46 protein-coding genes (1 of these 46 running past the window's edge) are annotated in these 57,671 nt (G+C 60.3%); 30 read left to right on the forward strand and 16 right to left on the reverse strand.

Annotated elements, in window-relative coordinates:
* Positions 1-888, forward strand: an 888-nt coding sequence (locus tag ONB25_03410; GenBank protein MDZ7391935.1) for a M20/M25/M40 family metallo-hydrolase, incomplete at its 5' end; no start/stop codon positions are given.
* Positions 885-1,967 (forward strand): uroporphyrinogen decarboxylase family protein, encoded by a 1,083-nt coding sequence (locus ONB25_03415; GenBank protein ID MDZ7391936.1) that lies wholly within the window; start codon positions 885-887, stop codon positions 1,965-1,967. The genes ONB25_03410 and ONB25_03415, both read left to right, overlap by 4 nt.
* Before the next feature lie 184 nt (positions 1,968-2,151).
* On the opposite strand, the gene ONB25_03420 is transcribed toward ONB25_03415, so the two are convergent.
* The 9 genes from ONB25_03420 to ONB25_03460 all read right to left on the reverse strand — a co-directional run bounded on the left by ONB25_03420 (position 2,152) and on the right by ONB25_03460 (position 15,562).
* Entirely contained in the window at positions 2,152-2,709 is a 558-nt protein-coding gene (locus tag ONB25_03420; protein ID MDZ7391937.1) for a bifunctional nuclease family protein, read from the reverse strand.
* A gap of 107 nt (positions 2,710-2,816) precedes the next feature.
* Positions 2,817-3,737 carry a hypothetical protein gene (locus ONB25_03425; protein MDZ7391938.1) on the reverse strand — a complete coding sequence of 307 codons (921 nt, stop codon included), beginning with the start codon at positions 3,735-3,737 and terminating at the stop codon, positions 2,817-2,819.
* Positions 3,738-3,750: 13 nt separating this feature from the next.
* The gene (locus tag ONB25_03430; GenBank protein ID MDZ7391939.1) at positions 3,751-5,286 is read right to left on the reverse strand and encodes a SpoIID/LytB domain-containing protein; all 1,536 of its coding nucleotides are present in this window, start codon (positions 5,284-5,286) and stop codon (positions 3,751-3,753) included.
* 325 nt (positions 5,287-5,611) lie between these two features.
* Positions 5,612-6,520 (reverse strand): GTPase Era, encoded by a 909-nt coding sequence (gene era, locus ONB25_03435; GenBank protein ID MDZ7391940.1) that lies wholly within the window; start codon positions 6,518-6,520, stop codon positions 5,612-5,614.
* The gene (locus tag ONB25_03440) at positions 6,520-6,966 is read right to left on the reverse strand and encodes a hypothetical protein (GenBank protein ID MDZ7391941.1); all 447 of its coding nucleotides are present in this window, start codon (positions 6,964-6,966) and stop codon (positions 6,520-6,522) included. Before ONB25_03440 ends, era begins: the two co-directional genes overlap by 1 nt.
* Positions 6,967-6,996: 30 nt before the next feature.
* A complete protein-coding gene (locus ONB25_03445; GenBank protein ID MDZ7391942.1) occupies positions 6,997-8,298 on the reverse strand; it encodes a sodium:alanine symporter family protein in 1,302 nt (433 codons plus the stop codon).
* A 122-nt stretch (positions 8,299-8,420) separates the two neighbouring features.
* A complete protein-coding gene (gene proS / locus ONB25_03450; protein MDZ7391943.1) occupies positions 8,421-9,851 on the reverse strand; it encodes a proline--tRNA ligase in 1,431 nt (476 codons plus the stop codon).
* A 250-nt stretch (positions 9,852-10,101) separates the two neighbouring features.
* Positions 10,102-11,055 (reverse strand): T9SS type A sorting domain-containing protein, encoded by a 954-nt coding sequence (locus ONB25_03455; protein ID MDZ7391944.1) that lies wholly within the window; start codon positions 11,053-11,055, stop codon positions 10,102-10,104.
* Between the two features lie 61 nt (positions 11,056-11,116).
* Complete coding sequence (locus tag ONB25_03460) at positions 11,117-15,562, reverse strand: hypothetical protein (protein MDZ7391945.1); 4,446 nt, start codon at positions 15,560-15,562, stop codon at positions 11,117-11,119.
* Positions 15,563-16,096: 534 nt separating this feature from the next.
* Here ONB25_03460 and ONB25_03465 point away from each other — a divergent pair.
* The 15 genes from ONB25_03465 (at position 16,097) to ONB25_03535 (ending at position 36,403) form a co-directional block, all read left to right on the forward strand.
* The gene (locus ONB25_03465) at positions 16,097-17,770 is read left to right on the forward strand and encodes an AarF/UbiB family protein (protein MDZ7391946.1); all 1,674 of its coding nucleotides are present in this window, start codon (positions 16,097-16,099) and stop codon (positions 17,768-17,770) included.
* 38 nt (positions 17,771-17,808) lie between these two features.
* Entirely contained in the window at positions 17,809-18,918 is a 1,110-nt protein-coding gene (locus ONB25_03470; GenBank protein ID MDZ7391947.1) for a hypothetical protein, read from the forward strand.
* 30 nt (positions 18,919-18,948) lie between these two features.
* Positions 18,949-20,361 carry a CCA tRNA nucleotidyltransferase gene (locus ONB25_03475; protein MDZ7391948.1) on the forward strand — a complete coding sequence of 471 codons (1,413 nt, stop codon included), beginning with the start codon at positions 18,949-18,951 and terminating at the stop codon, positions 20,359-20,361.
* A 161-nt stretch (positions 20,362-20,522) separates the two neighbouring features.
* Positions 20,523-21,233 (forward strand): YIP1 family protein, encoded by a 711-nt coding sequence (locus ONB25_03480; GenBank protein ID MDZ7391949.1) that lies wholly within the window; start codon positions 20,523-20,525, stop codon positions 21,231-21,233.
* A 27-nt stretch (positions 21,234-21,260) separates the two neighbouring features.
* Positions 21,261-22,646 (forward strand): TolC family protein, encoded by a 1,386-nt coding sequence (locus ONB25_03485; protein MDZ7391950.1) that lies wholly within the window; start codon positions 21,261-21,263, stop codon positions 22,644-22,646.
* On the forward strand, positions 22,643-23,122 hold the full coding sequence (locus ONB25_03490; GenBank protein MDZ7391951.1) for a hypothetical protein: 480 nt from the start codon (positions 22,643-22,645) through the stop codon (positions 23,120-23,122). Before ONB25_03485 ends, ONB25_03490 begins: the two co-directional genes overlap by 4 nt.
* 31 nt (positions 23,123-23,153) lie before the next feature.
* Positions 23,154-24,440 (forward strand): efflux RND transporter periplasmic adaptor subunit, encoded by a 1,287-nt coding sequence (locus ONB25_03495; GenBank protein MDZ7391952.1) that lies wholly within the window; start codon positions 23,154-23,156, stop codon positions 24,438-24,440.
* Positions 24,441-24,515: 75 nt separating this feature from the next.
* The gene (locus ONB25_03500; GenBank protein ID MDZ7391953.1) at positions 24,516-25,193 is read left to right on the forward strand and encodes an ABC transporter ATP-binding protein; all 678 of its coding nucleotides are present in this window, start codon (positions 24,516-24,518) and stop codon (positions 25,191-25,193) included.
* A gap of 25 nt (positions 25,194-25,218) precedes the next feature.
* Positions 25,219-26,448, forward strand: coding sequence for an ABC transporter permease (locus ONB25_03505; protein ID MDZ7391954.1), 1,230 nt, complete (start codon positions 25,219-25,221; stop codon positions 26,446-26,448).
* 16 nt (positions 26,449-26,464) lie between these two features.
* On the forward strand, positions 26,465-27,688 hold the full coding sequence (locus tag ONB25_03510) for an ABC transporter permease (GenBank protein MDZ7391955.1): 1,224 nt from the start codon (positions 26,465-26,467) through the stop codon (positions 27,686-27,688).
* A 33-nt stretch (positions 27,689-27,721) separates the two neighbouring features.
* On the forward strand, positions 27,722-28,060 hold the full coding sequence (locus ONB25_03515) for an STAS domain-containing protein (GenBank protein ID MDZ7391956.1): 339 nt from the start codon (positions 27,722-27,724) through the stop codon (positions 28,058-28,060).
* 9 nt (positions 28,061-28,069) lie between these two features.
* Positions 28,070-28,639, forward strand: coding sequence for a pentapeptide repeat-containing protein (locus ONB25_03520; protein MDZ7391957.1), 570 nt, complete (start codon positions 28,070-28,072; stop codon positions 28,637-28,639).
* A 377-nt stretch (positions 28,640-29,016) separates the two neighbouring features.
* Complete coding sequence (locus tag ONB25_03525; GenBank protein ID MDZ7391958.1) at positions 29,017-32,151, forward strand: TonB-dependent receptor; 3,135 nt, start codon at positions 29,017-29,019, stop codon at positions 32,149-32,151.
* Between the two features lie 44 nt (positions 32,152-32,195).
* Positions 32,196-35,294: a hypothetical protein gene (locus tag ONB25_03530; GenBank protein MDZ7391959.1), complete on the forward strand. Its 3,099-nt coding sequence runs from the start codon at positions 32,196-32,198 to the stop codon at positions 35,292-35,294.
* 56 nt (positions 35,295-35,350) lie between these two features.
* The gene (locus ONB25_03535) at positions 35,351-36,403 is read left to right on the forward strand and encodes a PorV/PorQ family protein (protein MDZ7391960.1); all 1,053 of its coding nucleotides are present in this window, start codon (positions 35,351-35,353) and stop codon (positions 36,401-36,403) included.
* A gap of 269 nt (positions 36,404-36,672) precedes the next feature.
* Here the strand turns inward: ONB25_03535 and ONB25_03540 are convergent, their stop codons facing one another.
* Together ONB25_03540 and ONB25_03545 are read right to left on the reverse strand one after the other, a co-directional pair.
* Complete coding sequence (locus ONB25_03540) at positions 36,673-36,843, reverse strand: hypothetical protein (GenBank protein MDZ7391961.1); 171 nt, start codon at positions 36,841-36,843, stop codon at positions 36,673-36,675.
* 61 nt (positions 36,844-36,904) lie between these two features.
* Positions 36,905-37,453 (reverse strand): RNA methyltransferase, encoded by a 549-nt coding sequence (locus ONB25_03545; protein ID MDZ7391962.1) that lies wholly within the window; start codon positions 37,451-37,453, stop codon positions 36,905-36,907.
* Between the two features lie 107 nt (positions 37,454-37,560).
* On the opposite strand from ONB25_03545, the gene ONB25_03550 reads away from it, so the two are divergent.
* Together ONB25_03550 and rtcA are read left to right on the forward strand one after the other, a co-directional pair.
* Positions 37,561-38,148, forward strand: coding sequence for a phosphoesterase PA-phosphatase (locus ONB25_03550; protein MDZ7391963.1), 588 nt, complete (start codon positions 37,561-37,563; stop codon positions 38,146-38,148).
* An 18-nt stretch (positions 38,149-38,166) separates the two neighbouring features.
* Complete coding sequence (rtcA, locus tag ONB25_03555; GenBank protein MDZ7391964.1) at positions 38,167-39,207, forward strand: RNA 3'-terminal phosphate cyclase; 1,041 nt, start codon at positions 38,167-38,169, stop codon at positions 39,205-39,207.
* 64 nt (positions 39,208-39,271) lie between these two features.
* On the opposite strand, the gene ONB25_03560 is transcribed toward rtcA, so the two are convergent.
* From ONB25_03560 to ONB25_03580, 5 genes are all read right to left on the reverse strand, one after another.
* The gene (locus ONB25_03560) at positions 39,272-39,847 is read right to left on the reverse strand and encodes a flavin reductase family protein (protein MDZ7391965.1); all 576 of its coding nucleotides are present in this window, start codon (positions 39,845-39,847) and stop codon (positions 39,272-39,274) included.
* A gap of 21 nt (positions 39,848-39,868) precedes the next feature.
* The gene (locus tag ONB25_03565; protein MDZ7391966.1) at positions 39,869-42,457 is read right to left on the reverse strand and encodes a GH116 family glycosyl hydrolase; all 2,589 of its coding nucleotides are present in this window, start codon (positions 42,455-42,457) and stop codon (positions 39,869-39,871) included.
* 80 nt (positions 42,458-42,537) lie between these two features.
* Positions 42,538-42,687, reverse strand: a complete 150-nt coding sequence (locus tag ONB25_03570; protein ID MDZ7391967.1) for a hypothetical protein — start codon at positions 42,685-42,687, stop codon at positions 42,538-42,540.
* Between the two features lie 100 nt (positions 42,688-42,787).
* Positions 42,788-43,255: a hypothetical protein gene (locus tag ONB25_03575; protein MDZ7391968.1), complete on the reverse strand. Its 468-nt coding sequence runs from the start codon at positions 43,253-43,255 to the stop codon at positions 42,788-42,790.
* A gap of 46 nt (positions 43,256-43,301) precedes the next feature.
* Positions 43,302-44,198 carry a proline dehydrogenase family protein gene (locus ONB25_03580; GenBank protein ID MDZ7391969.1) on the reverse strand — a complete coding sequence of 299 codons (897 nt, stop codon included), beginning with the start codon at positions 44,196-44,198 and terminating at the stop codon, positions 43,302-43,304.
* Between the two features lie 171 nt (positions 44,199-44,369).
* Here ONB25_03580 and ONB25_03585 point away from each other — a divergent pair, with 171 nt between their 5' ends.
* From ONB25_03585 to ONB25_03635, 11 genes are all read left to right on the forward strand, one after another.
* A complete protein-coding gene (locus ONB25_03585) occupies positions 44,370-45,140 on the forward strand; it encodes an AAA family ATPase (GenBank protein ID MDZ7391970.1) in 771 nt (256 codons plus the stop codon).
* Positions 45,130-45,993, forward strand: coding sequence for a ParB/RepB/Spo0J family partition protein (locus tag ONB25_03590; protein MDZ7391971.1), 864 nt, complete (start codon positions 45,130-45,132; stop codon positions 45,991-45,993). The genes ONB25_03585 and ONB25_03590 overlap by 11 nt, the downstream gene beginning before the upstream one ends.
* 36 nt (positions 45,994-46,029) lie before the next feature.
* Positions 46,030-46,902 carry a peptidoglycan DD-metalloendopeptidase family protein gene (locus ONB25_03595; protein ID MDZ7391972.1) on the forward strand — a complete coding sequence of 291 codons (873 nt, stop codon included), beginning with the start codon at positions 46,030-46,032 and terminating at the stop codon, positions 46,900-46,902.
* 40 nt (positions 46,903-46,942) lie between these two features.
* A complete protein-coding gene (locus ONB25_03600) occupies positions 46,943-47,380 on the forward strand; it encodes a polymer-forming cytoskeletal protein (GenBank protein ID MDZ7391973.1) in 438 nt (145 codons plus the stop codon).
* Between the two features lie 215 nt (positions 47,381-47,595).
* A complete protein-coding gene (locus ONB25_03605) occupies positions 47,596-50,451 on the forward strand; it encodes a tetratricopeptide repeat protein (GenBank protein MDZ7391974.1) in 2,856 nt (951 codons plus the stop codon).
* Between the two features lie 20 nt (positions 50,452-50,471).
* Positions 50,472-55,034: a tetratricopeptide repeat protein gene (locus ONB25_03610; protein MDZ7391975.1), complete on the forward strand. Its 4,563-nt coding sequence runs from the start codon at positions 50,472-50,474 to the stop codon at positions 55,032-55,034.
* A 12-nt stretch (positions 55,035-55,046) separates the two neighbouring features.
* Positions 55,047-55,385 (forward strand): hypothetical protein, encoded by a 339-nt coding sequence (locus ONB25_03615; protein MDZ7391976.1) that lies wholly within the window; start codon positions 55,047-55,049, stop codon positions 55,383-55,385.
* Between the two features lie 89 nt (positions 55,386-55,474).
* Entirely contained in the window at positions 55,475-56,125 is a 651-nt protein-coding gene (locus ONB25_03620) for a MotA/TolQ/ExbB proton channel family protein (protein ID MDZ7391977.1), read from the forward strand.
* Between the two features lies 1 nt (position 56,126).
* Positions 56,127-56,678 carry a biopolymer transporter ExbD gene (locus ONB25_03625; GenBank protein MDZ7391978.1) on the forward strand — a complete coding sequence of 184 codons (552 nt, stop codon included), beginning with the start codon at positions 56,127-56,129 and terminating at the stop codon, positions 56,676-56,678.
* 30 nt (positions 56,679-56,708) lie between these two features.
* Positions 56,709-57,242: a biopolymer transporter ExbD gene (locus ONB25_03630; GenBank protein ID MDZ7391979.1), complete on the forward strand. Its 534-nt coding sequence runs from the start codon at positions 56,709-56,711 to the stop codon at positions 57,240-57,242.
* A gap of 27 nt (positions 57,243-57,269) precedes the next feature.
* Positions 57,270-57,671, forward strand: the 5' portion of a protein-coding gene (locus tag ONB25_03635; protein ID MDZ7391980.1) for a TonB family protein. The gene runs 636 nt beyond the window's last position; 402 of the gene's 1,038 nt are visible here — the first part of the coding sequence; it begins with the start codon at positions 57,270-57,272; the stop codon falls past the right edge of the window.

Consider the following 57,671-nt stretch of genomic DNA (forward strand, 5'->3'; position numbering starts at 1 on the left):
AACGTGGAGCCGGTGCAGAGGCCCATCGGCAGCGTGATGCACGGGCCAGGGCGCCAGCAAAACATTCCGCAGCTGCACATCGATGTGCCCGTGGCGGATCGGCTGCTTGAGGAGGCGGGTGTGACCCTCGCAGAGCTGCAGGCACGCATCGACTCTACGCACAGGCCCCACTCCTTCGTGCTCCCCGCGTGGGTGCAGGTGGAGGTGAAGGCGCGCTACGATAGGGCGCGGCGCACGATGAATGTGGTGGCCTTCTTGCCGGGCGCTGACCCGGCCCTAAGCAAAGAGTGCGTGGTTGTGGGTGCGCACCTGGATCACGTGGGTCGGCAGTCGCCCACAGTCTACTACCCGGGCGCCAACGACAATGCCTCAGGCAGCGCCGCGGTTATGGCTATGGCCAAGGCCTTTGCCCAGGCGGCAACCCGACCACGCAGAAGTGTCGTATTCGTGCTCTTTGCCAGCGAGGAGCAAGGGATGCTCGGCGCAGAGGCCTATGCCAACCGGCCACCTTTCCCTTTGTCGAAGACTGTTGCCATGTTGAACCTAGACTGCATCGGCATTGGCGACAGCATAGGCGTCTATGGCGGCAAGGACTTTCCGGAGCTTTTTGCCTTGGTGCAGGAGCACGACCGGCTGCACACGCGGCTCTTGAGTGCAGCAAGCGGCGGAGGTGGCGGGGCCGACGCCGGCCCGTTCCATCGTCGGGGCGTGCCGAACCTTTACTTTGCCACCACCAACGGCTATGCGCACCTGCACTTGCCGTCGGACACACCGGACACCTTAGAACCGGAGCTCTTCACGGCCGCGACGAGGCTGGCCTACCTTACCGCCTGGGCCTTAGCCGACCGCAGTCCCACAGGCATAAACCAGGAGATTCTGCATCCATGACCTCACGCGAACGACTATTGACCGCCCTTGCGCGTGGCAAGCCTGACCGCCTGCCTGCCACGCTGCACGATTGGATGAAGTACTACCTTGACCACTACCTCGGCGGCATTGACGCCTTGGAGGCTTTCCGCCGCTTTGGGCTTGATGCCTCCATCTATGTGTCGCCCTTCTTGGACATGGAGAGTCCGCAGTGGCGCGTCACCGAAGAGGTGGTGGAGGAGCGGCCTGGCTACCGGCGCTGGCTCCGCACCATCACCACGCCTGAGGGCAGCTTTGTGGCGGTGCACGAGGCGGACGAGTATACGTCCTGGATCGCCGATTACCCGCTCAAACACCCAGAGCAGATTCGCTGGATTGAGAAGTACATGCCGGTGCCGCGCCTGGACAAGGGGCTGGTGGCAGCCTGGCGGGAGAGGGTGCGGGATGACGGCATCGTGCGGGGCGTGTTGCCGTACCAGCAGCCCGGTTGTTGGCAGGATGCCTGTCAGTGGTACGGGACGCAGCAGATGATCATGGCCACCTTCGACGACCCGGCCTGGGTGCACGAGTTTCTGCGCATCCTCCGCGACAAGAAACTGGCCTTTGTGGAACAGTACAAGGGCAGCGCCTACGACCTCATCGAGGGCGGCGGCGGCGATGCCTCCACGACCGTGATCTCGCCCACCATCTTTGAGCACTTCGTGGCCCCGTATGACCGCGAGGTGCACCGCGCCTTGCACGCGGTGGGGATGCGGGTGGTCTATCACACCTGCGGCGGCATGATGCCCATTTTGGAGAAGATTGTGGGCTTGGACGTTGACGCCATAGAGACGTTGACGCCGCGCGAAATCGGCGGTGACGTGGACCTGGCGGCGGCAAAGCGGCGCGTGGGCCAGTACGTGTGCATGATCGGGGGGATGAATCAGACGCACGGTTTCACCTATGGCACGCCGGAGAAGGTGAGGGAGATGGTGCTCAAGAACTTTGCCGCAGCCGGTCCTGGCGGGGGCTATATTCTCAGCACGTGTGACCACTTTTTCCATGCGCCGGTGGAGAACCTGCAGGCCTACGCCGATGCGGCGCGGGAGTGCGTGTACTGAGAGCGGTCAGGAAGGAAAAATGCGAACGGCACTCATATGAGTGCCGGTTGTGTGCATGTGCATCTTGCCCCGCTCCATGCGGGCGAGGCTAATGGTTTTCTTGAGCTGTTGTACCCCTGTTCTTCTTCCGTGCGCCGCGAGACGCTCAGCGAAGGGATGCGTGCGCCCGGTGCATTAAGCGGGGCTACTTAGAGGCGGCCTGCTTCTCTTTCAGCCTGCGTATTTCGTCGCGCAGCCGCGCTGCGTCTTCGTACCGCTCTTCTGCCACGGCCCCTTCCAGCTCGGCCGTGAGTTCCTGCAAGCGCTCCTCGAGCGATACGTCACGCTCCCTGGCCTCCTGCCGGTCAAACACGGCCGCCTTGGCCATCACCTCCTCCGCCACAAAGATCGGCGCGTTCATCCGCAGGGCCAGCGCAATGGCGTCGCTGGGACGCGCGTCGATCTCCCGTTTCTTGCCGTCAAGTTGCAGCCCGATGGTGGCGTAGTACGTGTTCTCGCGCAGCTCGGTGACCACAACTCTCGACACCTTCGCGTCGAGGGATTCCAGGAGGTTCTTCATGAGATCGTGGGTCAGCGGACGGGGAGGCTCTACCTTCTCCAGTTGCAGAGCGATGGCCTGTGCCTCGGTGGAGCCAACCACGATTGGCAACCAGCGATTGTGCGCGTCGTCGCGAAGCACGACGACAAAGCGACTCGTCGCGGTGTCCAACGTGACCCGATCAACTCGTACCGAGACTAACATGTGAGTGACCTCATGTAAATTTCGCGCCCCGTCCCCGGCAGGGCCGTTCCCGGAAGTTGATTGGAGCTTGACTACCGGTTTAATTATAGCAAATAATATGGGAAGTGTCAAGTGCTTTTTGTGCACTGCGCCAGAGATATGCGCGTGTGCGCCTTATCCAGAAGCTCCAACACCCACGGGGTGACCTCCTGGATCGAGCCCAAGCGCCCAAGCTGATCCTTGCCCTGTCCCCAGACCAAAGTCATTGCCGGATTGCGCGTGTGCCCCTTGACTGAGAGGTCCTCGATATTCCCGTGGTCGCTAGTGAGCAGCACCGTACTTTGCGCCAGGTCAGAAGCGCTCAGCACAGCGGTCAGAAAAGCTTCCAGTGCTGCGAGGACGGCCGTCGCATGCCGCAGGTCGCCTGCATGTCCTGCGCGGTCGGTCTGGAAGTATTCGTACAGGCAGAAATCATACTGGGCCGCTTGCCTCGCGAGAATTGTGCCGGCCTCCGTGGGCGAAAAGAGCGGCACGTCGTGTCCTCGCCGCCGCAGCGACTCGTTGGTAAAGTCCTGGTAGACGCAGCGGCGAGCACGGAGGTCGTCGAGGTCGAAGAAGGGCAGGCCGGCGTACAGATTGCACACGGTGGTTACGGAAAGATAGCGGATGATTTGAAACGGGTCATAGTCAAAGAAGGGTGGGCGGAATGCGTTGAGAAAGGCGGCCGTGTATCCGCGCTCCCGCACCTGCTTGAGCAGTGAGTGCTGCGCAATGACCTCGCGGAGGCGCCCATTGGGGAACCCGTTCAGGTGGCGTCCCAGCAGTTGTGCGGCATTCACACCGGTGAGGAGGGCAGTCTGCCCGGTGGCACTCTGGGGCAGACCTGGAACGCCCAGGGTGGCGTCCAACCCGCGCGCGACCCCGTCAAAGGGGACAGGCTCCGCTCGTTCTCGGTCCTGGAAGTTGTTGAAAAACCGCAGGCCGGCGGCAGTGCAGGGATTGGCGGCGGGGTCAGAGCGGCCGATGCCGAGGCCATCCACAAAGATCATGAGCAGGCGCATCTCAGTAGAGGCGGGTGATGTCAGCACCCGCAAAGTAATGGTTGAGAATCTGCCGGTAGTCTTTTCCGTGGCGCAGCGCCATCATTGCGGCGCCGGTTTGGCACATCCCCACGCCGTGACCAGACCCCGCGCCGCGTATGCGGAACACGGCCTGGCCCCCAGGGCCCTCCTCCCTGTCAAAGACCACGCACGAGCTGCGCAGCGGCGGATCAGCGAGAGCCTTCCGGATGGTGAGCTCACGGGCTACAGTCACTGTGCGGAGGGTACCGCGGACCTGCAGGCGCACGAGCCTCCCGGATACCCCACGTTCCAAAGGGACAAGCTCGAGCACCTGGCCAGGGTCCTGACCGGTGGCTGAGGTCACCGTGCGTCGCAGCTCATCCGCGCTCACGCGGAGGTCCCAGCGAAAGGAGTCTTTGGCGTAACCAAAGCCGGTGGGGACAGACTCCTCGCCCACGTTGCAGAATACCGGAGGGCGAGCGGCGATCCACCTTCGCACCACCTCCTCGCGCGAGAGGTCATAACGCCCGGCATAGGCTGCGCCTTCCTCGGTTTCCACCACGCCGCGAAGGTAGGGCTGGGCTGGACCTTGCCATACGTGCTCATTGCTTTCAGTGTGGCCTCCGCAAAGGCTGGAATAGACCGCCTCGCACAGCTGCCCCTTGTAAGTGAGCACTTCGCCGGCCGTGGCGCGCACAGCCTCGGTGCTTCTGTCTTTCTCTGCGGTTATGCCGCCGTAAACCTGGCAGTGCACATCCGCACAGACCTCGAAGGGGTCATCGGGGTGGCGACTCCCCATGGTGTAGAGCACCATAGTGCGTGCGGCCACCGCCTGCGCTTTCAACGCCTCCAGGGGGAACTCCCCGCTCATTTCCGAGGGGACCACGCTGCGTAAGTAGTCATCCAAACTCACGACATTCACCGCCGTCACCTTCCCCCACCGGTCCACCATGAAGACCATAGCACCACGGAAGAGGCGGTTCTCCTGCCGCTCGTACACATACCCCTTGCCGACCACTACCCCCTTGATGGCCACGCGTGAACCCTCCACGCGGACGGGCAGCTTGGAACGCAGGGTGAGGCCTGTCGCAGGCTCAGTCAGCACAAGCACCCCTTCTGGCTGGCCCGGCTCCTGGACGATGGTCGTCCAAGTGCCCCTCACCGCGCTCTGTCCCTTTTCCGCTTCCTGGCGGCTCGAAAACACGCGATTGAGCCGCACGCGATAGCTCCGGTAATCGCGGAGCAGCTTGCCGGCGACTTCCACCTTCTTTCCCAAGACGTCCAGAACGACATCCAGTCCTTTGGCGCGGAGTTCGGCGAGCAGGCGCTCGGCCGCAACGCGATCCTTGGTGGTTTGCACGACAAGAAGAAAGACAGGGGACGCCGGACGGCCGTTCTCGACAGTCGCCCGCCATACCGACCGCGGTTTGCCTTTGTCCAGGAGCACGCGGCCGCTGGCATCAACTATGCGGAATGCGTCGGCAGTGGCAAAGTCCACGGACGCTTGGTTCTGCACAATCCCCACGCGGATTTCCATCGTGACTTCTGGGGGTGGAGTTGGAGGGAGTGGTGTGGGGACCCTCGGCGCGCAGGCAAACCATAAGGCCACGGCGCCGAGGAGCGCGGGGCCGACAGCGGTCCGCAAAAAAGCAGCAGGTCCGTTCCCGCCAGTGGGTGGTCCAACGGGAAAGCCCACCCGCCTACGGCTTGGACGGGTGCTACCGTAGTGCTTGCCGGCTTTCCCGCAACCGCCGCGACGAAGGGTGTGTGAGGGTTTCCCCATGGCCGAGCAGAACCTTCTTAGAACACCTGTTACGTTCAGGGGAGGAACATGCGACCGCCGGCGTGCTTGGCCTGGACACTCATCTGTAGCCATACTCGCGGAGCAGTGTCTCGTCCGAACGCCACTTCTCGCGTGCCGCCACCCAAAGCTTGAGAAAGACTTGTCTACCCAGAAACTGCTCTATTGCGAGGCGAGCAGCCTTGCCAAGCTCCTTCAGGGCCTGGCCGCCTTTGCCAATGAGAATTGCCTTTTGCGATGGGCGCTCCACTATGATGCGCGCGCTGATAAAGTCCTTCCCTTCTGCTCGCTCCTTGAACTCTTCGATCTGAACAGTAGTGGCGTAGGGGATTTCCTCGCCGTATCGTTCAAAGATCTTTTCCCGAATGAGCTCCGCCACGAAAAACCGCTCTGGATGCTCGGTAAGTTGGTCTTCCGGGTATAAGGGCACACCCTCTGGCAGGCGCTGCACAATGGCCGACTTGAGGTCCTCCAGGCCGTCATGCGTGAGCGCAGAGATGGGGACGATCTCCACATCGGGGAACTGCTCGGCCAGCTGAGCAATGAGGGGGAGCAAGGTCGCCTTGGCGACCAAGTCGATCTTATTCAATGCGATGAGCACAGACTTGTTGCCCGCGCGGACTTGCTTTATCATCTCCAGGTCCTCTTCCCGGAGAGGGGTCGACACGTCCAGCAGGCAGACGATGACGTCCGCCTCCGCCATGGCACGTTCGGCGGCGCGCACCATCGCCGCCTGCAGTGCATAGCGGGGCTGAATCAGACCGGGTGTGTCCAGGAGGATAATCTGGCATCCCGGCTCGGAGAGGATGCCCAGGATGCGGTGGCGGGTGGTCTGCGGTTTTGGGGTCACGATAGAGAGCTTGAAGCGCAAAAGGGCGTTGACCAGCGTGGATTTACCCACGTTGGGTTTGCCCACCAGCGCCACATAGCCCACGCGGATCGGGGGCTGCGAGTCAGGTGCAGAGACCATCACAAGTAGGCATCCAGTGTATGGGCGGCGAACAAGCGCTCGAGGAGCTCCTCCGCGCCGACGATCTTCAAGGAGTGGGCAAAGCACCCTTTCTTGAGGCACCCCTCGATGACCCCGCGCGGCAGATGCAGGACAAAGGTGGGCGAGGAGCAGACGGTGCAGGTCTCCTGGCCCTGGAGAGAAATGCCGCAGTGTGGGCAGAAGAACTCCACCACCCCGCCTTCAGGCACGTCGATGGTGCACTGATGCTCAAAACTCCCGTACACCGGGTCCAAGTTGATGAACCCTTCCTGTTCGCCGTGGCGGATCTTCACTCGGATCGATGGGAAGCCGCCGATCTTGACCGACTCGTCCATAAGATTGCAGCCACGGCCGCAGGCGGCATGGCTGATGTGCACCGATTTGGAGGGGACCTCCAGTTCGATCTTCTCGGCTTTAATGCTCATACCAGCCTCCCATGGCGGCACGGGGACAAGCTATCTCCTATGCCGCTCGCTCCAGTAGTACTTTTGCGTTTCGCTGACGACAACGCTTGAAAGTCCCAACAGACCCACCAAGTTTGGCACGGCCATCAGCCCGTTCATAACGTCAGCGAACGACCACACCAATTCCAGCTTGCTAACCACCGCGCCAACAAATACCATGACGCAGAACAGGGCGCGATAGGGTTTCACCGAGGCCGGGCCCAACAGGTATTCCAAGGACTTTTCGCCGTAGTAGCTCCAGCCGATGATGGTGGAGTAGGCGAAGAGGATGAGCCCAACGGCCACGATTATGCCGCCGCTGTTGCCGGGAAGGCCATGGTTGAACGCGCGGGTGGTCAGTTCCGCGCCGGTGAGTCCGCTGGTCCACAGGCCAGTAGAGATGATCACAAAGCCCGTGAACGAGCACACTACGATGGTGTCGATAAATGTCTGAGTCATAGAGACCAAGGCCTGGGTCACTGGGTTGCGGGTCTGAGCGGCGGCTGCGGCAATGGGTGCGCTCCCCAGCCCGGACTCGTTGGAGAAGACGCCACGCGCCACTCCCCAGCGAATGGCCTCTCGCACCGAGGCACCCATGAATCCACCTAACATGGCTGTGCCGGTGAAAGCACCTTTCATGACTAAAGAAAAGACGGTGGGAACTCCTCTGTAGTTGAGAACTACGACGACCGTGGCTCCCAGCATGTAGAAGACAATCATCACCGGCACCAGGAGGCTTGCCACCCGTCCGATGCTCTTAATGCCGCCCAGCAGCACCAGAGCGGTGGCCACCGCCATCACCAAGCCCACGAGCCAGGATGGGACTACCGGGAAAGAGGTGCGCACCGCTTCGGCCACGGAATTGGATTGGACGATGTTGCCGATGCCAAATGCAGAGACCGATGCGAACACGGCGAAGAGCGTACCCAGCCACTTGGCGCCCAAGCCCTTGCTCAGGTAGTACATGGGGCCGCCGCTCATGGTGCCGAACTCGTCCACCTCGCGATATTTGACCGCGAGCACCGCCTCCGAGTACTTGGTGGCCATGCCAAACAAGCCGGTTATCCACATCCAGAAGAGAGCGCCGGGACCGCCAGCGGCAATAGCGGTAGCGACCCCGGCGATGTTCCCGGTGCCCACCGTGGCGGCCAAGGCGGTCATCAGGGCCTGAAAGTGAGAGATGTCCCCCTCGGTTGCGTTTTCTTCTTTGCGTTTGACCAACGCCAGGTAGAGGGAATGAAGTAAACCATGGAACTGCAACCCGCGGAGACGGAACGTGAGGAAGATGCCGGTTCCAACCAGGAGCACCAGCATCGGAGGACCCCACACGACGTCGCTCAGCCCTCTGAAGAAGCGCAGCAGTGTTTCCTCCACCTCGTTCTCCTTTGCTCGTCGGATTCAAGCCTGGTCACATCATGGGCGGTCTCAGGCAGGCCTCAGTACGCCTTGGCTACCAGCACCCGGTGTTGCGAGGGCTGGCCGCAAAGCAGGCAGGGGCCTCGGTCCTCCACGTGCTGGAACGGGATGAGCCGGATGGTTGCTTTGGTTTCCTCCTGGAGGCGGTCTTCACAAGATCGTTCGCCGCACCAATCGACCCAGAAGAAGCCGCCGGGATCCTCGACCATGCGACAGAGCGTGGCCCAGTCCGTGACCACATGCGTGTGGCGATCGCGGAACTCGAGGGCGCGCGCGAAGAGGTCCTTCTGCATAAGTTCCAGTTCCTCGACAATGGCCTCCGGCAATGCGGGGGCGGAAACCATTTTCTTCTGCCGCGTATCGCGCCGGACCAGCACAGCCTGCTGGTTTGCCATGTCCCGCGGTCCCACCTCAACGCGGATGGGCACGCCGCGCTGCTCCCACTCGTTGAATTTCCATCCTGGGCGATAGTTGTCGCGGTCGTCGACTTTGAACGTGACGCGGCCATGCCAGGAGGCGGTGAGTTGCCGCACGTAGCTTAAAACCGCCTCGCGCTCCTCGTCGCCGGTCCAAATAGGAACTACCACCGCCTGCAGGCTCGCGAGCCGTGGCGGGAGCACAAGGCCGTTGTCGTCGCTGTGGCACATGATGAGGGCGCCAATGAGCCGCGTGGAAACGCCCCAGCTGGTGGCCCACACGTACTGCTGCTTGCCCTCCTCGTCTTGGTAGGTGACGTCAAAGGCCCGGGCAAAGTTCTGCCCCAAGTTGTGCGAGGTGCCGGCTTGCAAGGCGCGCCGGTCCTGCATCATGGCCTCGATGCAATAGGTGCGCACCGCCCCGGCAAACTTCTCCTTGTCGGTTTTGAGGCCCACGAACACAGGGATGGCCATGTAGTCCTCAGCGAAGCGACGGTAGAGGTCGAGGATGAGCAGGGCTTCCTTTTCCGCTTCCTCTTCAGTGGCGTGTGCGGTGTGGCCTTCTTGCCAGAGGAACTCCGTGGTGCGGAGAAAGAGGCGGGTACGCATCTCCCAGCGCACCACATTTGCCCACTGGTTGATGAGCAGAGGTAGATCCCGGTGCGAGTGAATCCAATTGCGGTACATGGCCCAGATGATGGTCTCCGAAGTGGGCCGTACCACTAGTGGCTCCTCCAACTTCTTGCCACCACCGTGGGTAACCACCGCACACTCCGGGGCAAAGCCCTCCACGTGCTCGGCCTCTCGCCGTAGGTAGCTCTCAGGGATGAAAAGGGGAAAGTACGCGTTCACGTGGCCGGTCTCTTTGAACATCCGGTCAAGGGTGCTCTGAATCTTTTCCCAAATGGCATAGCCGTTGGGGCGGATGACCATGCACCCTTTGACCGGCGCATAGTCTGCGAGTTCCGCAGCGGCGATCACGTCGGTGTACCAGCGAGCATAGTCCTCGTCTCGGGGGGTTATTCCTTTAGCCATACTCCTCCTGTTGCCAGCGATGAAGGGTAAATATCGACATCATCGCGCCTCGAGCTAACCAGGCGCGATTGTGCAAAAGATAACGCAATGGAGGGACAATGTCAAGGGGTTTCAGGGGCGAGCGAAGGAAAGGCCCGACGGCAACTGCCGCGGATGAGGAAGGGCGCGCGGGCAAGCCTCAGGGAATTGTCGGGAGCAATGCCGCACTCCGCTGCCCCTGAGTGCGCCCGCGCGCCTTGTGAGTCTTCGGCTATTTCAGCACTGCCATCTTCCGCACCTGGTCAAAGTCGTTCACCCGCAGGCGGTAGAAGAAAAGCCCAGTGGGCAAGTTGGACGCGTCGAACGTCACGCGATGGACGCCGGCCTCCTGCACCTGATCGACCAGGGTAGCTACGACCTCGCCCAACACGTTGTACACCACGAGCTTCACCTTTCCCTGTTCCTTGAGCTGGTACACTATCTCCGTGGATGGGTTGAACGGGTTGGGATAATTCTGGCGCAAGGCGTAGCTACGTGGTGCGGCCACCTCCACACACTGCGGTTCGGTGAACTGGATGGCACCGTCGGTGTCGATTTGCTTCAAGCGATAGTAGTATACTCCAGCGGCAAGATCGGAGTCTACGAACTCATAATTCTGGTGCCTAAGCGTGGTGCCTGCCCCTGGGATAAATACTATCGTCTGGAAAGAAACCCTGTCCCTGGACCGCTGTACTTCAAAGCCAAAGTTGTTGCTCTCGGACGCGGTCTTCCAGGTCAAGCGCACGCGCGGGCCAGCCTCGGCCTGCTCCACGCTAGCTATGAATTCGATGAGCTCTACCGGCAGCGCTGACTGCCCGGCGTATTGGAGGTCTTCGTTTGTCGTCACGTAGCGGAGATAGGTCACCGCACCTTTGAAGGGGCCGTTGCGCACGTTTTCGAAACGCATGAACAGTGTATCTCCGGCCTTCCATTGGGCTGAACCACCGGCAAATAGGGCCAAGGCAAGGCTCCACATCCCTTCCTTCTGCGTGAGCCCCACTAACGTGTCCAGTGGGTCGTTCGTCAGGCGGGCCGTGTACTGGATGTCCGCAGAGTCGGGTTTGCTCAGGTCCGGATTCAACACTTGTCCGTAGACAATAGCAGTGAGGGGCCCCTGCGCCGCGGCAGAGCCAGGAAGTGTCACTGCCGCCAGAAGCATCAGCACGAAGCTCAGCAGGCCTTTCATACCATCCTCCCTAAGGAATTCTTTCATGGCAAAGCCCGTGAGGGTCAAGTGCCCTCAATGGTCATTCCGCGCGACCTGTTGCAGTCTGCCCTTCGCCAGATACGCCGGTCGTCATGCTTCCGGATGGCCACTGGTTAGGTGCAGACTGGTTCACCAAGAGCAGGACCGGCTCGCCAGGGCTTAGGGCGAAGTTGGTGCCTATTCCAGGCGTCGGCAGCCAATACTGGGTGAAGGCGTTGGTGGCCGGCTCGATGCGGTAGAGGGCCTCCACGCCGCCGATGCTGGCCGCCAGTTGCGCGGCGTTGGTTATGGTCAAGCGATCCAACGGCACGCTAATCTCGTTATAGGTCCGCGTCTTGGTCTTGGCGAGGTTGAAACGCACCGCGCCGGGATAGGGCACCGACCCCACCATGAACCAAGTACTCGGGGCATCGCCCTTCAAGTTGACCAGGCAGGCCATCCCCGGCGTGATGGGGAAGTTAGTGCCGATGTTCAAGTCGGCCAGCCAGTAGGTGGTGTAGGCGTTGGTGCTCGGATCCAGCTTGTACACCGCAGCCACACCTCCGATGTTTGCGGCCAAGGACTTGGCGTCGGTAATGCTCGGGTCGATCAGCGGCAGGGAGAGGTGCGTATACTTCCGCGTCTCCCCCTTGTTCAAAACAAAGCCGTAGTGGCCAATGCGGTTAGAGGGGCCAGACATGTTATTGTCGTCCATGGCCACCACCATGTAGAAGCGACGCAGGCCCTCGATGTTGAGCACTATAAAGGTATCCGGCACCGAGCCCAACAGAGTGGCGCCCTCGTCACCCACGTTGAAGTAGGCGTTGGTCGGGTGGGCGTAGACACGGTAGGTGATGCGCGAACGCTCGGCTGAACCGTCCACACCTTTAGTCACCTTGGGCCAGAAGAGCTTGACCTGGTTGCTGATCTTGCGTATCGTCGCTTCGGCGATCGCGGCCGGTGGGATGTCGTCCGTGGCACCACCGCGTCCCTTGGTGAGTGGCGACACGAGCTGCGTCGTCGTCAGAGACCCGGCTACTATCGGGTGACCCTGTTCATCTTTTGGAGGAACTGCAAACAGATAGCCGTCCGGCAGAGGGATAGCGTCTTCATCTGGCGCTATAGAAGCCGCGCCCGTGAACGTAGGCGGATTCTTTACCGCCTGCACGTAAAAGTCCGAGATCACATTGTCGTAGGTTGGTACCACGACGCGCACCGAGTCCGCTTCGGTCTGGCGGGGGTCGGTAGCCTGCACCGTGCCCCAGTGGAATAGCTTGTTTTCCACTACCCGGTAGATTTGGTAGTAGTCGATGATATTGACCGTGCCGATGCCCGGATGGTTCTTCGAAAAGTCCCAGATCAACGTCACATAGCCGCCCTGGTCGCCTCTGCCGTCTGCCCCCTTGTAATCTTTCACAGTAAGCTTATCCGGGGCGTCGATGACCGCTTCTTGCACCACAATAGGTTCAGACGAACCGTTCACCCCTGGATCGGTGAGCTTGTAGACGGTAATGACCAGGTTGGAGGTGGTGTCGAGGCAAACGATCTGGAACACCCCCTCACCCTTGGTGAGTCGTTGTACGCCAGTGGGCAAAATGACCCGCTGCTTGTTGGCAGCAAAGAGCAAAGGCACCGTAAAGTTCGTGTCGGTCTTGGCATGGGAATCCTTGGCGATGACCTTAATATCGAAGGGTACACCGGTGAACTGATTCCCTTCCTTGTAAAGCTGGCTGACGATGAAGTGGCTGGCAGTGGCGTCGATAACGCCTATCCAAGAGGTCTGGACGTTGCCATTGTCCTCGCCGGTAATGTCATCGTGAATCACGTTGGGGCTCGTCAATCGAACGGTGCCGGTCTGGGTTGGTGCCCACTGCGAGTAGGGGGCCACATTCAAGAGAACGCGTGCGCTACTGGGCTGGCTCACAGATGCCAACGCCGGGGTGAAGCCCATGATGAGGGAAAAGTCGGTCAGGTCGAGCCCTTGCACTCGTTCGCTCATCAGGATCTCCACGGTGGTGGTGGAGATGGTCCGGGCGCTCATGATAGCCGGACCAGCCTTGTCGCTCTCCAGGGACAGCCCTTCGCCCAGGGCGGCCATCACATTGTCGGCCCAGTCCGCGAATCCCTTTCCCGTTTCGACCATTACGTCCGGCACGTCGCCTGTATCGCCACCATATGGGGTGGCCGGCGGACCACCAGCCGTCGTCTCATTGAAAGAGATGTAAGCCTCCACCGTGTCGCCGAAGGAGTTAATGGCCGTGGGCTTGTAATAGGCATGCGAGGGGTTGTACACGTTCATGTCCAGCGCCAGGCCGCCCTTGGCACCGTCGTAGCCCACGATACGCCAGTTCGCGGCCTTGAACGATGCCTTGGGGAAAATGGGCGACAGGGGGTCGAACACGAAGCGATAATGGTCCAACTTTCCGTCGGCGTCAAAGTCTTGTGTATACAGCCCCAAGAGGATGGGGGCGATGTTGTCTCGCTTCACCTTGACATCAGAGCCAGTCCCGGAGAAGCCGACGATGCTGCCGTCGTCATCCCATTGCAGGTTGCCGTTGGGGGTGGGAGCCACGTCGTAGACCACGCTGGTGCCGTAGAAGTTGACAAAACCGCTGTCAGTCTTGGTCCACGTGCTCCCGGTGCTGTTGAGGTAGATGACGTTATCCTGATTGGTGCCAGACAGCCCGGTGAAAAAGACCTTGGTTCCGGCGGCGTTAAAGTTCCTGATCCCCACGAACCATTTGAAACGCGACGGCGCTTGGGCGCCAGCTTCGGTGGTGGGCCAGCCCGCAGTGTTCACCTTCTCGCTGAACGTGAGACGAATCCGATTTCCGCCTGCGGTATAGGCTTCGATGAGGGCCGGCCCCGCCCCGTCGAGGATCTGCACCGGCGTCGCGTTCTCCGAAGAAGGCGTAACGTCGGTGGACAAGAGGTTTTCCACAAAGCCGTTGTTCACCGCGCTGCGGAGGCCGGTTGTTGAACCGGGATTCACATAGGTGACCGTGGGCACCAAGTCTGTGTTGGGCACCTTTGGGGAAGTTGCGACCACCGGAATCCTAAAGGTGGTGGCGTTGGCCCAAGTGCCTGTGGCCCCAATGGTCAGAATCCCTTTGCCCGCCACGGTGAAACCGCTGGTACTCAGCCGACTCTGGTCCATGCCATTTTGAGCATGGTCAAAGGTCACCTCCACCCAGTCCAGGTAGCCCCAGCCATTGGTTCCGGCATTGGTGGGCGACAGCCCATCGACGGTGCGCACGGAGACGATGTTGGGAAAGATGCCGTCGGTAATGGTCTTGGTGGGCCCTACGCCATTGTAGTTGCTGTCCGGACTCACGTCCCGCACAAGATTGATGCCTGTGAACGAAATGGTGCCCGTGACGTCCTCATGAATAAAGTTGTTGGTCAGGGTAAATTCATAGGTAGCCGTGGGGGGATTTGCAGCGGTGGGCGAAACGATGGCGCTCACCGGGTTATTGACCCCGTTGATGGTCACGGTGAAATCGTTGCCCTGTACGTAATTGAAGGCCACCGGTTCGCTAAACACCACCTGAATGCGTTTGGCGGCAAGTGCATTGGCCAATGCTTGTCGCCGGGTCGCGCGCTTGGTCTGGGCGCTGACAATGGCAGGTCCGGAGCGGTCGGTCACCGCCTTGGAATGCGTCTGAGCAAACTGACCAACAGAATTTGCGAACTTGTCCGCATCGCTGGGCGGAGGGTAGTACCACAACGTGGGCGTGATGCCGGAGTTGGGGGAGTTGGAAACCGTCCATATCACAAAGTGTTTGTTGTCGCTCCAGGCCCCCAGTGCTTCGATGCTGGACACGGTGGAGCCCAGGCCGCCAAAAATCGCCGTGCTCGCGGCCGTGTTGCTGGTGCGCATGGGCTCGCTCCACTCGATGACGATCTTGTCGATGTAGCCGTCATACTGCACCTGATTGCCGGGGGAGCCTGGCGTGTGTCCGGTGCCGTCGTCGTAATGTTCCACTTTCCGCATGCGCGGGGTGATGTCGTCGGTGGCCTTCACGAACCCTGTTTCGGTCTGAATGGGGACGCCACCCACACGCAGATACCCACTTGCGGCGAACTTGACCCGGGGCTGGATGTTGGTGTCGTAGCCCAGGCCATCAGGGAACGGATTGCTTACCCCTGACTTGATCCGGACGTAGAAGTATTGGTCGTAAGCACCCTGGCCTGGGATCGGATCCGACACGAGCTCCCCCGCGTCGCCGCTGGCTTCGTAGACGTCGCCAGGATTGGTGGTCTCGTTGTCGTCGCCGTCGATGTTCAGGTCGATCTCCACTTTGGCGCCGGCAAAATTGTCGTTGAGGGCGTTGTGACCATCGGGCCCCACGACGGTGAGTTTGATCCACGCCGCATAGCCGGTGTACGCAGGGTCAGCGGTAGCCCTGTTGCCGACCGACCCCTGTTGCGCAAAAGCTGCTGCCGAGCAGAGCAGGAGGAGACCAGCTGCCACCAGCGCGTTGCTCCGTAGCCTATTCGCTGCCATCGTTAGCCTCCACTCCATACGTTCGAGCCCCCAGCGGGTCCACAGGTGCTTGCATGCCCACCCTTGCACACTCCACGCCGTGTAAAATTAGCAATTGATTTCACAAAAGCAAGCACTTTTTGAACAGTTTAGGGGCCTGGACAAATGTACTACTCCACGCTTGCAGCGGCCGACATAAACGCTGCTCAAGTGTGGGCGGCAAATCTGGTGCCAGGGAGAATGGAGAGGAGAGGCTTGGGCCGCCACGCAACGCCAGGTGGAGCTGAGCGTGAGGTGCTTCAACCTATAGAAAACGTGAATGTTGGGACAAGGCTTTTCTTATGGCGCTCGCACCGTGGAGTGCCTTCGGCCAAAGGAGTGTGCGGAAATGCGATAGGGTGACACAGTGTGTTCGAAATGAGACGATTTGAGCGGTTATCGGCCACCGACAAACGCGTTGATTTTTGCCCGCTTGTTTGCTAAATTAACCCGGCAGGCGGAGTGGCGAAGCTGACAAAAGGAGCGCCGCCTACTCCTTTCGAGCGGAGGTCCGTAGTGCTCAAGATTCACCGACGATACCGGCACCTCAAGCGCTATCGGCAGATTGCCGTGGTCTTGGTCAAGTATGGGTTTGCGGACCTGGTGGAGCGGCTGAACCTTGGTGCCTATTTGCAGGTGGGGCGCCGCTTGCTTCGTCTCAAGGGAACGCCCGAAGGCGGGTCCACTGCCAGACGTATCCGGATGGCGCTCGAAGAGCTAGGGCCCACCTTTGTCAAGCTTGGCCAGGTGTTGAGCACGCGTTCCTTCTTAGTGCCTGCCGACGTGGTGGCGGAGCTCTCCTTGCTTCAGGACCAGGTGCGGCCGGAGCCTTTTTCCGCTCTGGAGCCGGTTCTCCAGCAGGAACTGCGAGGTCCATTAGGGCAGCACTTTCCGTGGTTTGACAGCGAGCCGTTGGCTTCGGCCTCCATCGCTCAGGTACACCGCGCGCGCACCGCTGATGGCCACGAGGTGGTGGTCAAAATTCAGCGCCCTGGGATTGCCGAGTCCATCGAAGCAGACATGGAGATCTTGCTGGACTTGGCGCGGCTCATTGAGCGGCACCTGCCAGAGAGTGGCCAGTTCGCCCCTGTGGCTATGGTGGAGGAGCTGGCCAGAAGCACGCGGCGGGAGCTGGACTTTGTGGCCGAGGCGCGCAATGTGGAGTTGTTCGCGCGCAACTGTGCCAAGCTCTCGGGTGTGCATGTGCCCGCGGTGTTTTGGAACCTCACTACCACCCGCGTGCTGACCTTGGAGTATGTGGAGGGGGTCAAGATCTCAGAGGTGGACAAGCTCCGCCACATGGGGGTGGACCTAAGGGAATTGGTGCGGCGCGGGACGGACTTTGTACTGAAACAGATTTTCGAGGACGGCTTCTTCCACGCCGACCCCCATCCCGGGAATCTCCTGGTGCGGCGAGACGGGGCCATCGTCCCTGTCGACTTTGGCATCATGGGGCGTTTAGACGATGAGATGCTGAGCTTGTTCGCTGATCTGCTGCTGGGCGTAACCCGCCGCGACGTGGAGCTTGTGGTCAGGGTCATGGCGCAGATGGGGATTGTCACGCCGGGCGGCGACGAAAGAACACTGCGCCTGGACATTAGCGAGTTCATCGACCGCTACTACGGACTTGCCTTGCGCAAGGTGCGCATGAAAGCCCTCTTGGAGGAGGCTGTGGCCCTCCTCGTGCGCCACCGGCTCCGCGTTCCGTCTAACCTCATGCTTCTGGGTAAAACTTTGGGTGCCTACGAGGATCTTGCGGCACGGCTGGACCCGGATTTCTCCTTTGCCGCAGCTGTGGGCCCCTACGCCCGCAAACTGATGTGGCGACAGTTCGAGCCCGGGCGGCTCGTCTACCAGGTGGGGCGGACCATGCGGGAGCTGTACCAACTGAGCCTTGTCGTGCCCCGGCATGTGGAGACACTGCTGCGACGGCTGAGCGCAGGTCGACTCGGGGCAGAACTGCACCACCAGGGCTTGGAGAACCTCATCCGCGAGATTGACCGTTCGTCAAATCGGCTGTCGTTCAGCCTGATCATCGCCGCCCTCATCGTGGCCTCCTCGATGATCATCACCGCCGGCCTGGGACCACGACTGTTTGGTCTGTCGGTCTTGGGTGTGGCCGGCTACCTCTTCGCCGGGCTGCTGGGAGTGTGGCTTGTAGTGGCGATTCTCCGCTCAGGGCGGCTGTAGATTTTCCCCAAGCGACTAGAAGGTAACGAGAGGGCACTATGCCGATCATCGTGGTAAGAAAAGGGCAGGCCGCAAGAAAGGTGGTGTCAACACCAGTCGTCAAGGAGGAGTACCTGCAAGAGTACATCCGCAAGAACCCGGCTGTGATCCCCCTTGATGACATCCGGGAGAATATGCAGCTCCTGGTGTTCGCGCGCGAGTTTCCCACCCCAAGTGGGCCCATTGACGCCCTCGCCGTAGACGAGGAGGGGGCGCTCTACATCATCGAGACCAAGCTCTACAAGAATCCCGATAAGAGGCTGGTTGTGGCTCAGGTTCTTGACTATGGAGCCGCACTCTGGAACAGCTTCGATGATTACTCGGAGATGGAAACCAGGATCGACCAGATGGTCAGGGCAACTTCGGGCATGTCATTCCGAGAGACGGTAGCGGACTTTTTCGGACTTGATGAAGAGCAAGTGAAGATGGCCATGAGTCGTTTCGAGTCCGACTTGAATTCTGGTCGCATCAACTTTATTTTTCTCATGGACCGCATTCACGACGAACTCAAGGGCTTGGTCGACTTCATAAACGCCAATAGTAGGTTTAGACTCTTGGCCTGTGAGGTGGAGTTCTACAGGTACGAGGATCTGGACATTCTGGTGCCGAAGCTTTACGGTGCTGCGACAATCAGGCAGTCATCAGCGTCCGCTTCAAGAAGGCGGTGGGACGAGGCTTCGTTCTTCGAGGAGGTGAAGCGGCGTTGTGACGAAGCCGGTCAGGAAAGCATAAGGCGGTTATTCGAGTTCGCCCGCCAAACAGAGGCGATGATCGCCTGGGGGAGCGGTGCCGCTCGAGGGTCGTTCAATCCGAAGTATGAGCGAGTCAGCGCGAGATCCATCTTCACCGTGTGTTCCGATGGGGAGTTGCGAGTGAATTTCGGCTGGCTTGACGACAATAGGCAAACCCTCGAGTTTCGGAAACGGCTCAAGCAGCTGTTGGCGGAAAGGGCTGGGCTCACATTCCCGCCCGGTTGGGAGCGGACCTTTGTGCGTTTTCCCATCGAGCAGTGGAAAGATCGGGTCGCAGACATAGTCGCAGTGTTGGGGGAAATGCTCGGATCAGCTGCTCAGAAAACGAGGCCAGAGGAAGCCGAGTCGGCTCGTTGATTGGTGCACCGGATATTCCTGAGAAATCACGTGACGACCGAGGAGATACTCGCCCAAGTAGGAGCGTTGGCTGACCAGAACGCCTTGCAAGTCTATGCAGTTGGCGGTTTTGTCCGTGACCGACTGCGTGGGGTCAACGGCGTGGACATCGACTTTGTCGTGGTAGGCGACGGCCCTGGCTTTGCGCGCTTGGCTCTGCAGAGGCTGGGGGGCAGCGGCTTTGTGGTCTATGAAAAATTCTGCACCGCCTCTTTCCTGCTGCACGGCCACAAGCTGGAATTCGTCTCCGCGCGGGCAGAAAGCTACCAGCCCACCTCGCGTAAACCACTTGTCCGGAAGGCCTCCTTGGCAGACGACTTGGCACGACGCGACTTCACCATTAACGCCATGGCTCTGTCGCTCAACCGCGCCTCGTGGATGGAGCTTGTCGACCCCTTTGGCGGCCAGGAGGATTTGCGGCAACGGATCATCCGCACCCCCCTCGATCCAGAGGAGACCTTCCAAGATGACCCGCTGCGCATCATGCGCGCCATCCGCTTCGCCACGCAGCTGGATTTTCGTCTGGAAAAGCAGACTAAAGCGGGCATCGCTGCCATGCGCGAGCGGCTGAGCATCGTCTCTCAGGAGCGCATCACCGAAGAGCTGCGCAAGATCATCATGGCACCGCGCCCCTCCATCGGCTTCAAGTTGATGGATGAAACCGCCCTGCTCCCGCTCGTCTTGCCGGAGATCAGTGCCATGAAGGGGGTAGAGCAGATCGGACGTTATCACCACAAGGATGTGTTTCTCCACACCTTGAAGGTACTGGACAATGTGGCCGCCGTCAGCGATAGCTTTCCCCTCCGCTTTGTGGCGCTGTTTCACGACGTGGCCAAGCCTCAGACCAAGGCCTTTGTGCCAGGGGTGGGCTGGACTTTTCACGGGCACGACGAGATCGGTGCGCGCATGATCAAGGGAATTTGCCGGCGGTTGCGTCTACCCGTGGAGGTGGCCAAGTACGCAGAGAAGCTCATCCGCTTGCACCTGCGGCCCATCCACTTGGCCGATGAAGGGGTCACTGACTCGGCCATCAGGCGACTGATCGTGCAGGCCGGGCCAGAGCTCGACGACCTGTTTGTCCTCTGCAGGGCGGACATCACCTCCGGCAACCCGGCGCGGGTAAAAGCACATCTGGCCAATTTTGACTACCTGGTGCAGCGCATGCACGAAGTAGAGGAAAAAGACCGCATGCGCGCCTTCCAGTCCCCGGTACGCGGGGAGGAGATCATGGCCGTGTGCGGCATTGGCCCGGGACCGATGGTGGGTCGCCTGAAGAAGATGATCGAGGAAGCCATACTTGACGGACAGATCCCCAACGAGCACGACGCCGCCTATCAGTACCTGCTCTCTATCAAGGACGCGGTGCTTTCAGCCGCTACGCCCCCAAAAGGGCCCGCATCTTGAAAGAAACTTTTGTTTCCGTTTTTCGTCTTACGTTCTGGTTTGGCTCGTCGGGGAGGGCCCTGGCATGCAATATTTTGCCGGGGGGAGGGGTATATTTGCGTGAATAGCTTGCGGGTGAGGAGCTGTTGGTAGGAGTAGATACCACGCATGGAGGGTCTGTCATGGCAACAGGAGAGTCGACGGCAAAAGGGGGGTCTCTGCTGGGCACGCTGGTGAACATCTTTGTCAGTCCGCGGGAAGCCTACGAGGCGATCGATCGCCGGCCAACATGGGTCTTCCCACTGGTCCTCGTCTTGTTGTCGGCGTTGGTAGCCGCCATTTTCATCACTCCGATGGCTATGGAGGAGCGGATGGCGGAGCAGCGCGACAAGCTCATCGAGAAGCGGGGCATGACGCCTGAAGAGGCAGATCGGGCGCTGGAGGTAGGGGCCAAGATCGGCAAGATCACTGGTCCGGTAATGGCCCCCATCGCGACCGTGGTGGTACTTGTGGTGGTCACACTCGCTCTCCTCTTCTTGGGGAACGTGGTCCTGGGCGGGGCGAGCAATTTCAAGAAAATCTTTGCGATGTACACGTGGACGTCGCTGATCGGCGTGCTGGCCACCATAGTGAAGACACCGCTGATGCTCTCGCGGGGCACCGTCGATTTGCAAACCAGTCTGGCCGCGTTTCTGGACCCGGCGCAGAAGGGCACCTTTCTCTACCAGTTGCTGGCGCGGACGGACGTTTTCTCGTTGTGGGAGCTGGTACTGGTCTGCATCGGGATGGCGGTCATCTATCGCTTTACGACGAAAAAGGCGGCCACCGGTGTGGTGGCGCTCTACCTGGTCTATGCTGTGGCTGCGGCGGCCGTTACTGCCGCACTCACTTAAGCCAGCGGGGGTTAGAGGAGCAAGATCATGGCGAGGTGGCAGGTACTAGTTGGGTTATTGCTTGTAGTGGGGACGGTCGGCGCGCAGACGGTGGGGCGACCCCTGTCGCTGGAGGAGTGCGTCAACCTGGCGTTAGAGAACAACGCCAGTGTGCGCAAGGCGGCGCTGGGGGTTGACCTGGCGGAGGCCACGGTGTTGGGCACCTGGTCTGGGCTCCTGCCGCACGTCAACGCCGGCTTTGCCTCCGGCCGCTTCATCCAGGGAGACCGCATCCGCAAGATGGACGTTCCCGTGGGATATGACCCGCAGAGCGGCAAGGTCATCTACGAGCAGCGGGAGATCGTGCAGAAGGGCGTGGAGCGCAACAGCCACTACGCGCGCCTATCGGTGGCGCAGAACCTTTTCGATTGGGGGCGGAGCCTGAACCTCATGCAGCAGGCGCGCTCCCAGGAACGTGCTGCTGAGCAGGCTTTCCTTGCTGCGCGCGATGCCGTGGTGCTGGATGTGTACACGAAGTACTTTGCCCTGCTCAAGGCAGTGAAGCTCTTGGAGGTGTACCGCGAAGCCCTGCAGTCGGCCGAAGAGCAGCTGCGGCGCACCCAGAGCATGTTCGAGCTCGGCGCCGTGGCCCAGGGCGATGTGTACAAGGCCAAAGTGACCGTCGGTGAGGCAAAGATCAACGTCATCTCGCAAGAAAACGAGGTGCGCATGGCCAGGGGCAATCTAAACGTGGCAATGGGACGCAACCCGGACGCCGAGCTGGCGGTGGTAGAAGTGGAGGTCGTGGAGACGCCTTTCCCGCACACCAGAGAGCAAGTGCTGGAAATGGCCATTGCCAACAACCCCGAACTGCGCCAACTGCGGCAATCGTTGGAGGCAGCGCGCCTCGGAGTGCGAGCGGCTAAGCTTGCGTACCTGCCCACATTCTCCCTCGGCGTGACCTACTCGCGCGACAATGAGTTTTTCGACAAGGTCTACTCCAAAGACCTGAAGCGCGATTACTACCTCACGGTGGGCATGCAAGCGGACTTGAATCTGTTCCGGGGATTTGCCGACAAGGCTGCCGTGGAGCGCGAGACGGTCTCGTACCGCAGCGCGCAGGAGGACCACGCAGACAAGCTGCGGCAGCTTGCGCTGCGGGTGGACCAGGCATTTCTCTACCTCGAAGCCCTGCGGGAGATTGCCGAAATCAACCGCGCTAACCTTGTGGCGGCGGAAGAAGACCTTCGCCTTGCCGAGGAGCGCTACCGCGTAGGTTCTGGCACATTGCTGGAGATCAACGACGCGCGAGTGGCGGTCACGCGTGCCAAGCAGATCGTGGTGGGCACCAGATACGATAGCCAGGTCGCCCGCGCCACCCTCGAGGCGCTGATGGGAACGCTGGGCACCGAGGCGACCAGAGGACGCACATGACTCGGGAGACTCGACTGCAAAGGTTCACCGCGCCCAGGAACAGAGGGGCCATAGTGCTTGTTCTCTTGGCCTTCCTGACCTCGGTGGGGTGCGAGAAGATCGAGAGCGAAGGCGGAGGCGTAATCTCCCCGGCCAAAGATGCACCGTACATCATTGAGTGTGTCACCTGCGTGGCGGTGGACACACAGTCGAACCCGGTTATGGTGACCTCCACGTTCGTCGTAGACGAGGCGGTGTATCTGTGGATCAGGTGGGGTAACTGGTACAAGACGCACGCCGTAAGCGTGAAGTGGTTTGACCCAGACGGGGAGCTGCAGGGGAGCTACGGGGAGGAGCTCACCTCCGACACCGGGTTTGCGGTAACCTGGTTCTTCATCGACACGGCAAGCTCGGCCCCCACCGGTGATTGGTGGGTGGAGATATACCTCGATGGGCAGTTCGTGCGCAGTCAAGTCTTCAGACTCATCTCGGGTTAGCTGCAAGTGGCCTACAGGTGGAGACGTGCTCATGACGAAAAAGAAAAGAACGGTGGTGTTCCTGCTGGGACTGGTGGCAGTGGTGGTGGCGGCCGTGGTGTTGGGGAGCCAGTCGGCAAGGAAGAAGGCTGTGGAGGTGACGGTGGCGCCGGTCAAGCGTGGCACCATCACCCAGGTGGTCTCGGGTTCAGGCAAGGTTCAACCCGAACTGAAAGTGAACATCGCGGCCCACGTCGCAGGCAAGATTGTGGAGTTGCCGGTGCGTGAGGGGCAGCAGGTGAGGCGCGGGCAGCTGCTGGTGCGCCTGGAAAAGGAGCAGTACCAGGCTGCCGTGGAAAGAGCCCGCTCCACCCTCAAGTCGGCCCGGGCCAATCTGACCAAGACCCGCGCGGAGTACGAGCGTGCCAAGGAGCTCTACGCCCAGAAGCTGACCTCTTTGGCCCAGTTGCAGACAGCTGAGGCGGCGCTCATGCTGGCCGAAAGCGAAGTGGAGCAAGCACAGGCGTCCCTGAACCAAGCTGAGGATAACCTGGACAAGACCACGATCACCTCCCCCATTGACGGTACAGTCATCAAGCTGAACAAGGAGGTCGGAGAGATCACGCTCGGTTCGCAGTTCCAGGCGGATGTGATTATGGAGGTGGCTGACCTGGAGCGGATGGAGGTAGTGGCCGAGATCGACGAGAACGATGTGGTGGACGTGGTGCAGGGGCAGAGTGCCCGCATTCAGGTGGACGCCATCCCAGATACCGTGTTGCGCGGGAGGGTGCGCGAGGTTGCCCATACTGCCATCACCCGCGGCCGCGGCACGCAGGAGGAAATTACCAACTTTGAGGTCAAAGTCTCGGTTGTGGACCGCGTGCCCCAACTGCGACCAGGTATGTCGGCCACCGTGGAGATCGAGACTAAGAGCAAGGACCAAGCCCTCTACGTGCCGATTCAGTGCATTACGATGCGCAGCCCTGAGGATACCACGCAGATCGCACAGGCACGCAGCACCACGTGGCGACGCAAGAAGGGCGGCACCAGAGATGAGAGCATGGAAGGGTTTGGCCCACCCCCCTCGGCAGACGAAGAAAGCAAGAAGACGCAACCAGCTCCCAAGCAGATCCAGGTGGTCTTTGTCGTGGAAAACGGGGTAGCAAAGATGCGGCCCGTGGTCACAGGTATTAGCAGCGAAACGGATATCGAGATCGTCAGTGGCCTCAACGAAGGGGAGCAGGTAGTGAGTGGGAGCTATCGCGTCCTTTCCAAGGAGCTCAAGAACGGCACGGCAGTCAAGGTAAGTTCAGGCAAGCCCGCCTCAAAGAAAAAGTGACCGCTTTGAGAGCCACTTTGGGTAGGGCCGACTACGATGCCTCTCCACATGGCAGAACGGTTGAGGTGAACGATGTTGATCCAGCTTGAGAACGTGGTCAAAATCTACGAGGTAGGCGCTGAACGGGTGCACGCACTGCGCGGAGTGTCCCTGCGCGTGCAGGAGAATGAGTACCTGGCCATCATGGGACCGTCCGGTTCAGGGAAGTCGACCTTGATGAACATCCTCGGCTGTCTGGATACGCCCACCTCTGGCCGCTACCTTTTCAAGGGGCACAACGTGAGCACCATGGACGATGACCAGTTGGCGGCCATTCGCAATCGCGAGATTGGCTTTGTGTTCCAGACCTTCAACCTTCTGCCGCGTGCCAATGCCTTGCACAACGTGGAGTTGCCCCTCATCTACAACGGTACGCCTGCAGCAAAACGGCGCCGGCTGGCCGAGGAGGCGCTGGCCAAAGTGGGATTGGCTGATCGCATGCATCATCGTCCCAATGAACTCTCGGGTGGCCAGCGCCAGCGAGTGGCCATCGCGCGCGCCCTGGTGAATAGGCCTTCCCTAATCCTTGCCGATGAGCCTACAGGCAACCTTGACACCCGCACTGGTCAGGAGATCATGGACATTTTCGAAAAACTCCATGAGGCGGGCAACACCATTATCCTTGTCACCCACGAGGAGTACATTGCCGAACATACCAACCGCATTGTCCGCCTGCGCGACGGAATGATCGAGCGTGATGAAGCGGTGAACTGAGCGGCAGGAGTGCTGAGAGGAACGCATGATTCGGCTTGCCACCGCCTTATGGGAGAGCACCCGCCTTGCTCTCCAAGCCCTGTGGGCGCACAAGATGCGCGCCTTTCTGACCGTGCTGGGCATCGTCATCGGCGTTACCACCATCACCGGGATCGTCTCCGTTATCCAGGGGCTCAATAAGGCCGTCTACTCGCAGATCGCGGGCTTGGGTGCGGACTTGCTCTATGTACAGAAATTCCCGTGGGTGTCAGGTCGGGAGTTCTACAAATACCGCAACCGGAAGGACATCACCACCAAGGAGGCTGACGCGCTGAAACGGTTCTGCCGGCTGGCCTCTGTGGTCTCCCCGATGACAGGTACACGGCGCACGGTCAAATATGGTAGCACAAAGCTATCTAATGTCACTATTTATGCGGTCGAAGCGAACTACAAGGACGCGGCAAATGTGCTTCCTGAATACGGCCGTTTCCTGACGGAGACGGACGTGGAACGGCGGCATGCGGTGTGCGTGATCGGGCAAGAGGTTGCCAGCCGTTTGTTTGAGCGACAAGACCCCATCGGGCGCCGCATCACCGTGGGCGACTACAAGTTCACGGTGGTTGGAGTGCTGGAAAAGCAGGGAGAGGTGCTGGGACGCAACAACGACATCGTGGTCCTGGTGCCGCTCACTATCTTTCAGAAGCTCTACGGGTCGCGGCGCAGTTTGACCATTTTGGTGAAGGTGGTGGACGCCTCGCGTCTGGAAGAAGCGGAGGAGGAGATTATTGGCATCCTCCGGCGCGTGCGCCGCGTTCCTCCAGACAAGGAAAACGACTTTGCCATCAACCGACAGGATATTCTGGAAGATCTGTACAAAAACCTCACCCGTGTGCTTTATGCGGTGGCCTTTGGCATCGGGGCGCTGTCGCTGCTGGTGGGCGGGATCGGCATTATGAACATCATGCTGGTTTCGGTGACGGAGCGGACGCGGGAGATCGGTATCCGCAAGGCGATCGGCGCCCGGCGGTCCGATATCATGATGCAATTTCTGGTGGAATCGGTGGTCATCAGCGCGCTGGGCGGCCTCATCGGGTTGGGGCTGGGGTTTGGGGTCGGCATGCTGCTCGGGCGTCTGCCGGTGTTGCAGGCCACGATTGCGCCCAGCGCCATCGTGCTGGGGCTGGGCTTTTCCTGCGGCGTGGGCATGTTCGCCGGATTGTATCCAGCGTGGAAAGCATCGCGCTTGGACCCCATTGTCGCCTTGCGCTACGAATAGCAACATCAGGAATGCTATGGATCTGCGCGAAAGCATTAAGATGTCGGTGAGCGCCATCAGCGCCAACAAGTTTCGCTCCATCCTTACGGCGCTGGGGATTATCATCGGCGTGTTCGCCGTCATCGGTATGCAGACCATCATCCAGGGCCTAAACAACTGGTGGGAGCGAGAGCTCTCGGTGCTGGGGGCCGACACGTTCCAGATTCGCAAGTACCCGGCAGTACAACTCGGCGATTCCTGGCAGAAGTATCGCAATCGCCGCAACATCACGCTTGAGGAAGTGACGGAGTTGCAGCGTCGGGCCACTCTGGTCAGCGTGGTCTCGCCGGTGGTATTTCGGTTTGGCGCCACTCTGCGCCATGGTGACAAGAAGACCAATCCAGACATCATAGTCTATGGGGGGGATCAGTACCGCCAGGAGGCGGATGGGCAGTTTGTGCGCGAGGGTCGGTTTATCACCGAGACCGACGTGGAGCGGCGTCGGCAAGTGTGCGTGATCGGCACGGACCTGGCGGAGCAGCTTTTTCCATTCCAGGAGGCGGTTGGAGAGGAGATCCTCATCGATGGGCACCGCTGCACGGTGATCGGCGTGCTGGAGGAAAAGGGCTCAATCTTCGGTCAGAGTCAAGACGCTCACGTCATCCTGCCCATTTCCACCTTCGGCAAGTTCTATGGGATGAACCGGAGCGTGTACGTCGATTGCCGGGCGGTACGGCCGGAGCTGCTGAACCAAGCAATTGAGGAGGTTACCGGCATCCTGCGGGCGGTGCGTCGAGTGCCACCAGGCGAGCCAAACGACTTTGAGATCATGACCAAGGACTCGCTGATGGAGACCTGGCAGAATGTGACCAGGGTGGTGTTTGTGGCCGCGCTGGTCATCTGTGGCATCTCCTTGCTCGTGGGCGGCATCGGCGTGATGAACATCATGCTCGTATCGGTCAGCGAACGCACGCGCGAGATTGGCATTCGCAAGGCAGTAGGCGCACGGCGGCGCGATATTTTGGGGCAATTCCTGCTGGAGGCCGTGTTGCTTTGCGAATTTGGCGGGATCATTGGTGCCGCCTTAGGTGTGGGCGTAGGGCTGCTCATCGGCGCGCTGACGCCACTGCCCGCCGCAGTGCCGGTGTGGGCGGTGCTGCTGGGCCTGGGCTTCATCTCGCTGGTCGGGATCATCTTTGGCATTTACCCGGCCGCCAAGGCCGCTCGCCTCAACCCTATTGAGGCTTTGCGCTACGAATAGCTCAGCGCGAGAGGGGCACTTCCGGGAGGAGCTATGGAGCTTGAGGAAAAACGAGTGGGCGAAGTGTTGGTGGTGACGATGCGCGGCAAGCTGATGGGCGGCAAGGATGCCGAGACCTTCCGCGAGATGCTTTACCGTGCCATCAGCGACGGGATTGTCAATGTTCTCGTGGACATGAGCCAGGTCTCCTGGATGAATAGTTCCGGCCTGGGTATGCTCATCAGCGGCTTGACCACGATGCGGAGTGCTGGGGGAGACCTGCGGCTCATCGGTCTCACTGAGGGGACGCGGCGCCCGCTGGAGATTACCCGCCTGGATGCCGTGTTCCAGGTGTTCGCCAGTCAAGAAGAGGGGCTGCGCAGCTTCGCGTAGGAGGACCCTATGGCAGAACTGACACGGGAGGAGATCCTGGCGCGCGTCCGGCGCGGCCAGTCACTGGCCGGCATGGACCTCAGTGAAGCCGACCTTTCCTATGAAGACCTGCGGGGCGTAGATCTTCGGGACGCCAACCTCACCGATGCCCACCTGCAGAACGCCAACTTAGAGCGGGCCGACCTGCGAGGGGCAAACCTGACCAGGGCCTTTCTTTTCGGCGCCAATCTCAACCGTGCCCGCCTTGACGGCGCAATAATGACGGATGCCAATCTCCAGGACACAAACCTCGAGGTAGCCTCAGCGGTGCGGGCAGAGATGAGCAGATGTGCGCTTTTCGGTGCGCATGGGGCAAAGGCGAATTTTCAGGGCGCAAACCTCTCTGAGGCTCGCTTGAAGCGGGCAAGCCTGAAAGGGGCCAATCTTGCTGGCGCAAACCTGAAGGGTGCCCATTTGGAGCGCGCCGACCTCAGCGGCGCAGACTTGCGCAATGCCGACATGCGCGGCGCCCACGTGGCCCATGCCACGATGGATGGGGCCAACACGCAGGGAGCGTTGACGCAGGACCTCCACACTTAAACGACACATAGGGGGCCTTCGGCCTGGAGCCCGTCCTCCCTTCCTGGCTGCATTCTCCCTTCCTACTCCGCGTCGGACCGGCCTTGTTTTCCCTCCCCCTCATCGCACAATCCTGCATTTTTTTCTTGACAAAATGTGGGAAAATCCTTATTATTGAGCAGAATTCATTTCCTCCCAAAAAAGGAAAAGGCTATTAGCAGGAGCTGCCAGACCCATGCCAATAGCCCGCTGTGCCATAGCTGAAGGGGCGGTGTCCCCGAATCCGGGTGTGGATTCGCAGGAGAAGACCGCCCTTTTTGTTTTGGCACATCATTAAGACGCACAAAGGGAGGAAAAAGTTGCAAAGTTTTTTCCACCAAACAGAGGAGGCGTATCCCGTGAAACGAGCACACACAGTCCTGGCATTCGGGCTCGCCTTGTTACTGGCGATGCCCCTGGCGTTGTTTGCCGGCACCACGGGCAAGATCGCCGGGTATGTCAAGGATAAGGAGACGGGTCAACCCCTGCCCGGTGCCAACGTTTTCATCGAGGGCACGAAGATGGGGGCAGCCACGGACGCCGACGGGTACTACTTCATCATCAATGTGCGTCCCGGCGTGTACCGGTTGACCGCGACCATGATGGGGTACCAGCGGGAGACCGTCACGGGCGTACGGGTGAGCGTGGACCTGACCACCAAGATCAACTTTGAGCTGAGCCCCACGGTGATCGACATGGGCAAAGCGGTGGAAGTCACGGCTGAGCGACCGCTCATCGAGCCCTCGGTGACGACCAAACGCACCACGGTCACCGCGGAGGTGATCACTAACATGCCCGTGCGCTCGGTGCAGGACATCATGACCCTGCAGTCGGGTATCACGGTCATGGAGGGTTACCAGAACAAGATCGCCGGCTTTGAGGCGCGCGGTTTAGACCAAACGCACGTGCGCGGCGGCAGAAGCGGTCAGATCGCCTACATGGTCGATGGCATGTACGTGGAGGATGCCATTTATGCCGGCATGGGGACCACGGTCAACAGGGAGGCCATCGACGAGCTCACGGTCATCACGGGCAATTTTGATGCGGAGTACGGCGAGGCACAATCGGCGGTGGTGAATATCGTCACCAAGGAGGGGCGCGACTACTACTCCGGCATGGCCGAAGTGACCAGCGGCGAGGTGGCGGGTTGGTTGGGTTCGAAGAGCGACGACCTCCGCAATGCGCACCAGGTGATCGGCTCTTTCGGCGGCCCGGTGCCTTTCGTCAAAGGGCTCAGCTTCTTCCTCTCGGGCTCACAGGGCTATCGGAAGTACGCGGTGCTGGAGTACGACCAGCACACTTACGATCCCACACCGCTAAACTGGCTGTTGGACCACCCAGATGATCCCCGCTACAAGAAGATTCAGGAGCAAATCGCAGCGGGCATTATTACCGAGGTCACTGACATCAACAAGCTTCGAAATCATTCCACCTACCGCTATGTCGGCGATGTGATGCGGCATTGGGCCACGGGCGCTTGGCGCAAGGCGTGGGCGTGGAAAGCGGACTGGGGCGAGGACCGGAAACCCAATACGAAAGATGCAGGCGAAGGCGACGGGATCAATGAATTGATCCGCTGGGACGATACGGCAGGATGGATGGCGTTCGGCTTCAATTCTGACTATGACTTTGCCGGCAAGCTCTCCTGGCGCATCAACCCCAGCATGAAGTTGGTCTACACCCACCGCCAGACGCAGAGGCGCTTCCGCTACTTCGATGACTTCTGGCGTTTCGCTGAGCAGGGCATCCACATCGTCACCGACCAGACTGAGCAGCAGGGTTTGATCTGGACCCACCAGGTGAGCCCCAAGCTGTTCTACGAGCTGCGCGGCTCGCGCTTTTGGAAGCATCGGCGTTATCGGGTCTATGGGCCAGACGGGCACGAGCTGACTGCGGGTCACTCCGAGCTCTTTCGTGATGCATTCCTGCAGACCTGGATCGAGCGCTTCCAGCAGGAAAATGGTCGTAGGCCCACCGAGGAGGAGATCCAGGCTCGCCAGGAGCAGATAGCCCGGGAATGGCCGGTCGTGCCGCAGGAGTATCCGGACCGCACGTCCACCGGCGGCTTTGCCTGCGACCTGACGTTTGTGCGGGTGGACACCATCACGGAACACGGCGTGCAGGTACCGCGCTACGTCTACTATGGCTACACCACGCAGTACTGGACGCGAAACTTCCAGCAGAGCTTCGAGCTGTCTGGGAGCCTCACCTGGCAAGCGCACCGGAGCCACCAGGTCAAGATCGGTGGTGAGTACAAGACATTTGGTTTTGACAAGAATAGCCTCCTGGGCAAGTTGGCGGGCGGCGAGTCCGGCGGCCTCTTCTTCCTGGAGCTGCAACACCCATACATCGCTAACCCGTACGTTGAGTACTATCACACCCACCCGGTGGAGATTGCGGCGTTCATTCAGGACAAGATGGAGTTTGAAAACCTGATCGTCAACGCGGGCATCCGTTTCGATTATGCGGACTCCAAGGGGCGGGCCTGGGCGAACTGGGAAGACCCGACTTCGCCGATACAGACCGGGAGGAAAAAGTGGCAGTGGAGCCCGCGGTTGGGCATCGGCCACCCCATCACCGACCGGGCCACATTCCACTTCGCCTATGGCCATTTCTTCCAGGTGCCTGACTACCGCGACCTGTACACGAATCAGACGCTGAACCTGAACTCGCCCCTGCCGTTGTTCGGCTGGGCGCATATGGATGCGGCGCGCACCGAGGCCTATGAGTTGGGTGTGGATCAGCAGATCGGCGACAACTGGAAACTCAGTGTCGCAGCCTGGGCCAAGGAGAATAACGGCGACCCAGGCAGCTACCGCATCACCGGCTTTGACCCGGATAGCTTAGGTCTGTACAGCTACTCCATCATCCACAACAGCGACTTTGGCAGCTCCAAGGGCATCGATATCAGCCTGGAGAAGCGCTTTAGCGACAACTACTTCGGCACGCTGGAGTACACCTACTCGGTAGCCAAGGCGAACAAGTACTACTCCTGGGCGGGCTATTGGGATGGCGACACCGAGGCCAATCGGCCTAAGAAGGAGTACCTGATGCCCTGGGACCAGACGCACGTGATTGACATCAACGCCGGCTATGCCTTGGGGAGAGGGCAGGGACCCAAGATTTTCGGGGTGCGGCCGTTTGAGCGGACCACGTTGCAATTCATCTTCCGCGGCTCAAGTGGCTACCCGTACACGCCTACCGTTGGCGGGCAGGCCCTGGAGCCCAACACGGCGCGGCGCCCCTGGAGGATGACCCTGGACGGAGTGTTCCGTCGCGACTTTGTCCTGTTTGGTCGGCTGCGGGCCGCGCTGGTGGCACGAGTGTGGAACATCCTGGACCGCAAGAACGTGCTCACGGTCTACTCTGAGACGGGAAGCCCCACCGACCCCGGACCGACCATGAGCCGCACTGCCTACAGCACTCAGTACGACCGCCCGCACTGGTATGGCGAACGGCGACGCATTGACCTGGGGCTGCGCTTTGAGATGTAGGCGACAGCGAGGTTCGGTAGAAACACAACCTCAGGAGATAGCCGATGAAACGACAAGCATTGGTGTCGCTCGGTCTGATGTTAGTGGTGGCGCTGGCCTGGGCCGCTGACTTCAAACAGCAGCAGGGTAAGGGTCTGCAGAAGGCGCTCCACAGCCGCGACATTGCCGTGGCCATATTGGACGTGGGCAAGGTGCAGCATGCCGCGTTCAACGACGGGCGCCTGTCCACATGGGATTACCGACCACAGGTACCGGCGTTCTTTTACAAGGGGTGGTCCTATGTACCTGACCTTTTCCCCATGCTGGGCATTCCGGATGGCCCTTGGGCACCGCGGCGCTACGATCCGGTCAAGGGTGATACAGTCAGTATGGGCGCCACTGTTTCCGAGACAAACGTGGCAGATGATTGGGGCCCCAAGGCCGGCTCTTATGGGAAACTCCACTCGGGAGAGGTGACAGTCGGGGACGTCATGGCCAATGCCCCCTCCAGCATCAAAGGGCTGCCCATCGTCGCCACCAGCACGATCGAGGCGTCGTGGCCCAAAGATGCCAGCGGCAACCGCTTCTGGCCTGGGCCGTGGGCGCGGGATCCGAAGACGGGTGAAACTATTGTCGGTAAGTTCACCTCGGACAAAGACGTCTTCTTCGTGATGAACGACTATGACCTGAACAACGTGGGCCAGCGCTACGCGGAATCGGACGGTCGCTTGGATCAGGGCTACGCGACTGGCATTGACGTGGAGGTGACGGCTTACGCCTACGGTCGCTCCTATGCCGAAGACTTTATTTTCTTCCCCTGTCGGATTATTAACAACAGCCACAAGATCGACCCACGCGGTATCGGCTATGACTACAAGGGCGTCTATTTCGGCTTCTACATCGATGCCGACCTGCCGGAGTACAACCTCACCACCACCTACAATGACCGGATGGATTGGATGGGGTTCTTGGTGTCGGAATATGATGCCAAGAAGGACACCACTTACCGCTACAACACGGCGTACTTCTACGACTACCGCTGGGGCACCGGAGACTTTAGCGGCGTTGCGGACCCCGCAGCGTGGAAGGTCTACATCGGTCTGAAGCTTCTGGAAACGCCCAAGGCCCCGCCGGGTGGGGTGGATCTTGACAAGGATGGCATCATCGACATCCCCGAGGGGCAACAACTTGGGCTGACTGATTGGCACTGGTTCAACTGGGAGCAGCGTCCGGGGGTGCTGACCCCTGACAAGCAGGAGCTTGAGCAGTACAAGCTGATGAGCGGTGACACCTCGAACCTCTCCGTGGAGCAGCAGGACAACTATTTCTGGCCGGATCCGACAGGGAAGCTGAACCCCCACCTGGATTCGCCGGAGTTGATTAGGGAAAAGTTCCCCACAGGCTTGGACTGCGTGTTCATCATGAGCACTGGGCCTTTCGACCTGGCAGTGGGCGACACGACAACGTTTAGCTTCTGCATGATCGCTGGCGACGATTTTGAGGACTATAAGTTCAACTGCCGTAACGCCCAGTTTATGTATGAGCTTTTCTACCAGGGCGCCGATCCTCCTTCGCCGCCGCGGGTGACTGCGGTGCCTGGCGACGGCAAAGTGACCCTCTACTGGGACAGCAGCGCCGAGGAGTCGCGGGACCTCATGACGGGGGCAAAGGACTTTCAGGGCTACCGCATCTATCGCACTACGTCCAACCCGGCGAACAACGAATGGGGGGAGATCATTCGCGACGGATTAGGGAATGCCGTCGGCTTTGTGCCGGTAGCGCAGTTTGACATCAATGACAACGTGAGCGGCCTGGACCCCAACTATCCGCACCTGAATTTGGGTAACAATAGCGGGCTTGTTCACTCGTGGACCGACAACAACGTCAAAAACGGGGTCACCTACTGGTACAGCGTCACGGCCTACGACCGGGGAATCAGCCTGGCGCGTGGCGATTCTCTGGCTCTGGCTGGGTGGGCAGACCTGAACTCTTTGGAGTGCGCCAAGGGCGTAAACCCGCAGGCGGCGCCGAATCTGGTGGAGGTAACTCCAGGTAAGACCCCGTCGAACTATGTGGCACCCACCATCGCGGTGGAGGCGCTCCCTGGCGCCTATTCGGGTAACACGGTGACCGCGACAATTTTCGACCAGTTCGCGATAACTGGGCACTCCTACCTGGTCACCATCGACGACAGCAAACCCGGCGTCAAGTACTACGACGTGGTGGATGAGGTGACGGGGCAGCAGGTGGTAGACAACGGGCCATTGGGGAGCACCGTGGAAAACCCGATATTCGACGGTCTGCAAATGAGGGTGGTGGAGCGCTTTAGCTCCATCCGCCTGGATCCGGATTCGGTCTACTGGTACCGGGGCCAGCGCAGCAACAAGTCGCCCTGCAATTGGCAGGTGACTGGCAGCCCTGCGGGAGATTTTCCCTACGACTATGAGTTCCGCTTCGTCAGTGAGCCCGACACGGCATTCCAGCCCGCGACCTACATCACGCCGTTCGAGATCTGGAATCTCACTCTGGGCAAAAAGGCGGCCTTTGGGCACTTTACGCCAAATCCGGCAGACACCACTGCGCAGATGAAAGCCACCTGGACCAGCGGTGACGAGCTGAAGCTGCGTGAGGTCCCCGAGGTGGGCAAGCCGGCCAAGTTTACCTGGACCTTCAAGTTGTCGGCTCCGCCCCCGCGCATTGACAGTACACTGGTGGGCGGCAAATGGGTGTACACAAAAGTGGACACCGGTGTTGCGCCTCAGACAGGCGACGTATTGCGCATTATTTCCGGCAAGCCTTTCTTGGGCAAGCGCGATAAGTTTCGTCTGAACACCTCGCGCTATGCGCTGCGCGAGGCGGAGAAGGCCGACTTGAAGAAGGTACGCGTGGTGCCCAATCCGTACATCATCTCTGCGCAGTGGGAGCTAGACCCTAACCAGCGGCTAATCCAGTTTACAAATCTGCCGAACAAGTGCGATATCCACATCTACACCATCACGGGTGAGCGGGTCTATACGCTGCACCACGATCACGAGACACGGAGTTGGGAATACTGGAACATGCTGAGCTTCAACCAGCAGGAAGTTGCGTACGGCATGTACATCTACGTGGTGGAGACGCCGAACGGGAACAAGGAGGTGGGCAAATTCGCTGTCATTCGCTGAGCATGAGCGACGGCGAGGGAGCGTTTACCACCTGGTGAAAGAGGAAGGAGCGGGTCATGAAAAAGTTCACCGTAATCGTGGCACTGGTGGTCATTGGTGCCTACCCAATGATACTGGCTGCCCAAGAGAACACGCGGGTGGGCACTTGTGCCGCACAATTCCTAAAGCTTGGTGTGGGGGCGCGTGCCGCAGCGCTGGGTGAATCGGGCACTGCGACTCCAGGCATCACCGGCTTGTATTGGAACCCTGCGGCCGTGGCGGCCGTGGACCGCCTGTCGGCGTTTTTCGCCTACTCGTCCATGTACGCCGGTCTCTCGCACAACTTCCTGGGGCTTGCCTACCCCCTGGGCGCCGGGAACACGGTCGGCGTAGGGATCACCTACATGACCTCCGACCGGATCGAGATTACCACCGTGGACATGCCCGAGGGGACCGGCGCCTACTACAGCCTCAGCAACTATGCGGTCTCCCTCACGTTCGCGCGTTACATGACGGATCGGTTGAGCCTTGGGGTGAGTGCCAAGTTCATCCAGGAGGGTATCTACCGGGAGAAGGCGCGCACCGTTGCGCTTGACTTGGGCTCGCTGCTGGACACCGGGTTGCTGGGCATCAAGCTGGCGATGAGTCTGTCAAACTTTGGCGGCAATATGCGCCTCTCCGGTCCTGACCTGCGGGTGAGCCATGAGCGCTGGCCAGAGTTCACTGGCAACCCCTCACGGTACGCGGACCTCAGTACGGAGGTGTGGCCTCTGCCGATGATTTTCCGCATGGGCATTTCCTCCAGTCTGGTTGGGATGGATGGCCAACTGGCCAAGAGCGCATCCAATGAGGTCACGGTGTACGCCGATGCAACCGACACCAATGATTCGCTCCTCCGGTCGAACTTTGGCATCGAGTATGTCTGGAACAATATCGTCGCGCTGCGTGCTGGGTATCGGGGCGTGGTGCTGGCCCATGACGAGCACGATACCTACAATACCTCCAGCTATGCCGCGGGTGCAGGCCTCCACTATGGCGTCGGGGGGTTGGACCTGACGTTAGACTACGCCTATACCGACTACCAAATATTGGGTAACACGCAGCAGCTGAGCGTGACGATCAGGTTTTAGCGCATCTCCTGGTGGTGAGGCCCACCGGCCTGAGGTCGGTGGGCTTTTTCTTTGCCGGTGCGCAGCTGACTCATCTCAACCGGAACTGTTACAGGTGGCCGGTGCCTCCCTTTGTAGCACTGGGGAATGGGGAGGGTTATTTGGCGCGACGGCTGTGCAGGTAGCGCGACCTCATGCGGCGAAGAAGTGGGTAGGCCGGTGGGAGGAACGCCAGGCCATGAGGGCAAATCTGGTCGGCTGGGGGCGACAGTTGTGCTGGCAGGCCTGTGTCAGGTACGCCAGCGACCAATGCCGAACACGCAGTACATCCCGATGCCCATAAGGGCACAGAAGACCACCACCGGCAAGGTCTCTGCGCGCTCGGCAAAGGCGAACAGATAGATCAGGCCAAGGAGGCTGATCGCAATGTAAATCACGCCCCGCGTCACAAAGTCCTTCATCCTTCCCTCTCATTGAGGCGAACCGACGGAGGCATGGGCGCAAGGGCCTTGTCGCTCTTGCTCACGTGCTCTGGTCAAACTGCGCATCGCAATGCCGCGCGATTTCGTACACTGCTATGCCAAAGGCCACACTGACGTTGAGCGATTCTTTGACCCCGGCCATGGGGATCTCTACTGCTATGTCGGCCAAAGCAACGACTTCCTCTGACACGCCATGATACTCGTGTCCAACCACCAGGCAAAGTGGGAACCGGTAAGGCGCGCGGCGGAAGTCGTAGCTGGAGTCGGTGTGCTCAAGGACCACAATCTGCACCCCTTGGGCTTTGAGGCCGGCTACTGCCTCTGCGGCCGAGGGTACGTACTCCCACGGGACGGCCTCTTCGGCGCCGAGACTGGTCTTGCGGATTTCGGCTCGCGGGGGACATGCAGTAATGCCGCAGAGGTAAAGTTTCGCCACCCCGGCGCCATCCGCCGTACGGAAGATCGCCCCTACGTTATGCATGCTCCGCACGTTGTCGGCGAGGGCGAAAATGGCCCGCCGAGCCCTTCCTTCCAGCGCGTTTGCAGAGCGGCGACGACTGGAGAGCTCCTCAGGCGTCAGTTTGCGCATATGTGCACTCCGCCCCTCAGGGGCACGGACAAGTTTCTCCTTGCGAAAAACGGCGGAAATTTGTAGTCTTTACCATGGTCGTGCACGCACCTGGTCAGGAGCCAAAAGTGGAACGGATTGCCAAGGTTATCTCGAATGTGACCATACCCACGGTGTTTTCTGCGATAGTCTTTCTCATCATCTCGCTGCACGCCGAGGCTTACTTTCTGCGTGGCGTTCTGGTGACAGTCATATGTTGGCTCACTGCCTCTGTGTTGCCAGCGGCCTATGTGCTCAGGTTGGTGCGACAGAAGCGCGTCAGCGACAAGCACGTGCCAATTCGCGAACAGCGCACGCGCCCGTACCTGGTGGCGACTGTTTGCTACGCCCTGGGTTTGGTTCTGGTCAAGGCGGTGGGAGCGCCCTTCCCGGTGTGGGGGCTTATGTGGTGCTATGTAGTCAATACTCTGGTCCTTGCGCTCATCAACTTGCGCTGGAAGATGAGTGCTCACGCCATGGGGGCCGCTGGAGCGCTGGCGGGTTTGACCTATGCCCTGGGCATGGCCGTGGCTCCCAGTTTTTTCCTCGTGCTGGTGGTGGGGTGGGCGCGGATTCGCCTCCGGGCCCATACAGTTGCGCAAGTGGTGGCGGGGGCCCTGGCCGGGGCGGGCCTCACATTCGTGCAACTTCACCTCCTCGCTCGACTTTTTGGGTAGAGGTGCACGGAGGCGACGATGGTTGTGCTTGACGGTTCCATGGGCGAAGGCGGCGGTCAGGTGCTGCGCAGTGCGCTGACCCTCTCGCTGCTCACCGGCAGGGCCTTTGCTATTCACAATATCCGCGCGCGGCGGCCGAAGCCGGGGCTGATGGCCCAGCACCTCAAGGCAATCGAAGCGGCAGCGGCTGTAGGCCAGGCACGGGTCGAAGGCGCGCACCTGGGCGCTACCAGCCTTCGTTTTCAACCTGGGGAGGTCATAGCAGGCAGCTTCCGCTTTGACATCGGCACTGCGGGCTCCACCTCGCTTGTGGCGCAGACCGTCGTGGTCCCCCTGGCGCGCTGCGCGGCAGGCTCGGTGCTGACCATAACCGGCGGCACGCACGTGCCGTGGAGCCCTTGCTTTCACTTCCTGAGCCTCCATTGGCTGCCGTTGCTTGCTGCGGCCGGCTTCCGCCTCACCATGGAGATGGAGCGGGCCGGTTTCTATCCCGAAGGCGGCGGGTTGATACGCGTGCAGATCGAGCCAGCCAGTGGTTTGAGGCCCCTGGTACGCACAGACCGCGGCGAGCTGCGCAGGGTCACAGGATTGTCCGCCGTGGCCGGCCTGGACGCCCGCATTGCCGAACGGCAACGGCAGCAGGCCCTCCGGCGGCTCGCGGAAATGGGCATTGCCGCAGAGATCGAACGCGTGGAGTTCCGGGCGCATTCTCGGGGCACCGTCCTGCTTCTCCTCGGCCAGTTTGCGGGCGGGCAATGCTGCTACTACGCCCTGGGCGCACCGGGCAAGCCCGCCGAGCGCGTGGCAGATGAGGCCGTCGAGCAGTTTGGCCGCTTTTTGGCTACCGATGCGGCCATAGACGAGTACGTGGCCGACCAGCTGGTTATCCCCCTGCTCCTTGTTCCAGACACATCCGAGTTCCGCACCGCTCGTGTTACCCGCCACCTTCTGACCAACATTGAGGTGGTTCAGGCCTTCCTTCCTGGCTCTGTTGAGGTGAGTGGCGAGGAAGGAAGCCCTGGCACCGTCCGCATAAAGGGCGCGGAAATCGGGCGCTGATCCGGAACCTTTTGCGAACCTGCCGAAGGAGTCCCACGCTACGACCCGACCACTGTTCGGAACCTCAAAGCGTAACGCTCCGTGGCCGCCGTACGAGCGATGTGGCGTCGGTGGTCACGTACGTGTCGGCACCGAGATAAAGAGTTGGATGCACGCGCTCCGGCCGCAGCGCCCCATTGTCGTCAAAGAACTCTTCTCGGAAGTGCACCGCCTCCACGCGGCCGACAAAGAGGTCATGGTCACCGAAGGTCGCCGTGCTCTCCAGGGTGCACTCCAGGATAGCATAGGCGTCGCGCAACCCAGGCGAAGAGATCACCTGGGAGGGCTCCAGCTCAAGGCCAAACCTTGCCACCTTGTCCACCTCGGTCCCTGAGATTCGACCGCACGAGTGAACCACGTCGGCCTTCTCATTGGGCAAGAAGTTGCAGGTAAAATTCCCCGCCTCACAAATGAGTCGATGCGTGAAGCGCTTCTTGGCAATTGCCACAGCGAAAAGCGGCGGCTGAAAGGAAAGGGCCGTGTTCCAAGCGACGGCCATGAAGTTGGTGTGCTGAGCGTGGCGGACGCCTACCAGGGTGACGTTCTTCGGATAGAAATAGAGAAACTTCTCCAAATTGGTGGTGACCCGCATTTCTCCCATGGTCGTTTCTCCTGGCTCGTCTCATTGGAGACGCACCTTGACCTCATGCCGTACATACTGGTCGGAGGGGGCTTCCAGCTGCAGTCGGGCTGCATACAACCCGTCGCCGCGCCGCTCCAGGGTCAAGCCCTGTGCTTCAGTGATTGGCCGCTCGCTGTGGAGAAGCAGCTCGTACTGGCGCGCTCCGCGTCCCTCCAGAGTCAGGATGTGCCAATCGTTTTGCGATGAATGACGGATCAGCTTCAACCCCTGGGGCGGGTCGCCGACGTGCGGCGAGGGCACGGGCGGGACGAGGCTCAATCCGGCGGTATAATCGATCTCCACGACTGCTGCGGTCTCCAACGGCAGCTTTACTGAACAGTGGACCGGCCCCAGGGAGTCGCTCGCGGTAAACGGAGTCGCCAGGCCGTTGACGCGCACTTGGTGGACCGTGGAACCGTGTGGCAAGAATGGGGCGCAGGTGAACTGGAACTGGCCTTGCCCCTCGTGGCGGCACTCGATGCGCAGGCCGCTATGGGTGCGCATGTAACGGAAATGGAAGAGGTGGTCGCCAAGCCGGTAGTTGTTTACCTCGAACTGCTTCCACGTACTGGGGACCTGGGGGCTGAATTGGACCACCCGCTGCAGCGCGTCGCCCTGCAGGCCAAGCATACCGCGCACGAGGGCGTGCACGAATTGCGAGGCCCCGAAGAGCTGGTGGGGTACTGAGGTGTCAAGGGCACGATAGCGGTCGCCGGCGAGAAGCTCAGTGTGGTAACCGAGCGCATCGGCGGTAGTAAGTCGGGCGATGTCCATCAGATGCAGGAAGCCGGAGACGCTCCGGCCGTAACGGTACTCGGCCATGCTCACATAGCCGGTAAGAAATGGCCAGACCGCGCCGTTGTTGTAGCTGAGCGGCTCGTAGGCGGCGCTCTGGTTGGAAAGCATGCGAGTCCCCCAGTCGGTGCTCAGCTCCGCGGAGGCAAATCGGTCTAGCATGGGGGCAGCTTGCGCCGGGGGAAAGAGGCCGAAGAGAAGTGGCACCGCCGGCCAGCTCGTGACCTCGTCGTTGACTCCGCCCTCCTTTGCCAGGGCGAAGTTAATGAGGCCTTTCTCCGGATTGGCGAAGCTGGTCTGCAAGGCGCTGAGGGCACGGGCGTACCTGGTGCGAGTGTCCCTGGCCACAGTTCCCTTGCCCAGGGCTTGAGCCATGGACTCCAGCGACCGGAGGGCCTGTACCCAAAGCCCCGCGACGTAGATGTCGGTGCGAATGTTCTGTCGCAGAGAGCCTAGCTCAGCGGCGCCCAGACCGGCCTTGCTGTTGTCCATTAGCCCGTCGCCGTCTTCGTCGCACCCCAGGCACCAGTGGTAGGCCTTGAGGAGCGACTCCCAACTAGCGCGCACAAAGGCTATGTCGCCACTGGCGCGCAGGTAGTCTGCCATCTGCACAATGTAGAAAGGGGTGATGTCGCCATGGATGTAGCCGTATGGGTACTCTTCAAACCAGGGTAGCAGGCCGCCGGCTTGCGAGAGCTCGTGCATCATCTTGCCATCGGCCCGCTGCCGGCGCTGCAGAAAGCGGAACGCCTCGCGCACAGTGGCAAAGTCGCCATACGCATTCATGGCCATGGAGTTCATGAACGCGTCGCCACCGAAGAACCAGGCGAAACCGGGGCGCCGACCCACCCCGGAGGTGCCATACCCAGCAACCAAGCCTCGACCCAAGTGCGGATTGTCAACAAGTCCTTTGTCCAACGCGACGCGCGCCCAATTGAAGGCCAATTCCAGTTCTGGGTCAGGCAGGTTCAGCGCCAGAAAGTCACGCTGCAAACGGTCGTAGTGCGCGCGTGTGTCCGCCAGAAGCTCCTCGGCGTGGACGAGCAGACGCCTATACGTGGCCCTCAGCCCTTCGAGGCCAGGCGTGGTGCTTCCCGCGATGACGATAGGCAAAAAGTAGCGCGCACTCTCCCCTGGTTCCACGTGCAGGAGGAAGCGCATCGGGCTGGTCGCCAGCTCGTGCGCCGGCGGCGAGGACAAGCGTCGCCCATACGGCGAGCCGATTGCCGCCGAGTACTTAAACCTGCTTTCTGAGATGACGTAAAGCTGGTTTTCCTCGTCCCAGTAGCAGAATTGGCCCCCCATGCCGCCGGGCCACATCGGATTCAGGTCCGGGAAAAAGCTGACCACCAACGAAAGGGGGCTTTGTGTCTCCACGTCCAATAGGATGACGATCCCGGGTTCCTCCAGAGGCGTAAAGCAGGTCTGGCGCAGCGTGAAAGACGGGTCCGAATATACGATGGTCAGTGCCTCAGGCCTTACTGTGATGGTGCGGGCAATGCGCGTGGCGTCGAAGGGGTAAGCCTGTCCCTCCATAAGCACAGCAAGCTGCAACCCATGGAGTACCTTGAAGGGGTAGACCCACGCCTCAAAGATCCCCTCCTCATGGCCGAGGAGGGCGGCCTTGCGTCCCACTGCCTCGCAATAGGTGCCCGGTTGTACTGGACGCTGAAGGGTGAGCGGTCCGTTTTCTATCGCGAACTTGGGCATTGGCTGCCACTGGTCAGGTCCGCCTAGCACCAGCCCCTGTACAGTCAGCACGGTGATGCAGAAAGCAATGGCCATACGCTTCATGTCGGCATTCCCTCTCTCATTGGCGGCCGGTCCGGCCTACATAGAACGCCCTCAGCGCCCGAACGCTTCAAAGGTTCTGTCTACTCTCCTTGCGCCTGCTGGACCTCACCGTTTTGAGCGGCGGGCAGTTTCCGTCGGGCCAGCGTGTGCTCCGCCGTCCTTATTTGCTTCGGCGTGTAGTGAAGGCGGTCCTTGTACTTGAGAATCTTCTTGGCAACCCTCTTCTTCACAGCGTACATCCCTCCTTGTCCCAAGCTCTCTGAAGTAGTCGCGTCCATGGTTTCGCCACCGTAAGGGTGGTCCGTCACCGTGATTATAGTGCTGCCAGCCTTACGATTTGCGAAGCGCGGAAAGGGCAAAAAGGATGACGCCCACCAGCACCAGGACCACACCCCAGAATCTGCCCAAGAGTTGATTCAAGACCATGAAGAGCGCCGCCGCGATGATGAGCATGATGGCCACGGACAGGCTGTTGGATTCACGGGTAAGCGCATACAAGACAAGGAACGCGCCCCCAGGAGCGGCAAGGAACAGAGGCCAGAGCTGGGCCATCTTGTCCCACCCGAGCAGTGCGCAGTAGAGGAAAAGCAGGCTGGCCAGGCCCACCATGATGCCTCCCAGAAGAAGAGAGGGGCTGCGCGGGCCGGTGAAATAGGCGGCAGCCATAGCGACGCCGATGGTCAACGGAATCAGGGGCCAGAGAGCGCTGATGCTGAATAGCTTAGTGGCGGCCAACAGAAGAACCACGCCCCCGGCTATGAGCGCTATGCCTAGAATGCGCAGGCTTGAGGACGACATAAGGAGACCCTCCTTTGATTTTGTTCGCCGTGACTTTCACCGCATGCTACCGCCGGAACAGACTTTTCACGATATACCCGGCTATCTGGGGATTCTCTCGGAGCCGGCGCGTCGAATACGCGTACCAGTGTTTACCATACGGCACGTACACACGCAAGCGATGGCCATCACTGACCAGGATGCTGCGGAGGTCTTCTTTTACGCCCAGGAGCATCTGGAACTCGTACTGATCGCGGCGCAGGCCAAGGGTGTGAATGATGCGCAGCGCGTGCCAGACCAGGCGCTCGTCGTGCGTGGCGATGCCCACGTAACAGCCGTTGCGCAGCATGAGCTCCGCCAAGTAGGCAAAGTTGTAGTTGACAATCTCAGGGTCCTTCCACGCGATCTGGTGCGGTTCCACGTAGATGCCTTTGCACAGCCGAAAATTGGCCTTGTGCCCGATGAGGCGTTCCGCATCCGCCAGGGTGCGGCGTAAGTAAGCTTGAAGCACGATGCCAACATTGTCATAGTGTTCGCGTAGGCGCAGGTAGAGGTCAATAGTATCGGAGGTGCAGGAGGAGTCCTCCATGTCGATGCGTACAAAGTTACCGTGGCGGCGTGCTTCCTCAAGGATGCCAGCTACTGTGCGGTAGCACAGGTCCTTGTCGAGCTTTAGCCCCATCTGGGTGAGTTTGAGGGAGACGTTGGCGTCCAGCTGGTGGTCGGCGATGGCCTGCAAAGTCTGCACATAGGCCTGAGCTGCTGAGGCCACCTCTTCGCGGCGAGTGACGTCTTCCCCGAGCACGTCCAGGGTAGCGCACATCCCCTGGGCGTTGAGCGTCTTGGTCACGCGAATGGCGTCTGCGAGCGTGGGGCCGGCAATGTACGGCTTGGCGAACTGCTTGACGATGAACCGGGGCACAGCGGGCATGAAAAAGACAATAAGGCGGTTCAGGAGCTTCATAGTCGTCGTTCTCCGAAGCTGGACTGACCTATTTCTGCGCGCAGCCGGAAATTACAATCTTCTGTGCGAATTGTCAAGAGAAAAGCGCGAGTGCACGGGGCAACTTTTGTCTTGCTTTTCTTTCGCCAATGGATTATATTAACGCCGGTTACGGGAGTGAGGGCGAGCGTCGTGAAACGGCACAAGGTCATCGGCATAGCCAACCAGAAAGGCGGGGTCGGCAAGACTACGACGGCGGTCAACCTTTCTGCGTGCTTGGCCGTGGCCGAGTATCCGACCCTGCTCATCGATATCGACCCACAGGCGAACAGCACCAGCGGCCTGGGCATCGACCCGCGCTCGACGGAAGCCAACATCTACAACGTGCTCATTGACGGGATGGATATCAACTCGGTTATTGTGCGAACCGAGTTGGAGTATCTTGACCTGGTCCCCTCTTCGATCGACCTTGTGGGTGCGGAGGTGGAATTGGTTTCGGCTATGTCCCGGGAGCACCGCCTGCGGCGCGCATTGGAAAAGTTGGCGCCCAAGTACCGGTTCGTATTCATCGATTGTCCTCCGTCGCTGGGTCTGTTGACCTTGAACGCACTGGCAGCAGCGGACTCGGTGTTGATCCCAATTCAGTGCGAATACTATGCATTGGAAGGGTTGGGGCAGCTTCTCAATACGGTGCGCTTGGTGCAGAAGCACCTGAACAGCGATCTGAAAGTAGAAGGTGTGCTATTGACGATGTTTGACAGCCGCTTGAACCTTTCCCTTCAGGTGGCCGAAGACGTGCGTCGCTATTTTGAGGGGCGGGTGTTCTCGACGGTCATCCACCGCAACGTGCGGTTGAGCGAGGCCCCGAGTTTTGGCAAGCCGATCATCCTCTACGATGCCATCTGTACGGGGGCCGAGAACTATATGCAGTTGGCCGAGGAGATCATCAAGAATGGCTCGTAAACCCGCGCTGGGCAAAGGTCTGCGAGCGCTCATTCCGGAGATTCCTCCGGGAGATGAGCAAAGCGTGGCAGCGATCCAGGACGTGGCCGTGGAGAGCGTGCTGCCGAACCCTTTCCAGCCGCGCGAGCACTTTGACGCCCAGGCCCTGGAGGAGCTGAAAGCCTCCATTGCCGAGAAAGGGCTGGTGCAACCCATCACTGTGCGGCGGTTTGATGGGCGCTATCAACTCATCGCCGGGGAGCGCCGCCTCCGCGCGGTGCGCGAGCTGGGCCTCCCCACCATCCCGGCCTATGTCCTCGAGGTCCAGAGCGATGAGGAGATGCTGGAGCTTTCCATCATTGAGAACATCCACCGCGAGGATCTTAATCCCCTGGAGGTGGCGCGTGGCTACCAGCGCCTCATCGACGAGTGCCACCTGACCCAGGAGGAGGTAGCGCAGAAGGTCGGCAAAGATCGCTCCACGGTAGCCAATTTCTTGCGGCTTCTCAAACTGCCGCGCCGCATTCAAGAGAGCCTGGCAAATGGCGAGCTGAGCATGGGCCACGCGCGGGCGCTGCTTGCTCTCAACAACAGCGAAGACCAGATTCGCATCTGGCAACAGACGGTCAAGCATGCCCTCTCTGTGCGCAAGGTGGAGGAGTTGGTGCGCGGGGCCTTGCAAGGGCCTCGCTTGCCGAAAGTACCGGAGAAGGAACTTCCTCCCCAGGTGCGGGAAATGGAGAACCGGCTGCGCCACGCCTTGGCTACCCAGGTGCACATCAAGCCACGTGGGCGCAGGGGCATCATCGAGATCGAATACTATTCGGACGATGACCTGGACCGTTTGATCGGCCTGATCTGTCGCACACTGTAGGGCCGCGCAAACTCAAGTGGAGGAGGGCGCAGGTTCGTGATAAAGCACAAGCGCCACAAACGAAGTGTGTCGGTCCTTATTGTGCCGGATGACAAGGGCGAGCCCATCACTTTTACGCTCAGCAACCGACGCGTGCAATGGCTGAAAGTGGGGGCTGTGCTCTTAGGGTTCCACGTCCTTCTGGGTTTTGTGGGCTACTGGCGTTACACGGTCGTGCACGGGGAGAATCAGAAACTGACCGTGGCCAATCAGGAGCTGAAGGAAAGCACCGCGCGCATTGCGCAGCTCAGCGCTGAGCTGGCGGCGCTGGAAGAGTCGCACAACAAGATTCGTGCGGCACTGGGTATCGGCGTGGAGACCAGGAAGGGTGGCACACACGGGGCCCCCGCGCGCGAGGCTATGACCCGTAGCCCGCAGGTGGCCACCGGTGGGCCAGAGTATCCCCCCCAAACCGAGCGCACCGACCGGGCTATGGCTTTCTTTGAAGACACCGGGGGCAAGGCGCATGATTATGCACGGAACTTGCCGACGCTTCTCCCGGTGCAAGGCTACCTGAGCGCCCGCTTCAGTCAAACGCCCGACGAGAAAGGCAAGACCCACCCGGGCATTGACCTGGTGGCGGATGCCGGCACGCCTATCCGCGCGGCAGCCGATGGCATAGTGGCATTTGCTGGCTGGACTCACGACTTGGGCAACATGGTGCTCCTGTATCATGGCGGTGGATTCTTCACGCTGTACGGACACGCGCGACAGCTGTTGGTCTCGTCCCGCGACTTCGTCCGCAAGGGGGACTATATCGCGCTCCTGGGGAGCTCCGGAGAAAGTTCCGGCCCTCACCTCCATTTTGAGATTTGGAAAGATGGGGTAGCCGTAGATCCCAGAGACTATCTTTTGGCATTGAAAGACTGAGCTGAGCAACTGGTAGGTCGAGTAGAGGAAAGAGGTGTGCATGTCGTGGAAGAAGGAAGGAGATGAACTTGGCAAAAGTGGGGAGCTGAGCACCATTATCGGGCGGGGCACGGTGATCGAGGGTTCCGTTGCTGTGGTGAACAGCCTTAGGGTGGACGGTCGCGTCAACGGCAACGTCTCGGCCACAGAGGCGCTGGTGGTCGGCAAGGATGGCGAAATCAAGGGGGAGATCAATGTGAACAACGCAGTAATTGGCGGCCATGTGGAAGGGAAGATCCTTGCCAAGGGCAAGGTGGTGCTCGAGTCGAAGGCCTACTTCCGCGGCGAGCTGCGCACCGCCAGGCTGGTGATTGACGAAGGCGCATTCTTCGACGGGAGCTGCCATATGGCAGAGCCACCTCGGGACAAGAAGCAGGTGGCAAAGCGCGCTGGCGAGGGCGAAGTCGTAGCCACCCTTGGCCAGAACGGAGGTGCTTGAGAGCGCCCTATCTTCATCCTTCCGACACCTTCCGGCACGAGTGGGCCGGAAGCGGCGGCCTGCGCTGAGGAATTCCTCTTGACATAGTGCCAAAATGTTCGTATAATACGGCAGACCAGCAAGCGGCGCCGCGGCCGCAAATGCCTTGCTGCACAAGAACAGAGCACGAGAGCGCAACTATGAGGTCTTCGAGGCGACACGAGAGGTGGAAAAGGGTGGGAGGCGTTCTGCTGTTCTGCATAGGCTGCCTTGTGTCGGGCCTTTTTGCCGCCCTGCTTTCACCTCCCCACGACCAGGAGGTCACCTCGGTCTTCCAAGAGCGGCTGCGCCAGTACGTCGCCTGGCAGAGCGAGGGCTTCCTCACCTGGCTTGTTGCCAAAGAGAAGCAGCTCGTTCAATTGATCAGGCTGGTTTCCCAAGAGACTGAGGCTCGTCTTAAGGAGGGTCAGCCCCCCCAGACGTTGGTCTTCCCCACAGTGTACGGTCCTGCCGATTCTTTAGCTGCTGCATATGCCCGCGAAATCCAGCAGCTGCTTCTCATTTACGACGACCTGAGCGCCCTGGAGCGGTCCTTGTCCGGCGAGGACTTGCAGCTATGGGAGGAGGTGGTGCGCACCAGGGATGAGGTTATCGCCGCTCTGGAGGACCGTAAGATCTACAGCGAGGTGGGGTATACTCCGACTGACCTTGGAGCGCTTGTCAAAGACTTCTCGCGCGAGGTGGATTCCCTTTTGGCCCTGTACGACCGACTGGCGCGTCTCGAGCGGACGCCTGCCGTCGTCGGCAATCCGCAGGCTCTTCAACAGATTGCCCAGCAGAAAGAGCACATAGCCACGGCCATTGCTCAGATCCGTCCCCCTTCGCCCGTGGCGCAACGGGTCGTTCAGGCCTACTTGAGCGAGGCTGACAGCCTTGTGAGGGTCCTCCGCATGCTGGACACCATAGTGGTCCCTGAGGGGGACAGTGCGGCTATCGTGCGGGAGACCCTGTTGCGTACTAAGTGGGAGCTGCTGGACAGAGTCGACCAGCGCATGGTCCGCCTGGCGGGCTACCAAGGACCTTTACCGGCCTCGGGGCTCACGGTCTCAGAGTTTCTGGCAGAGTGGGAGAGGGAGCGGACGGCCGACCTGGAGGCGCGCTTTGCCGCTTACCTGGTGGCAAAGCGGGCGCTCATTGAAACTGCCACCGACAAGCAACGCGACCGTATGCTGGCTCGCGAAGTGAAAGATGCCCTCGCCAACTATGCACAAGGTGACTATGTGCTCGCCGAACTCCAGCTGGCTGCAGTGCTAGAACATTACGGCCAGTACTACCGTGGCTTGGACCCTGTCATCTTCTACCGCAGCGAGTGCTTTTTCGCCCAGGGTTATCTCGATGCCGCCCTGTCCGGCTACCAGGAGATCGTCGACACGCAACCCGCCTCCGCATACTTCACCGAATCGCTTCTGCGCCTCATGCAAATCAGCGCCGTGTACGGGCGCAAAGCCGATTTCTACCGCTACTTTGACAAGATGCAGGAGGCTGCCGAGCGCGCTCACCCGCAAGAGCTCAACAAAGGCTACATGATGGCGGGGTTGGCGCAGTTTCGAGATGGACGCTTTGATGAGGCTTTGGCCACGTTGGCCAAAGTATCCCCCTCTTCCCCGCATTGGATGGATGCACGTCTTCTGACCGGCGTCATCTATGCTGCGCAGAACAACTATGCCGAGGCGGTGCCAGTGTTCACCTCCTTGGCGGATCAGGCCACTCTTCCCTGGACCGATCAGCGGGCGGTAGAAATCCGGAACGCCGCATTGCTGCGCTTAGGGTTGATTGCATACCAGCGTGGCGAGTACAGCCGGGCTGAAGAGTACTTTGCCCGCATTTCCTCGGGGTATAGGGAACTGGACAAGAGTGTGATCGCCGCGGCGTGGGCTGCGTTCAAGCAGGGCAACTATGAGTTGGCCCTTACCACCTGCCAGCGATTGGTGGCCGATTTCCCCGCGTCCCCGTATTCCTATGAGGCCTTGGTGTTGGCGGCGCACTGTAACCGCATCCTGGGCAAGAAAGACCAGGCGCTGGCTGCACATCGCTATGTGGCAGACGCGCGCGGGGCAGTGGAGGTGGCTGGTCAGTATCAGACTGAGTTGCAGCGGCTCATCGCTCAGGTCCAGGCGCTCAACCGCCTGGAAAGGGAGGCGCTCGACCGCAGGGACCTGCTCACCTACCCCGAAATAGTGCGGCTGAGAAAGGCCATCCAGCAGACGCTGGACACGGTCCGCTATCGCTCCAATCTTGGCGTGCGTTTACTCGCTGACCTACGAGATGAGACTCAGGGCCTGCTGGATCAGATTGAAGCCCTGGGTGTGCTGATTGCCGAAGCGCAGGCCGCTGGCCGGGAAGACCTAGCGGCAGAGGCGGAGGGGCGCAGGTTCCGGCTGCTGGAGATCCTCGCCGACCTCCATGCCAGGCCGGCGACACTTAATTCCAGCTACTTGCTCGATTTCCCCGCAGTGGCACGAGAGATGGAGATGCGCTACCGGGCGCAGTCCATTGCCACGGTGGTGCAGGAATTGGAGGCGGAGCGGAACCGCGTAGCCGCAAACCTTGAGGGCCTGCGCACCTTGCAAAACGGCGACAAGCCGCTCCCCTTCTCCGCGCAGTTCGAGCTGGAACTGATCGAGCGCCGCCTCCGCTCGTTACAGAACGACCTGAGCAGGTTTCGCGCGTGGGTGGCAAGTCAGCCGGTGGAGCAAATTGGATCCCAGCTCCAGGAGTGGGCTGATCGCGCGGGATTCGAGATGAGCGATATCGCCTACTCTTCACTGCAGGAGGAGGAGCAGGCGGTGGAGAGCTATGCAGAGCGCCTTGCTGCGGTGAATGCCTTACTTGAGGCGCGCCGCCAGGCGCTGAACGCCCACTTGGTCGAGCTCGACCGGCAGGTGGCCCAACTCCAGGCGGAGGCAGAGGCGAAAAGGGTGGCTCAAGAACGCGAGCAGCGGGCTCACTATTTCAAGACCGCGTACTTTGATACCACCGAACGCGAAGAGAGTGTCTCGCGCGTGGGGAGTCGTCCACGGCAACCGTACTAAACCGGGTAACGCTTATGCCCATGCAGCCCAGATCCTGGCTCGTCAAGGCCTTCATCGTAACGGGAATGGCTCTGGCGGTATTCGCCTCTGCGTGTGCGCAAACGCCGGCGGATTCCCTCGCCCGGGTGTTCCGTGGCCTGTTTGGCGACAGCACGCTGGCCTCGTATTCCCTTGAGGAACTGCAGGCCTATCGCCAGCTGTACGCCAGCCGGTTGGCAGCGCGAGAGCGCGAGCGTGCTGTGCTTCGCCAGCGTGGTATCCGCGATGCGGAACTCTTCATCGCCCAAAACCCCAACAGCCGGGTGCTCGATGAAGTGATGATGCGCCTTGCGGAACTATGCTTCGAGCAGGCGCAAGAGGAGTACCTTGCGGCAATGCGACAATACGAAGAGGAGCTGGCCGCATATGACCGCGGGGAAAGAGCGAATCCGCCCACTGAGCCTCGCAAGGATTTCGACAAACCGCTCGGCCTGTTGCAGGCGGTTGTGGAGCGGTTCCCGCACAGCGAGTATGTGGATGATGCGCTCTACAACCGAGCCTTCATCCTGGAAGATTTGCGCCAGGACACTGCAGCGGTGGCAGTCTACCAACGGGTGGTTCAAGAATTCCCCGAGAGTCCTTACGTGCCGAGCGCGCTGCTGCGCATCGGCGAGTACTACTTTAGTCCGCCGCGCAATGATCTTCACACGGCTATCCAATACTATGAGCGCGTCCTCCAGTACCGCGACAGCCCCCGTTACGACGAGGCGCTCTATCGCCTTGGCTGGAGTCACTACCGGCTAAGTCAATTTCCGCAAGCCGTCTCCTATTTTACCCTCCTGGCCGACGATATCGAGCGCAACATGCGGCTCGACCCCCAGGGAGTGTTCACCAACCCCGCCTTGAGAGACGAGGCCGTCGAGTACATCGGCATAAGTTTTCTGGACTACGGTGGGCCAGCAAGAGCGGCGCAGTACCTACAAGAAATCGGCCATCGTTCATACGGGGCCCAAATCTTGAAGCGCATGGGTGACGCCTACCTCAAGGAGAAAGAGGAGTACGCGAACGCGATCTACGCCTACCGCCTCCTCCTCGCCATGTATCCGGACAGTCCTCTTGCGCCTGTGGCGCAAAGCCGTATCGTCGAGGCCTACCGGCTGCTCAAGGATGAACCGATGGCCTATGTGAGCCGCAATCAGTTAGTGAGTCTTTACGGCGAAGGGAGCAGCTGGTGGGCAAAAAACACCGACGAGGCGACACGGTCTGAAGCACGACGGTTGGCAGAAGCGGCGCTGCGGGACAACATCGCCTTTCTCTACCAGCAAGGAGAGGCCACTGGTGACCGCGATTTCTATGAGCAAGCCGTCAGCGATAGCCGCAAGTATTTGGAAAAATTCCCTGCGGATAGCAGCGCCCCTCGTGTTCACTGGAATATGGCGCTGACGCTGGATACGCAGCTCCACGATTATCCCGCTGCCTATGCGGAGTACCTCCAGATAAGCCAACGGTATTGGAACTCGCGGTATCAGCGGCAAGCGGCGGAAAATGCCGTGGCTTTGGCGCGCGAAGCCGCCCGCGAACAGCTGGCAGCGGCCGAAGCCGAGGCGGAAACCAGCCGTGCGGTCTCCCGGGCGGAGGAGGTGAAGAGAGAATCTGCCGCGACCATCCACGCGCGTCTGGTGCACCCACCCACGCCTCTGCAGCCTACCGAGCAGAGATTGGCCGAGGCCTATGACAACTACATCATGCTCTTCCCCCATGAGCCCCAGACGGCCCGCATGCTGGTCAATGCCGGCGCATTGTACTACAACCACAACCAGTTCAAGGAGGCGCTGAAGTACTTCAAGACCCTGATCAAGCATTTTCCAGAGAGCGAAGAGCTGGCCGATGCGCGCTACATCCTCATGGAGAGCTACTTCGGTAAGATGGACTTTGCCAGTGCCGAGGTGGTGGCCAAGCGCATCATCCAGGATAATCCTTCTCCGGAGTTGGTCTCCAAGGCGCGCAGGCGGTTGGCCGAGTCCATCTTCTTGGCCGCAGAACTGCTCGCCGAAGCGGATGAGCACGCCAGTTCGGCAGAAGAGTTTAGGCGTGTGGTGACTGAAGTGCCGGAGGTGCCATTCGGCGACCTTGCCCTATTCAACTCGGCGCTGGAGTTTGACAAGGCCCAGGAGTTCAACCGGGCAATTGATGCATACCTGCAACTCCTCGCGGGGTGGCCTTCCTCCCCCTATCGCTTCGACGCCCTCAACAACCTGGCTTTCGACTACCGGGAGGTAAATGACTTTTATAACGCGGCGCTAACGTACGAGCGGCTGGCTTCCTTGCACCCGGATGCGGAAAAGGCCAAGGACGCTCTGTTTAACGCCAGCGTCTGTTTTGCCGCAAGCGAGGACTGGGGTCAGGCTATCCGCGTGAACCGCCTTTTCTTGGAGCGGTATCCCCAGGCGCGTGAAGCTGAGGACCTGGCCTATGATATTGCCGGGTACTACCTGAAGCTGAGAGACTGGCAGAAGGCCAGCGAGTCGTACGGCGAGTTTGTGGCCAAGTATCCGACCTCACCGCGGGTGGTGGAGAGTTACTATCGGAGGGGTGAATACTTTGCTGAGCAAGGCAATCGAGAGGAGGCAGCGGTAGAATACCGAAAGGCCGTGGCCAGCCATGACGAGCTCAAGGCCAAAGGTCTCCCTGGCAATGACTTTTACGCTGCGGAGGCGCTTTTTGCCCTGGCGGAGCTGGACTTTGCGCGGCTGGCTGCTATCGAGCTGCGCCTGCCCAAGGCCCGGCTGCAACGCTCCCTACAGGAGAAGCGGGAGTTGCTCCTGCGGCTGGTTAAAGACTATACACGAGTGGCCGGTTTCGGAACAGTGCGGCTGTACGAAGCCACGTTTCGCGTGGGGAACTGTTACGAAGAGTTTGCTCGTAGTTACGCCTGGCAAGAGATTCCCCGGATGGACCCCACTGAGGAGGTGGTGGCCCGCAACGAGGTGGCGGATGTTGCAGCCCAGCTTTACCGGCGTGCAGTCGATTCGTATCGCACTTCGCTAAGCGTGTTGACGCGCCTGGCTGAGAACTATCGCCGCCAACTCCCGGTGCCGCCTGGTGCTGACTCGGCCCAGGTAGCCGCAGGCGACAGTGTGCTGCGTGTGGCGCAGCGCTGGCTGGGCCGGTGCAAAGAGAAGGTGTGTGAGAACCTATACACCATTGCCGAGTTGAAGAAGGCCGCAGCCGAGCGCCTTCTGGCAGCCCCTCTACCTTTGGGGCTTGACCTCCTATCGGCGGTCGAATACCGGCGGCAGGTGTTGACGGTGGCCGCCAAGCCATGGATCCAGGGGGCAGTCGAGGCTTATGCAGAGACCGTGCAAGAGGGCGTCTCGTTGGGCGTGGACAACGCGTGGGTCCAGCAAGCCAGAAGTGCGGTTATTCGCGTGTCCAATTTGCTGCCTGACCATTTCGCTGCGCTTGCCACCGAGGTCTTGGATGACTACCGTAACCGAGAAGCCCAGTACCTTGCTCTTGTCGAGACGGGCGCCCAAGTCACCCAGGCGGGTGAAGACCTCGTGGAGCTTGCCGATCAGATGGCCAACCTTCTGGACTTTGGCGCGGCGTTTGCAGTCAACTTTACCTCGGGCTATGAAGAGACGCTCAAGCGCGCACGGGCGCATGGGTTTGATGGAGAAGGCTTGCCCACCACGGAAGAAAAGCTGACGCGGGGCCTGTTTAGCTACGTCGAACGCTTGGATAGCCTGTGCACCCTGACCAGACAACGAAAGGTGGACTTTGAAGCTGCTTATCGCGAGCGCCAAGAGCCGGTGTATCGCGATGCGATGCTCACCTTCGAGGACAACTATTTCGCCGCGCACGAAGGATTGTTGCGAATACTGGAAACCGGGGTAGGGGTCTGTGACTCGCTTGGGATCGACAACGTATGGTCAAAGAACCTGGTGCTCCATTTGGCCCGGTTTGCGCCTGACACCTACGCCGCTCGTGTGGGCTTGGTGGTGGTAGCCGACTCGGTGGCCACAGACCAGAGGTGGCGTGCTTACCACGAGTACGCTAAGGGATGGACGTCTCCGGGCTTTGATGAAGAGGGCTGGACGGTGCCGACCATAGTGGCGGTAGCGCGTGAGCCTGGTAGGCCCACAGGGTTTTACCTTTGGAGCGTACGACCCGAGACCGTGGCGGTGCATTTTGATACGCTGAAACAGGTTTTATCCTCAGACGTGGAATATAGACTGGGCCCAGTCGCTTACTTGCGCGGCACCTTTATCGTCGAGGGGCTGCCGGTGAACGCTTCGGTGCATCTGGCGGCTGATGCCTCCTACAACCTCTTTGTCAATGGTCATTACATAGCGCAAGTGGTGAACCCACCGGATAAGCCGCTCAGTGTCTACGTGCATGATGTCACGGATTTTCTCCAAACCGGTCCCAATGTGGTAGCTGTCCAGGCGAAAGATGAAGACGGCGAGGTGGAGGGGCTACAGGTGACGGTAAAATGGCGTAGCCTGCCCAACTGGGCGCAGACCAAGCAAAGTCTGAGACCGGTGGTTCTGGGGGAGGAGGAAAGGAGACAGCTGCTCGAAAAACGCGAGCAGATCCCATAGTGAGAGGGTGCCATGCGCAGGATCTGTGGTGTGATGTTGACGATCTTTGTCGTGGCGGCTGGAAGAGCCGGCCCTGCAGTAGCTCAGGAGAGAGCTCCGACCGCGCCACCGGCGGAGGTGAAGGAAGAGGTGTTGCCCCCGATCCTCATCGTCACGGTGGTAGAAAAGCCGAATGTGGCCATCTTGCCCAAGCGCATCAAGCCGGAATTCAAGACGCCGCTCTTCATCGACAGAAGCTTTGACCGTGAACTACGGCAACTCCCGCCAGGAGTGGGAGGCCTGCAAGAGGAGTTGGAGTCGGCGAAGCGCGTCCGCCGATTGGAGGAGCTTCTCCTGTCGAAGAAAAAGTAGCCTGGAGCTCTGCCCAGCGAATCTTGCTTCGCGGTTCAAGCGTTGGTGCCAGCAGGAACAAAGAAGTCTCACGGGATAGGAGGTGTTTCATGTCTGAATTAATCAGTGGATTCAGTCCCAGCAGTGCAGGATACGTATTCATGTGGGTGCTTTTATTCATTGCCGCCGTGGCGGTAGCCATCTTTATCGAACGCGCTTATTACATCAAGCTCAAGAGCGACATTGATGCGCAGAAGTTCATGGGCGAGATACGCAAGCGCGTCAAGGCAGGCGAGTACAAAGAGGCTCTGGCGTTGTGCGAGGCTGCCAAGGACAGGGCGCTGGCACGGGTGGTATCGGCAGGTTTGCGCAGGGTGAGCGAGAGCGAGACGGTCGACTTTCGGTCCATCCAGAACGCTGTGGATGAAGGCACCCTGGAGGTCATCCCCAAGCTGCAGAACCGGACTGGCTACTTGGCGATGATCGCTAACGTCGCCACGCTTGTGGGATTGATGGGCACCGTTTACGGCCTAATCATCGCCTTTCGCAGCGTCTCCGGGCCGGGCATCGACCCCGCCGAGAAGGCGCGTCTGCTGGCTGCCGGTATCGCCGTGGCGATGAACACCACTTTGTTCGGCCTGATCATTGCCGTGCCCACGATCGTCGCCTACACATGGTTGCACAGCAAGACTACCAAGATCATCGACGAAATCGATGAGCACATGGTCAAATTGATCAACCTGATAACAGGGAATCAATAGCATGGCATTTCGACCTTCACTCAGAAGCAGCCGCACCTTTGCGGAGCAGGTGGAGATCAATCTGTTCCCGGTCATGAACTTGATGGTGGTGCTTATCCCCCTGCTTCTGTCGACGGTGACCTTTGTGCGCATCGGGGTAATCCAGCTGGATTTGCCTCCGGCCACCTTAGTGCCTTCTGATAGGACGACCGGTTTGCCCCGCGAGGAGGAGCGGACCCTTGACCTGGCCGTGACTATCACCGACCGTGGGTTCTACATCTCCAGTGCCCTTGGCGTGCTGCGGGCCGCCGACGGCGGGCCGTACATTCCCAAGAAGCTCGGCGCCGACGGGGTGGAGGTGTATGATTTCGACCGTCTGTCCAGTGTGCTGGCTGAAATCAAGAGCAAGGCGCAGGGGAGGTTCAGAGACGACGAGCGGGTGATCATTCAGGCGGAGCCGAGCGTGCGCTACCAGGTGGTGGTCTCCACCATGGATGCGGCGCGTTCCTACCAGGTGGAGGGGCACACGGTGAGTCTCTTCCCACAGGTGGCGCTGGCGGCAGGTGTGCGGTGAGTGTTCCCCTTTCTTCTTGAGGACTAAGCCATGGCATACATCCCCTCGCGCATCAAGAAGCACGATACCAATCCTGGTAAGAGGTTTCTCAACCTCACCTCGCTGATGGACATGTTCACCATCATCCTGGTGTTCCTTCTTAAGAGCTACTCAACCGAAGGTGGCCTGATTCACCCCTCGGAAAACCTGACGCTGCCCAAGTCCACTGTGGAGAACGTTCCCGAGACAGCCCTGGACGTCATTGTTTCCAAGGAGACGGTGGTCGTCAACGACGAAGTGGTGGAGACTGTGGCCAACGTGGCGCAAGTGCAAGGTCTGTACGTACCTAGGCTGGGCGAAAAGTTGAAGCTTTATGCACAGCGAGCCAAGGAGGCGGAGCGGCAGTACGGGATCCGGTTCTCGGGCAGGGTGAACGTCCAGGCAGACAAAGACTTGGAGTACGGTATCCTCATGAAGGTGCTGGCGACCTGTGGCACGTGCGAATATGCCAACCTTCGGCTTGCGGTTTATCAGGTGGAGCGAGAGGGCGTGGCGACGACGGCCTCGCAGCCACCTGCCATGTAAGCGCGCCCGCATCGCCAGCGGAGGTAGATGGTGGTTTCGACTCAAATGGTGCTACCCGAGGAGTTTCGCAAGAGTCCTTTTGCCGAGGTGAGCCGAACGTTCTTGGGCATCCTTGCGGTTTCGATAGCGGTTCACGTTGGCGTGGTGGTCCTCCTTTTGTCGCGGCCTCGCACTCCTGATGGAGAACGCGGGCCTGCGGCAGATCAGGCCCGGCTTGCCACTCTTATCGTGCGGCACGCCGAAATGGCGCGGGAGGCTGCGGTTACTCGAAAGAAGGTGAGCGTCGACGTCCAGCATCCAGAGGAACAACCGACGGGGGCGCAGCCGGCGAGCGGCCGGTCTGGTACGGGGCCAACTCGCGGGGTTGGTGCTCAGCCTGGGGAACCGAAGGAGGCAGAACCGGCCTTAGCAGCAGGGTATAGCCGAACT

The organism is candidate division KSB1 bacterium, from assembly GCA_034506335.1.
Classification (GTDB): Bacteria; Zhuqueibacterota; Zhuqueibacteria; order JANLFK01; family Oleimicrobiaceae; genus Oleimicrobium.

Coding starts and splice junctions, on each gene's coding strand:
- ONB25_03415 (MDZ7391936.1), top strand. CDS start 885: ATGACCTCACGCGAACGACTATTGACCGCCCTTGCGCGTGGCAAGCCT.
- ONB25_03420 (MDZ7391937.1), bottom strand. CDS start 2,709: ATGTTAGTCTCGGTACGAGTTGATCGGGTCACGTTGGACACCGCGACG.
- ONB25_03425 (MDZ7391938.1), bottom strand. CDS start 3,737: ATGATCTTTGTGGATGGCCTCGGCATCGGCCGCTCTGACCCCGCCGCC.
- ONB25_03430 (MDZ7391939.1), bottom strand. CDS start 5,286: ATGGAAATCCGCGTGGGGATTGTGCAGAACCAAGCGTCCGTGGACTTT.
- era (MDZ7391940.1), bottom strand. CDS start 6,520: ATGGTCTCTGCACCTGACTCGCAGCCCCCGATCCGCGTGGGCTATGTG.
- ONB25_03440 (MDZ7391941.1), bottom strand. CDS start 6,966: ATGAGCATTAAAGCCGAGAAGATCGAACTGGAGGTCCCCTCCAAATCG.
- ONB25_03445 (MDZ7391942.1), bottom strand. CDS start 8,298: ATGCTGGTGCTCCTGGTTGGAACCGGCATCTTCCTCACGTTCCGTCTC.
- proS (MDZ7391943.1), bottom strand. CDS start 9,851: ATGGCTAAAGGAATAACCCCCCGAGACGAGGACTATGCTCGCTGGTAC.
- ONB25_03455 (MDZ7391944.1), bottom strand. CDS start 11,055: ATGAAAGGCCTGCTGAGCTTCGTGCTGATGCTTCTGGCGGCAGTGACA.
- ONB25_03460 (MDZ7391945.1), bottom strand. CDS start 15,562: ATGGCAGCGAATAGGCTACGGAGCAACGCGCTGGTGGCAGCTGGTCTC.
- ONB25_03470 (MDZ7391947.1), top strand. CDS start 17,809: ATGCCGATCATCGTGGTAAGAAAAGGGCAGGCCGCAAGAAAGGTGGTG.
- ONB25_03480 (MDZ7391949.1), top strand. CDS start 20,523: ATGGCAACAGGAGAGTCGACGGCAAAAGGGGGGTCTCTGCTGGGCACG.
- ONB25_03485 (MDZ7391950.1), top strand. CDS start 21,261: ATGGCGAGGTGGCAGGTACTAGTTGGGTTATTGCTTGTAGTGGGGACG.
- ONB25_03490 (MDZ7391951.1), top strand. CDS start 22,643: ATGACTCGGGAGACTCGACTGCAAAGGTTCACCGCGCCCAGGAACAGA.
- ONB25_03495 (MDZ7391952.1), top strand. CDS start 23,154: ATGACGAAAAAGAAAAGAACGGTGGTGTTCCTGCTGGGACTGGTGGCA.
- ONB25_03505 (MDZ7391954.1), top strand. CDS start 25,219: ATGATTCGGCTTGCCACCGCCTTATGGGAGAGCACCCGCCTTGCTCTC.
- ONB25_03510 (MDZ7391955.1), top strand. CDS start 26,465: ATGGATCTGCGCGAAAGCATTAAGATGTCGGTGAGCGCCATCAGCGCC.
- ONB25_03515 (MDZ7391956.1), top strand. CDS start 27,722: ATGGAGCTTGAGGAAAAACGAGTGGGCGAAGTGTTGGTGGTGACGATG.
- ONB25_03520 (MDZ7391957.1), top strand. CDS start 28,070: ATGGCAGAACTGACACGGGAGGAGATCCTGGCGCGCGTCCGGCGCGGC.
- ONB25_03530 (MDZ7391959.1), top strand. CDS start 32,196: ATGAAACGACAAGCATTGGTGTCGCTCGGTCTGATGTTAGTGGTGGCG.
- ONB25_03535 (MDZ7391960.1), top strand. CDS start 35,351: ATGAAAAAGTTCACCGTAATCGTGGCACTGGTGGTCATTGGTGCCTAC.
- ONB25_03540 (MDZ7391961.1), bottom strand. CDS start 36,843: ATGAAGGACTTTGTGACGCGGGGCGTGATTTACATTGCGATCAGCCTC.
- ONB25_03545 (MDZ7391962.1), bottom strand. CDS start 37,453: ATGCGCAAACTGACGCCTGAGGAGCTCTCCAGTCGTCGCCGCTCTGCA.
- rtcA (MDZ7391964.1), top strand. CDS start 38,167: ATGGTTGTGCTTGACGGTTCCATGGGCGAAGGCGGCGGTCAGGTGCTG.
- ONB25_03560 (MDZ7391965.1), bottom strand. CDS start 39,847: ATGGGAGAAATGCGGGTCACCACCAATTTGGAGAAGTTTCTCTATTTC.
- ONB25_03565 (MDZ7391966.1), bottom strand. CDS start 42,457: ATGAAGCGTATGGCCATTGCTTTCTGCATCACCGTGCTGACTGTACAG.
- ONB25_03575 (MDZ7391968.1), bottom strand. CDS start 43,255: ATGTCGTCCTCAAGCCTGCGCATTCTAGGCATAGCGCTCATAGCCGGG.
- ONB25_03580 (MDZ7391969.1), bottom strand. CDS start 44,198: ATGAAGCTCCTGAACCGCCTTATTGTCTTTTTCATGCCCGCTGTGCCC.
- ONB25_03590 (MDZ7391971.1), top strand. CDS start 45,130: ATGGCTCGTAAACCCGCGCTGGGCAAAGGTCTGCGAGCGCTCATTCCG.
- ONB25_03600 (MDZ7391973.1), top strand. CDS start 46,943: ATGTCGTGGAAGAAGGAAGGAGATGAACTTGGCAAAAGTGGGGAGCTG.
- ONB25_03610 (MDZ7391975.1), top strand. CDS start 50,472: ATGCAGCCCAGATCCTGGCTCGTCAAGGCCTTCATCGTAACGGGAATG.
- ONB25_03615 (MDZ7391976.1), top strand. CDS start 55,047: ATGCGCAGGATCTGTGGTGTGATGTTGACGATCTTTGTCGTGGCGGCT.
- ONB25_03620 (MDZ7391977.1), top strand. CDS start 55,475: ATGTCTGAATTAATCAGTGGATTCAGTCCCAGCAGTGCAGGATACGTA.
- ONB25_03625 (MDZ7391978.1), top strand. CDS start 56,127: ATGGCATTTCGACCTTCACTCAGAAGCAGCCGCACCTTTGCGGAGCAG.
- ONB25_03630 (MDZ7391979.1), top strand. CDS start 56,709: ATGGCATACATCCCCTCGCGCATCAAGAAGCACGATACCAATCCTGGT.